We start from the raw sequence: 57326 nt of genomic DNA, 5'->3' as shown, positions 1-57326 counted from the left end.
CCGCCATATCTGCGCTTGCGCAACGCGCGAACGCGCCGGCGCAGACGGCGGCGTCCATGCCGGAAGCCGATTTCGCGTCTCTCGCAGGCACGGGAGAATCGCCGGTCATCTCCTTCGCAGGTCCGTTGCTTTCGCTGATCGCGCGGCTGCGCAATACGCTGACCGTTCCTGATCCCGGCACCCTGCGGGAACGCACGGTCGGTGAAATCCGGAGCTACGAGGCCGCGTTGCGCGAGGAGCGGATCGATCCTGATATGATCCGGATCGCTCATTACGTGCTTTGCGCCAGCCTGGACGATGTCGTGCAATGCACGCCCTGGGGCAGCCGTGGGCCGTGGGCCGACCTGTCGCTTACCTCGGCATTCCACCGTGATGTTAAAGGCGGTGAGCGGTTCTTTCAGATTCTTCGAAAGCTTCTTGGTAGCCCCAACGCGTTTCTGCCGTTGCTGGAGTTGATGTATCTTTGCATGTCGCTGGGCATGCAGGGCCAATACCGCCTTTCGCCACGTGGTCCTGCCGAGCTGGATCAGGCGCGGGAGGAGACCTACGCGACGATCATGCGCCTGAAGGGCTCGGCGCCCCGGGACTTGTCTCCGCACTGGATGGGGCTCGCTCGTCCGTTCCGCGCGCCGCGGTTCGAGACGCCGCTATGGCTGGCCGGGATTGTGGGCGTCGGGTTGCTCAGCGTTGTCTACGCCTTCGCGTCCTTTGGAATAGGCAGTTCCTCCGACGACCTGCTTTCGGCCGCCGCGCATCTGCCGCCAGCGACGATGGCGACGATCACCCGCGCCGGGCCGGAGACTCCGCCTCCGCCGACGCCTCAGCGTCCGGGTCTGCGCTCCCGCCTGATCGCGGCGCTGCAGGGTGACATCCAACAGGGGCATCTGTCAGTCGAAGGAACAGAGTCAGTTCCGATTGTTCGCCTGCAAAGTCAGGGAATGTTCGCATCCGGGCAGGCGACGGTTCTGCCGCAATATGTCGCTGTGCTGCGGCGTATCGGCGATGCAATTGGGCGCAACGAAGGTAAGACGCGGGTCGAAGGCTACACCGACACCCAACCGATCCATTCGCTTGTCTTCCCGTCCAACTATGATCTCGCTCTGGCGCGCGCGCGGGCTGCGGCGGAAATTCTCTCGCCGTATATCGGCGGAGATCGCGTTACGGCGATTGGCATGGGCGATCAGTCGCCAATAGGCGACAACAGCAACGAACAAGGACGACGGGCGAACCGTCGCGTCGAGATCACGGTGGACGGAACTTCCGGTCAATGAGTCAGGTTTTGTCGTTGCTGCGGATGCTGTTTCGCAACCGCTGGTCCACCGCCTTCGGCATAGCCGTGATGATCGGCACGATGCTGTGGTTCTATCTGCCGTTCGTGCCATTTTTCGCGCCGACATTGCGTCGTGCGATAGCCGTCGCGGCCGCTTGTCTGATCGTTGCAGCGGTGACGTATGTGCTTCATCGCCGCCGCCGTACAGAGGAGAGCAAGGTCCGGGACGCCCTGATCGACAAGAAGGAAGGGCAGCAGGACGAGCAGGCGGCGAACGACGAAGTCCGGGCCCTGCGGAAGAAACTTCAGGAGGCGATCGTCGCTCTGCGTCGGCGCGGCGTGCGTCGCCTCTACGAACTGCCATGGTATATCCTGATCGGACCGCCGGGATCCGGCAAAACCACATCGCTGCGTCACTCGGGCCTGCATTTCCCGCTTGAGAAGGATGGGGACGAGGCGCTTCGCGGCGTTGGCGGCACGCGTCTGTGCGACTGGTGGTTCGCCGAGGAGGCGGTGCTGATCGACACCGCCGGTCGCTATACCACGCAGGATTCTGATCGCGCCGTCGATCGCGCGGGTTGGCTCGGCTTTCTCGACGCTCTGCGCAAGGCGCGTCCGCGTCAGCCGGTCAACGGGTTGCTGGTGATGATTTCGCTCGTCGAGATCATCGAGGCGACGCCTGAGACGCTTGAGGCCCATGCGCGCCAGATTCGGCTTCGAATCAACGAGGTGACCGAACGGCTAGGCATGAGGATTCCGGTCTATCTCATGTTCAACAAGGCGGATCGCCTCGCGGGTTTCGACGCGTTTTTCGATGATCTCGACAGCAAATCCCGCGAGCAGGTCTGGGGCATGACCTTCCGGCTGGAGCAGGGGCAGGACGCGTTTCTCGAGGAGTTTCGATTGTTGCTCGGAAGGCTGGAGGCGCGTCTGATCGAGCGTCTGCAGGCCGAGCGCGGCGCCGACAGGCGCGCGTTGATCAGCGGCTTTCCGCTACAAGTCGCAAGCCTTCTCGAGCCGCTGTCGTCGTTTCTTCAGATCGGCTTCAGCGGCAGTCGCGTCGATCAGGCCCCTTTGGTGCGCGGCGTCTATTTCACGTCAGCGACGCAGGTCGGCGCTCCGCTCGACCGGCTTGCAGGCGCGCTCGTCAAGTCGTTTGGGATCGACCAGAAACGTGTGGGTGCGCCCGAAGGTAACCGGGGCAGAGCCTACTTCCTCACCCGGCTTATTCGCGAAGTGGTGCTCGGTGAGGCGCTGCTCGTCTCGCAGGCGCCGGATCGCTACAGGCTCAGGCGAATGGTGCGGTCGTCGGCTCTCGCGGCGCTCGTTTTTTGCACGGTCGTCGGTCTTGTGCTGATCTGGCGCGCAGAGATGGAGGCGCGCGCCATGGTGCAGCAGCGTCTTGAGATATTTGCGGCTTATCGCGACGCGGTGACGCCGCTCGCGGGTAAGGCGGTGGATAGCGACGCGGATCTGGTGCAGGTCTGCGACGTACTCGATAAAATCTCAGCGGCGCAGCAGCCGCAACCGGATCGTCTGGCCCGATTTTTTCATCTGGCGCCGCGCGGCGCGATCGACGACGCGGGCAGGTCGGCGTACGAGAACGCCTTGCGGCGTCAGTTCTATCCGCGACTGGTCTGGCGGGTAGAGCACGAGATGCGCCAGCACATGCACGACCCTGGCGTGCTTTACGAAGCGACGCGTGTCTATCTGCTGCTCGGTGGCCTTGGTCCGCGCGAGCCAGGTATCGTCGAGGATTGGTTCCGCCAGGCATGGGGCGGACTTTTCCCGGGTTCCCTCAATGTCGCGTTACGTGAGCGGCTCGACCATCATCTGGACGCGCTTTTGGCGCTGCCGCCGCCAGCGGAGGCGCATCTCGACGGGGATCTTATCCGTCAGGCGCGCATCGCCTTCGGTCACGTGACGCCTGCGGAAAGAATCTACGGACGTCTCCGCGCGGGCGCGCTGCCTGCCGATATTCACGCGTGGTCGCCCGCAGGCGTGCTGGGCGCAGTGGCTGATACTGTTTTCTCCCGGCGTAGCGGCGCGCCGATGACGGACGGCGTGCCCGCTTTCTATACCGGTCAGGGTTTCGCGGTCGCGGTCAGAAAGGACCTGCCGTCTGCGGCCCGTGCGGTAGCGGATGAGTCCTGGGTGGTCGGTCGCGATCCGGACGTGACCGTCAACGGATCGGCTGTCGGAGGATTGGAGTCCGAAGTCGCGCAGCTTTGGGTCGACGACGCGCGCAAGCATTGGGATCGCGTCCTCAACGATCTTTCGCTGCGGCTGACGGGGGACCGTTCACAGGTGGAAAGCAGCTTGTATATGCTGTCTTCGCCGCAATCGCCCTTGCGCGATATGGTGGCGTCCATTGCCGATGCACAGACCGTACCGATGCCGAAGCCGCCCCAGAGTAAGGAGCAGGGCGCTGGTGCGGCGGTGGCCCAGCAGGGTCCGCTTGATCCGATGGATGTTGTCGCCGCGTCATGGAATGACAGCAACAAGCCACTTTTTTCACTGATTCATCCTGAGGGATCGGGAGCCCCGGCGATCGAAACGCTTCTCAGGCTTATCGGGCAGCTCAGCGATGAATTGTCGCGGGGCGTCGCTTCGCCCGGCGCCCTGCCGATGACGGCGGGCGCGTCTTTGGATCCTGCGCAGCGGCTGCGTACAGAGGCGTCGCGCCAGCCCGAACCTGTCGCGACATGGTTGCAGCAGATCGCCGAATCCGGCGGCTCGGCGCTTGGTCAGGCGGCGCGGCAATCGGCGTCCGGGGCATTTAACGGCGCCGAGGGTCCGGGAAAGGCATGCACCGCGTTGGTTAAGAACCACTTTCCGTTCGACGTGGAAGCTACGACGGACGCGCCGCTGGATGGTTTCGTGCGGGTATTCGCGCCGGGAGGTCTGCTCGACCAGTATTTTCAGACGTCTGTCGCTCCTTACACGGACCAGAGCGGCACCACTTGGCGGCTCCATCCGACAGGCGGCGTCACGCCGCCGTTCACGGCGCAGCAACTCGCCGCTTTCCAGCGTACCGCCGCGATCCGCAAGGCGTTTTTCCCGGCGGGAGGCGCGCCGTTCGTATCGTTCCCGATAAGTCTGAAAAGTTCGCCCGAATTTTCTCTCTCGCTCGGCGCGGCGACGGTACATCCTGACGCTACGGCGCATCTGACGTGGCCTGGGTCCGACGGTCTCTCGCCGGCGACCATCACGCGCACGCGAAAGGACGGCGCGCAGACTTTGGCGCAGGCGCAGGGCCCGTGGGCGCCGTTTCGTCTTCTGCAGCAGGGCTTTCAGCAACCCGCCGAAGGCGGTCAGCGAGTGTTCCTGTTCCCGGACGGCGAGGAAGTGCACGTTACCGTTCCGTCGGATGGGGCCTTCGTTTTCGATCTTCTGCGTGGATTCTCCTGCCCGGCGGTTCCGTAATGATTGCGCCTTATGTCGGATATTACGGAAAGCTGCCTTCCAGAGGCGATTTTTTGCGGGGCGGCCTGCCGGACGACATGAACGACCGGCTGCATGACTGGATTACCCACCAGATTGCCGGATCTCGTGAGCGGCTGGGGGACGCGTTCGAAGAAGTCTGGCACGCCGCGCCGTTCTGGCATTTTACGATCATGTCGGGGCAACTGAGTCCGAATTGCGCCGTGACTGGCGTATGGGCCCCTAGCGTCGACAAGGTCGGTCGTTGCTTCCCGTTCGTTCTGGCGATCGTTCATGATCCGCGAGACGTGCTGTATCGCGCGCTGGCGCCGTTCAGCGACGTCGTAAGGGATGCGATTGCTTCAGGGAAAGACCCCGATGTCGTCGATCAGGAGATAACTCGGCTGTGCGGTTACCCTTGGCCGTCGGCTCCGCCTGAGAGAGATATCTGGTGGCTGGAGACGCATTCCGGACCACCGGTCACGCTGCGTTGCGCGCTTCCGGTCGATCAGGCGTTCGACTGGTTGCTCACGACCCCCGACAGAGGGCGGTGATCGTGAGCGTCGAGCGTTGGTGGTCGTATTACTGCGCGCCGGAAGCAGGGGCGTTTCCAGACGCGGTCTCGCCCGGAGCCGCAGCAGCAGTCGCGTCGGCAGGGGCGTCCTGAAGGTGTTCGACAGTCCGTTGCGCGAAAAGATCGAAAACCGAGGGTTCGGTCGTCTGACTGGCGTCCGAGGCGTTCTTGGGCTTCGTTTTCGGCGGCGTGGCGGAGACGGAAACGTCGAAGGATTTTTCGATCGAGAGATCCGTCGCGTGCCCGTTCCTTACTGTTTCATGCGCAATGACGGCAGTCGCCGGTCCCGGCGTCCAATGGCGCTTGCCGTTACGAAGACGGGTCGAAATCTGCGAGTGATGCACGCTTTGCACTTCGGCCTCGAGCACGTGATCGACAGGCGAGGCGTCCGTCACAACGGAGGCGGCGACGCCGCTGGACACCAGCGCCGCGCTCAGCGGACCGGCAATGGCCGCGGCGTCTGCGTCGCTGGCGCCGGTAACGGCGACGCGCCAAGTCTGCGGTGTTTTCTCTTGGTGAGCAGACTTGCTCGCGTCATCCGCGCATCCGGCGAGAGACAGGGCCAGAAGCAGCGCTCCGGACCAGCAGCCGTTATGGACCAGATGATTGGAACGACTGGACGTTGTCATGATTGTATTGGCCTCAAGGACGATGAATACTCGGGAGAGATGACACAAGGAAATATTGCGGTCAATTGGCCGGTAATGAGTGCTCAGTTTCAAGAATTTTTCGTTATATCTGAATATTGGACGTGTAAGCGGATGGGCGGGCTGTGAAGCCCGTGCCATGAATTGAGAATGTCGACCCGAATTCCTTCAGGACTGATTGCGGCCAAGGGTGGTCGTGGCGCTTATCAGAGTGTGGCGGCCAGTCTGGCGGCTGCGCATTCAGCCGAACTCGCCGACGCTATTGACGACGCGCTTTGTGTGCTCGGGGCGTGCTGCTCCGCACGAAGCGTCGCTTTGACCTCTCCGGGACGCCCGATACGAAAAGCATGGCTGGCGCCGGAAACACCGGCGCCAGCCGAGCTTGGAGAGGCTCTGCGTGCGTTCGCGGCGGAGCGCGCGAAGGACGCGGTCGCGGAGCGTGCGCTGGTTCTGGACCCGGAAGCGAAGGGGGAAGGAGAGCGGAGGCTTGCGCGGCTGGGGCTTCTTTACGTGCATCTGGTTCCCGTTCGCGGTCGACACGATGTAGCGGGTCTTTTGTTGCTGTGCCGGTCGTCGCGGCCATGGCGAGATCGTTTCGGGCCTGGCGGTCCGCATGCGCCGACCGAAGCGCGGCAGATCGCCGAGCTGATCGGACTTGCGCTGGAGCGCAACCGACTTTCGGAAGAGCGGGGTGAGGTAAAGCGCCGCCTGCGGCAGTCGCAGCGTCTCGAAATTGCCGGCGCCACGGCGGCTGGTATGGCGCATAATCTGAACAATGTGCTTGCGGCGATGTTGGGACATACGGAAACGGCGCTGGAGGCGTCGCGGGGGAACGCACCGGTCTACAACGCTGTGCTGTCGATCAAGAACGCCGGCGAGCGGGCTGGCGAGTTAATTGAGAATCTTCTCGGTGTTGGTCGACGGGATTTCGTCGAGAAGGTGGTTCAGCTTGGGTCACTGTGCGAGGAGACGATTCTCCTCGTGCGGCCGTCGATTCCAACCCGCATCCGTCTCGAACTTCGCGAACGTAGTGACGGAGCGGAAACGATAGGTCGGGTCGAGGAGATCCAGCAGGTCCTGTTCAATCTCATCCGAAATGCGGCGCAGGCGATTGCGAACGAGGGCGAAGTCGTATTGACGCTGGAGACGCGCAGCGGCAACCCTTCGCTCGCCATGCAGATAGGGGCCTTGGCTTCGCGCGAATATGTCGTGCTGGAAGTTCGGGATTCAGGGATCGGGATAGACGCGGTCGCTCGCCTCGAAATTTTCCGACCATTCTATACGACGCGCCCCGCCGGCACGGGGCTCGGCCTCTCCACTGTGGCGGACATTGTCTCGGAGCATGGAGGAGCCCTGCGCGTGCTGGATGCGCCAGGCGGCGGTAGCGTGTTCGAAGTGTGGTTTCTGACGCATGACGAGGCTGCCCGGACTGTCTTCCTGCCAAGGGGGGAGGGGGAGCCGGTCCTCGTCGTCGCCGAACGTGCAGTCCGTGAAAGAATCGAGGATGTCGTTGCTGCGCTGGGTTACGAGCCTCTGGGCCTGTCGCATCCGCGAGAGGCGCTGAGGGTCATCGAGGGGGATCCCGATAACTATCACGCCGTGTTCCTTTGCACCGACCTTATAGAGCTGGATGATTATTTTTTTCTTGCGGAACGCTTTCACTCCGTATGCCCGACACTGCCGCTGACTATACTGACGCCTGGCCGGACGCCGCCAACGTTGCTGGGCGGCGTGTCCGGGCGGCAGGTTTGGCTCGCCGGATTGGACAGCAGCACCTCAATTGCCGCGGCGCTGCGATTGATGTTCGGCTCGGGCGATGGATCGAGAGGGGCAGGGCGTGAGTGAGGTGTTTCATACGCGAGTGAACGGTTGTTTGCGTGATACTGAAAACCTATACTCAGGAGCTGGACGATTTTTGTCTCCGGCGGGCGTGAGCTTCGATTTATTTATTGCGTGGTTCGCACAGGTTTGACGGAGGCTTTTCGACTCATGATGTTTCGTCCCCTTTCGCGCCTCCCTCGCCGGGCGTCTTTTGCAGCGCTTCTGCTGGGTGCGGCTTTGGGAGGTTCCGCTTACGCCGAGCCCGTCTCCGCCACGTTGATCAACCTGCCTACTGTTGAAACTCTGCCGAAACTCAGCGGTTGCGCTGCAAAAATGCCACTGCTGCAAGCGAGCTTAAAAGCCGCCGGGGTGCCGACTCGCCTTCTTGAATCGCCCGATGCGAACGGGGTCCGCGCCGCGATGATGGCCGCGTCCCTTGATGCGAGCCGCACGCCGCAACTGCTGGTGGTTTGTGGATACGGGGCCGTCCGCGGCGGCCGCCTGTTTCTGCTTCCGAGCGGCACGCCGATCGCTACCGAAGACCTGTCTCGCGGCGCGATGAGCGCTACAGCGTTTTCCAGAATCGTTCAGCCGAACGGCGGCGTCATTCTGGATCTACACCCGCTTTCGGCTGACCCGCCGCTAGGAAACGCCGTCGCCCAGTGGCGCTCCGATCCTGCGATCGGGGGGCGGAAGCTCGGGGGCGTTGACGAAGACGCCAACGGCGCTAGCGTCATAGATACCCTCATCACCACGGCACTGCGCGGCGCCGACGCATTCTTCCCGGGCGTGTTCCTCCCGGCTGTGGCCTCCCCCCAGCCGTACGCTGCGGATAGTTCCGCAGCAGGTGGCGCTCTTGCCGGTGCGCCTGCCGCTGCGGCGGTTACTTCGCAGGGCGCGACAACGCCTTCGCAAGTTGCGCCATCGGGTGCTCCAGCCCCGGCTAAACCGACGACGCCTGTCGTCGCGCCGCCTCCCGTAACGTCATCACCTGAGGCGGTCGCGGGCGCTACGAAGCCGGCGGTCATTACTCCGCCGCCAGCTCCAGCGCCTTCGCCAGTCCCTGTTGCAGCGGCTGAAGAAAAACCAGCGGCTGCAGCAGAAGGTTCTGCAGCAAGCGCGCCCTCGGTTGCAGCTGCTGCGCCGGTAGCCTCGCCGCCGAAACGCGTCGTGCCGCCGAAGACGGATCCGGCTGTGCGTAATGCGCAATTAGCGCTGCTCGCCAAGGGTTTCTATTCCGGTCAGGTGACCGGTTACGACAGCGCTGCGACGCACGCTGCGATCAAGCGGCTGCAAGCCGTGCTCGGGCACCCCGTGACAGGAAAGCTCTCGCCCGAAGAGTCCCAGCAACTGATGGGCGAGTGACATAATGACCCTGCGTCTCAAGGTTAACATCGCATTCGCCGCCGTTGCGGCGGCAGGACTGGTCCTTTTGTGGTTTGTGCTCGGGTATAGCCTGAGCGGAGACCGCATCACGGAGGCCACGCGTGAAGCGCGTATATTGACGGCGCAGGCTGACGCGATCGCCCAATATACGGACAAGGAAGTCGCACCGCTTCTGAGTGGCGCAGATCGGGGCGGCGCGCTTTTTCTCCCGCCAGCGGCGTCGTTCTACGCTGTTGAGGCGAACGCGAAGCTCCTTGAGAAGCTGGCGCCGGGCGTGCGTCTTCGCCGGGTCGTGCTTGACCCGACCAATGCGGACGACACTCCTGACGAGTGGGAGCGTGATGCGATCTCCGAATTGCGCGGCCCGCGTGACGGCCAGCAATTCACCGAGGTCACTCCGGACGGAAGCATTGCTCTCGTCACGCCTCTAAAGATGCGGCCCGGCGCATGTGCGACGTGTTATTCTTCGCTGGACGCCGCTCCGGCTGGCGTGCGCGACGCTTTTGGCGGAGCCAAGGGGTTCAATCGGCAGCCTGGCGAAATCGTCGGCGCCACGATCGCCACCGTGTCGCTCCCGCCAACGTCATCTGCTTTCTATTGGACTTTCGGCGCTGTCGCCTGCATCATTCTCGCTCTGTGGGTCGCCGCGAACGTCGTTCTGGAGTTGCTTGTGCTTCGCCCGATCGCGCGGGTTTCGGCCATTGCTGAAAGCGTCTCTCTTGGCCGTGCGGGCGTCGTTGAGTTCGATGTTCCGAAGACGGGCGAGTTGAGCATTCTGACTGCGTCGTTCAATCGCTTGCGGCGCAGCATGGAGAGCGCCATGGCTCTGCTCGAATCATGACTGCGACCGCGACGACGACGCATATGCCGGAACGCATCGGGCGTTTCCGGCTACAGTCCATGCTGGGCCGCGGCGCCATGGGCGTCGTCTACAAGGGGCATGACGAGGAAATCGACCGTCCGGTCGCGATCAAGCTGATACGCGCCGATCTTCTCGATAGCGCGGAACGTGAAAGCTATTTCAAGCGCTTTCGTAATGAAGCGAAGATCGCCGGACGATGCGTTCACGCGAACATCGTCGGTTTGTACGATTTCTCGCTTCACGAGAACAACCCTTACCTCGTCATGGAGTACGTCAACGGGGTTGGTCTGCAACAGGCCATTCCACGCGGCTCGCAGCGCCCTGTCGAAGAGGTGATGCCGATAGCGCTGCAGGTGCTCGACGCGCTGCAATACGCACACGAGCGCGGCATTGTTCACCGCGATATCAAGCCTGCGAACATTCTGCTGACGCCGCAGTCGAAGTTGAAAATCACCGATTTCGGAATTTCGCGCCTGACCAGCGCGGAGATGACGCTGACGCCGTTGTTGATCGGCACGCCGAGCTACATGTCGCCCGAGCAGTGCATGGGCTCCGCACTCGACGGCCGTTCGGATCTGTTTTCTCTAGGGTGTGTCGTCTACGAACTGCTCGCCGGGCAGAGGCCATTCACGGGCTCGAATTACACCGACACGATCCTGAGCATCATCAACAAGCCGCATGTGCCTCTGTCCTCCCTGCGAGACGATTTGCCGCAAGGCTTGAGCGAGGCGATAGACCGCGCGCTGGCCAAGCGCCCGGAAGACCGCTTCGCGGACGCCGACGCCTTCTCACAGGCGCTGCATGATGCGAGCAACATCCGCTCTCCAAGCCCGCCGCCTCTAGCGCAGACGCTGAAAAGCGTCGTTGCCGGGCATACGTCCGGCTTGGGGCATGATTCGGACGAAACTATCGTCGCGCCGCCTCTTGATCCGACATTGGGAACTTCTGGAGGGACTTCTGGCGCGTATAGCTCTGGCGACTACAGGCCGGCCGTCAGTGCGCCTGAGGAATACCAGCACTACACGCACCACGAGACAGTCGAGCCTGCCGAAACGCCAGCCTATGAAGCGGCTCCCGAATCCGAGCCGTCTGAGGCGGTGTTCGAGAGCGAACAAGGTGTATCCGACTGGTCTGCGTGGGAGGGCGATGCAGAGGCTTCGGCGCATGTGTCGGAGACGCACACTTCCGTTGTGCAGGATCAGGTAATCCATACGACTGACGATATCGTGGATTACGCCTCTGAGTCGGTTGCAGAGACGCCGATCGTTGTCGAGCCTGCCGTCGAGCAGGTCTCCGAACCTCCGACGCCAGCGGAGAGTTTTGATGAGGCTGGATGGCAACGGTGCTGCGAGTGGACTGCCCGCTGCTTGACCTACGTGCTCGGCCCCATCGGACCCACTGTCGTCGCGCGCATGGCTGCGCGAAGCAACTCGCCGCTGACGCTGGTCAGTGAGTGCGCCGGGTTTATCCGCCATCAAAATGAGCGGGACGAGTTTCTGCGTCTGATCGGGAAAGGACCGGCCGATGTGCGTCGGACGATCGGACAAGCGCCGACCGGTGGTCGGAGGGAGGCGTCATGACGATGCTTGTCCTGTCCATGACGAGCGCTCCAAAAGGGGTACAGCTTGAAACTCGTTGCGTTTCCAGCGGATATTTCTCCATTGGCCGCGACGCTACGAACGACTGGGTATTGGCCGACCCTCACCGCCAGCTTTCTCGGCGACATTGCCTCTTCCAGCAGGACGAGGACGGCTGGTCGTTGTCGGATATGAGCCGTAACGGCATTTCGTTTGATCAGGGCGGCGGCTCCTCCCGTGTCGGCGCTACGCCGCGCAGGTTGGGTCGTGGGGATCGCATAAAAGCTGGCGGCTATGAACTGGTCGTCGATCTGCAGGAGGACGAAAGCTCCTTCAGAATCATGCCATTGCCCGGTTTCGTCGCTGACGCCATCAAGGGGTTGCGGGCGAGCGCTACGGCCACTGCGGCCGCCATGCCGCCGCCGCGCGCGCCCAGACGCGCCGGTGGCAAGGACGTACAGGACGACACGGTGGAATTGCCGCGCATCACGGCTTCCCCGAGGCGGGCTCCTGCGCCTGAAGCTCCTGCCAGTCCGGACGCGTTGCTGGAGATACTTGGCCTTGACGGAACGAACGTCACCGACGTGCGGCGTTCGGTAATTCTGTACAGGCTGAGTGCGTCGATGGAGGCGTTCGTCAGGGGGTTGCGGCGTCTGACCCGGTCCAGTCTGGATGGAATTGAGACGGACCGCCGTCGTCGCGCGTTGTCGACATGGCGGAAATCGCCGCTGGCTGAAGATGCTGACGACGGGCAGGTTCTTCGCTGGATTGCGGGTTTGCGGAATGGCCGGGCCGAAGCGCCGGAACTGGCGATAGCGGATGCGTTTGACGAAATGCAGCGCCATCTGGTGTGCGTTGACCGGGCCTATCGTCGCTGCGCGCGCGGTGTGATCGAGGTGCTCGATCCTGATTACCTGCCTGGTCAGGATACGGCTCAGGCCGCAGATATGCTGACGCCGTGGAGACGTCTGAGAGCTACGGCCTTGTTGCGCAAGCGTCACCGGCGGTTGCGTTCGAATTTCGACGCGCTGTTCGACGCCGAGTTCACACGCGCTTATCAGGAAGAGTGGGAGAGGATGACACCGCGGTGAGAAGGCGCGACCAGAGCTGCTTTTGCGGCGCACGGGGGCTGCGCCCATGAATCCGATTGCTGAGTACAGCTACCACGCGACCGATCCGGGCGCGTTCAGGAGCGAGAATCAGGACGCGTTGATCAGTCGGCCCTCGCTTGGGGTTTACGCAGTCGCGGACGGCGCTGGCGGGCATCGGGACGGACGGTGGGCGGCCAACACCGTTATCGACGCGATTGCAGCCATTCCGGAAGGTTTGCCGCCGTCGCAGCGTCTTTCTGCAATTCGTCAGAGCATCGCGCACGCGCATGACACGTTGCGTCAGGCGGCCGGGGAATGCGAGGACCCTCGAGGCGCGGCGGCGACTACCGTCGCTGTGCTGCTGCTGGAAGGCGATTATTTCGTGGTGCTGTGGGTGGGTGACTCACGCGTCTATCTCCTGCGTGACGGTGAACTGATCCAGCTCACGCACGATCATACGCTGGTCCAGCAGATGGTGGATTCGGGCGCCATTATGTCGCGCGAAGGACGTAATCACCCGCACGCTAACGTCATAACTCGGGCGGTCGGCAGTTCTGATCCGGAACTGGCCATCGACAAGCGTACCGGCACAGTTCTTCCCGGTGACCGCTTCCTGTTATGCAGCGACGGTCTTCTGAAAACCATGGACGACGACGAGATTTGTCACGCTCTGGGGCAGGACGGGGATGTCGCCGGGGCGATGGTGGCGACCGCGTTGCGCAGGCGAGCGCGGGACAATGTATCGGCCGTTGTGGTGGTGCGTCCGTGACCGTGGCGCCGCAGGTCTCCGAGGGGGCGGACGTCACCCCCGACAACGGGATAACTGCGGCGACCGTGATCCTGATCGACGACGACCATGAATTTCGCAAGGCCATAGGCGACTATCTGGAATCGAACGGCGTTAATATCGTCGCGATGGCGGGTGTCGCCGATATAACCGCTCGGGAACTGGATCTTTCCCAGTGTGTCATCGTCCTGGATATGCAGCTTGGCGATGCCGATGGCCTCGACGTGATGCGTAGATTCCGCGACGTCACCGATGCGCCGATCATTCTTATGACAGGGCATCGCAAGGCTGAGATCGACAGGGTAGTCGGGTTGGAACTGGGGGCCGACGATTATCTGATCAAGCCCTTCAGCCCGCGTGAGTTGCTGGCTCGCATTCGGGTCGTTGGACGTCGGCATGACACATTGCGAATGGCGCGTGACGAGCATGCCGGGCGCGGCGCAGAGAAGCGCGTGGAGCCCGAGCCGCCGCGCGTCTATCGTTTCGGCGGATGGAGGCTGGATCGGCGTGGCCGCCAGATGACGGATCCGTCTGGCAACGTGGTCAGTCTGACCAAGGGAGATTTCAATCTTCTTGTCGCGTTCCTCGATGCGGCTGGAAAGACGTTGTCTCGTGAATATCTCCTGAACGCGACGCGGGTGCACGAAGACGTGTTCGACAGGAGCATAGACGTTCAGATTCTCCGGTTACGCCGTCGGTTCGACAATGGCGGCGGCGCCGCCGGGCAGGACGGGCGCAGCATCATCCGAACAGAGCGGGGCGCCGGTTATGTTTTTACGATTCCGGTCGAGGCCGATTAAACTGTTTCCGCAAGCCGTATGATGATCGCCAATGCTCTGTGACGTTCTCTCGCGGATGCAGTGATTCGTTCGGGCGATTCATTTCATGTAAAAAATCTCTGTCGGTGTGCTGCGGCAGAATCGCTGGTCATGGCGCGGCTTATTCAGTCGCTTTCATTGCCCTCGCTGCAGTGCAACCTTGGCGTCGGCGGATTCCGGTCGGCGTCGCACGACCTTTTCCCAAAGCGCGGCAAGCCGTTCGAATAAGGGCGATCTTTTATCGTGGGTTTGCGCGCAAAAGGTTTTCAGACGGCGGTAATTCGCGTGCGCCACGACGTTTTTGGGAGTATTGTTTCGAAACCGTTTTTATGTGACCAAGTGGTTCGACGCGTCTGGGCCAAATCGAACGGCGTTCGGCCGTGATTGTCTGGAAAGTTTGTATGCGGAACATTATTTTGAAAATCGTAACCGGAGTGACGGCGATGACGATGATGACCGCCGTAGCATGCGCCGAGGCTATGCCCGTTTTTCAAATACAGCCCCTGAAACCGCTCTCGACGCTGCTTCCCGAGGCGCTGCGAGCCACCCCGCCTGCGCCGCGTGGCGACGAGCGGGAGCCGGATCTCGTGGAATTGACGACGCTCGATCCAGACTTTCATCTCGATATTCGCTACGCGACGTCGCGCAATTTTCTGGGCGAGCCGCTCTATTCGCAGGCGCGGGCTTTTCTCGAACGCCCGGCGGCGGAAGCGCTCGCTCGCGTGCTGAAAGCCCTCAAGGCGCAAGGGTATGGGCTGTTGATCTTCGACGGTTACAGACCATGGTATGTAACGAAACTGTTCTGGGACGCCACTCCTTCCGACAAGCACATGTTCGTCGCAGATCCGGCGCTGGGATCGATGCACAATCGCGGCTGCGCCGTCGATCTTTCGCTGTATGATCTGAAAACTGGTCAGCCTGTTGAAATGCCCAGCGGATACGACGAGATGACGCGTCGCGCTTATGCGGATTACGCGGGCGGTACGGAGGCGCAAAATGCTGCGCGAGCGCTGTTGCGTGACGCCATGGCGCGAGAGGGCTTCACGCAGCTTCCCGAGGAATGGTGGCATTTCGACTACCGCGACTGGCGGCTCTACCCGGTGCAGAATATCCGTTTCGAGGATATCCCAGCTAAATAAATAATTTTTCCTCGGTTAAGGGGGCGTTCGCGTCTCGTATGTCATCGTCTCGGCGTCTGACCCGTCTTCGTAATAGTGGCGTCGTAGACCTGTCGCGACGAAGCCCGTATCGAGATAAAGGCGCTTGGCGGCGTCGTTGAGAATGGAGACTTCAAGGAAAATTCTGGCGACGCCATTGTTTTGCGCATGCTCTTGCAGCGCCTGAACAAGCCCACGCGCAACGCCGCGCCGACGGGAGGAACGAGCAACGGCGATCGTGAGAATTTCGGCTTCGTCGGCGATGCAGCGCGCCACGAGGAGGCCTGCAGGTTCTCCGCCAACTGACGCCAGCAGGCAAAATGCGCCGCGCAGGCTGAGAAGCGTGGTGAAATCCGACGTCGACCAGTGCTCCCGCCCGCTGAAGCCATCCGCATGCAGCGTCGACAGGATTTCGGCGAATGGAGGCCCGACCTCCTGGACGATTGGGGGTTGGTTGGCCGGAGTCGTCAAACCGGCATAGACCTCAAGCCGCCTGCAGGTTTGCTGGCTTCAGGTTGGTCGACGTAGAGCGGCAGCGGCGCGCGAAATGGCGACGAATTCTGGAACTGTGCGACCGCGGCGCGTGCGATCTGCACACAATCCGTGCCGGTTTGCACGGCGAGCGACAGGGCATTGGCGTCGAATGCGCCGATTACGTCTGCTGCGGCGTCTCCCGCCAGAAGCCACTGGCCTTGAGGGGGCACCCACCCGGCGCTCTCAACCGCTCGGGCTTCGCTGATCTGGTTATTGGCCTCGCACTGCTCAACGAACCAGCGGCCGCTCCGTGCGCCATAGAGAGCAATCCAGCCATCAAGGCGTTCGGCGGTTACAGCGGCGTTCAGCACCTCAGACAGCGCCTCGCCTCTCGTGACGCCGATTACGGGTACGCCGACGCCCAACCCCAGACCCGACGCCAATGCGCAGGATGTCCGCAAGCCAGTGAAGGAGCCGGGGCCGACGCACACGGCGATCAGATCGGGAGCGTGCGGCTCCACTGCGCGGAGACATGTCCGTAGCATGTCGGCCATGGCGGCAATTCCGTCGTGACCTGCGCGTACCTCGTCGTGAAGGGGCGTCGCCTCACGGTTATCGGCGATTCGCACTGCGGCCACGCGTGCGCCGACCTGCGCGCCTGCGGGAGAGGCGTCTAGAACAATGACGGTTAGAGCGGCAGGGGCGGTCACAGCAGGCGACAGGCCTCGTCGAACTGCAGGCGCGCCGCGCGGGACGTGTCCAGCGGTTCGCCGTGACCGAGGCAGATAAGGAAATTGGCGCGCCAGCCGTCGCTTGCAAGAAACGTGTCTTCGACCAACGCCCCGTCAAAGCCCGACATGGGCAGTGCGTCGAGGCCGAGCGCGCGCGCAGCGAGGATGAGATAGGCGCCCTGCAGCGATCCGTTGCGGAATGCGGTTTCTTCAGAAAGGCCGACATCGGCCGCGAACCAGCTCCGCAGATCCGGTTCCGGGTTCAGGTGGGACAACTGATCGAAGAACAGCGGGTCGTGCGCGACGATGACGACCACTGGCGCCGCGAGGGCTTTCTCGACATTGCCTTCGGAAAGTGCGGGACGCAGGCGCTCTTTCGCGTCCTGCGTCGTAAGGAAGACGAAGCGCCCCGGCGAGCAATTGCCCGAGGTCGGGGCCATCTTCAGCAGGTCGTAAAGCGCCCGCAGCGTCTCTTCGCTGACGGGTTCTCCGGTCCAGCGCGCAGGCGTTCTGGCGTCCCGGAAGAGGAGATCGAGAGCGCTGTCATCCACTGGCATAAGGCTGTCCCTGGCGATCGGGGCCGCGCCGGATGAGGCGGCCTGCGGAACGCTCAATACCCCCGCAGGAAAGCGCGTGCCAGAGGGCGCTTTCCAAAGCGAGGCGCGAGAGGTCAGCCCATGACCTGTTCGACGGAGACGATTTCCGGAACGTAATGGCGCAGCATGTTCTCCACGCCGTGCTTCAGGGTCGCGCCCGAGGACGGGCAGCCCGAACAGGCGCCCTGCATGCTGAGCCGAACGACGCCATCACGATAGCCGCGAAACACGATGTCGCCGCCGTCGCTGGCGACCGCCGGCCGGACGCGCGTGTCGAGCAGTTCCTTGATCTGCTGCACGATCTCCTCGTCGCCGGGCGCGATCGGGTCCTCGATCGTCGCGGCGTCGTTTTCGACGGCCGGGCGCCCGGATACGAAATGATCGACCAGCGCGGTCAGGACCAGCGGCTTCAGTGTGCTCCAGTCTTCATCGTCGCTCTTCGTGACCGATACGAAATCCGAACCCATGAACACGCGGGAGACGCCAGGAAGCGCGAACAGGGCTTCGGCGAGGGGCGAGCGGCCCGAAACGGCATCAGCGTCAATGAAATCGACGGTTCCCGCGTCGCCGGTGACGTCGCGTCCCGGGAGGAATTTCAGGGTGGCGGGATTGGGCGTGCCTTCGGTCTCGATGAACATTGATGGCTCCTGTGTCGACCCGTGCGCCTCGGTCAGAACGGCTGGAACGTCAGGGTCGGTAAAGTCCGGGTCGTTTAATTAAGGACGGAAACAGTCCTGTATGGCTTTCCAGATGTGGCGCCCGGTCGTCGAAGGCAAGGCCCGGCGTCGGAATATCAGCGTCGCGGCACCGTGATGCGGATCGTGGACGGGGGCTTAGCGGCCCCGAATGACGAGCCGGGGCGGCGGGATGACGACCGGCGTCGGCTCGACCAAAGTCACGGCGATTGGCGGCGGCGGCGGGAAGGTTTTGTGTGTCTTCACGACATCGACCGGAATGTCGACGATCGACATGACGGTCTTACGTGCCGGTCGGTGGCTGAGCGCCCAGATGCCGACGACGTAGACGACGGCGAGCACAGCCATTACGGCAAGCTTCATCCCCTTGGGCTTGCGCATTTTCGGCAGGTCGGGAGGTGGTTGAAAACGCCGGATGGGTGGCATGGTCTCGCAGACTGTGTTCGGCGGCGGCGTTGGCCGTCGGCGCCATGTTCGATTTCGGCAGAGCGCACGAGATGACTGGCTTGCGATTTCGCAACCGCCTTACCCGGCGCGGCGCGCCTGAATCACGCACGCGCGACCGCTTCCATGCGATTTCTAAGATGAATCGGATTGAGCCGCAAACCGGATGTGTGGGTTGCGGCGGGGGCTGCGCCGATTCGCTATCGCAAGGATTTGCCTTTGGCCGCCGACCGGGGCCAAGTATGCGCCGCGTAACCGGTTTCGCGCTCATTGCGCCGGACGGTGAAGTCTAAAATCACAACAACCAGACAGAGCGGATTCATTGAACGGACAAGAGGCGGCGCCAGCGCGCGCGGCGAAAATACGCCGGATTGACGGAGAGCCGTCGGCCGGTCACCCCAGAAAAGAGTGCGACTGCTTTTTGGTAGCGCTTGGGCGGCGCGCATGACGGGACTGCTCGATCCCGTGGTGATCCTCGCCTGGCTTGTCGCCCTGACCGCAGGCTCGCTGTGGATGTCGCGCGCTTCACGGACCGGGGCGGATCTCGTCGAGGCGCACCACGATCTTCCCGCCTGGGCGATCTGTCTGTCGATTGTCGCCACCGAAACCTCGACGCTGACGGTGATCAGCATCCCCGGCATCGCCTATGGGCACGGTTTCGTCTTCGTCGGGCTGGGGGCGGGATACTTGCTCGGTCGTTTCGCTGTCGCGCGCGTGATGCTGCCGCTTTATATGCGCGGAGATCTGGCGAGCGCGTATGATTACCTGGGGCTGCGTTTTGGTCCCGCTATGCAGCGTCTGGCCTCGGTCACGTTTCTTCTCACCCGGCTTCTCGCCGAAGGCGTCCGGCTTTTCGCCGCCACTCTGCCGGTTTGCGCGCTTCTTGCTGCACGAGGGCTCCCCCTTTCGCCGCTTACGGTGCTGGTCGGTATGACGGCGCTGACGGCCGTGTACACCGCCATCGGCGGGTTGCGCGCGGTGGTCTGGTCGGACACGGCGCAGTTCACGCTTTACGCGTTCGGCGCGGCGATATCCGCGTGGCTGTTGTGGCGCGGGCTGGATGCAACGCAGCAGGGGGCTATCTGGAACTCGGGGCGGCTCGCGGTTTTTGGATTTCATGACGCCGTGCTGACCAGCCCTTACGCGCCGGTCACGGCCATCGTTGGCGGAGCGCTGCTGGCTATGGCCTCGCACGGAGCCGATCAACTTATGGTGCAACGCGCGATGGCGGCGCGGTCGCTGCGCGACGCGCAGCGGGCGATGGTCGCCAGTGCGGTCGTCGTGACCGCGCTGTTCGCGCTGCTGTCGCTCTGTGGTGTGTTGTTGTGGGCGCGTGAGGGTGGGCGCGCCTTGGCCGATATGGGCTTCCGGTCGCCGGACGAACTGTTTCCGCGCTTCATCGTGCAGGATCTGCCGCCGGGGCTGTCGGGTCTGCTGGTCGCGGGCGTCATCAGCGCGACGATGGGGTCCCTGTCGTCGGCGCTCAACGCCATGACAGGCTCTACTCTGTCGGACCTGTTGGGACGTCGCGACGAAAGCAGGTTTCTTGCGCGCGCTGTGACGGCGTTCTGGGCGGTGGCGCTGATCGCGGCGGCGCTGGCGTTCGCCGGATCGTCGCATTCGGCGCTGGTGTTCGGATTGCAGATCGCCGGGTATTCTTACGGGGCGTTGCTGGGCGCATTTCTTCTGGGGCTGGTCGTGCGCGGCGCGCAGGAGCGAGCGGCGATGGCGGCGTTTCTTGCGACGATCGTCGTGATGGCGATGATCATCGGGTTCGTACGTCCCGGTGGCGCGACCATAGCGTTCCCGTGGTTGGTTCCGCTCGGCGTTTGTGTCACCTTTCTCGTGGGTGCTCCATTGACGATGTTGAGTCGGCGTGGGCGCGCCTAGGGCGTCCTCCTGTCGGTAGATATCGACTGATTGGATGGGCCCTTTACTTAAGCGCCGACGCGAGCGGATCAGGTTCGTGTCGCAAGGTGCGGCTGGGAAGGTGAGCGTCGATGACGATCGTCGATAATGTAAGCCAGAATCGTTTTGAAACGACCATGGAAGGCCATCTGGCCACGCTGATTTATGAGCGTAGCGGCGACGCGCTGGTCATCCAGCATACGTTGGTGCCCGACGCGCTTGGCGGCCGAGGCGTGGGCTCAGCTTTGGTGAGCGCCGCCGTGGACGCTGCGCGTGCAGAAAAACGTTCGATCGTTTCACATTGTTCTTTTGCGACGGTGTGGCTGAAGCGTCACGGAATCGAAACCCGCTCGGGGTGAGGCAGTACGATAGTTTCTGGTTGGAAATTTTTCCTAAAATATAGGGCTTTTTTTGCGAGCGTCGTTGGGCCTGTAATGGCGTTGCCCCTATTGGGCATAGAGAAATCACTCAGATCATGTCAGGCGACGCCATTTGTCTTGAAATTTACGTGTTGTGTTTTTTAGAGGCGTCCAAGTTTAAAGCCTTTGGATTGTCTCCCGACTTTTCATAGGATATTCACAAATCTGTCACCAATGGCAATAATCCCGTTGATATGTTGCGCGCGTTTTTAACGAGAAGTGAAAATACGCCCCAATGAACCAGACGGATCGTCGAAACTTCCTGAAACTTCTCGGTTCCGGCGCCATGGCCGGGTCCATGCAGGCGAGCATTGGCAAGGCGATGGCTCTGCCAGCCAACAACCGCACGCGTTCCATTGATGATGTCGAGCATGTCATTTTCCTGATGCAGGAAAACAGATCTTTCGATCACTATTTTGGAATGCTTCAGGGCGTCCGTGGCTATAATGATCCACGCGCCGTGCGTTTGCCCTCAGGAGACAGCGTCTGGAAGCAGCCCCACGGCAGTTCCGTGGTGATGCCTTTCCATCCGGACGCGCCCGATATGGGCATGCAGTTCCTCGCCGACCTGCCGCATGACTGGAAAACGACGCACGAGGCGTGGAACGACGGAAAATGGGACGGCTGGATCGCGGCGAAGTCCACGACATGCATGGCCCATATGACGCGTAACGACGTTCCGTTTCACTATGCTCTGGCCGACGCATTTACGATTTGCGATGCGTATCATTGCTCCATCATGGGAGCCACCGATCCTAACCGCTATTACATGTGGTCGGGCTGGGTAGGAAATGACGGCAGCGGCGGTGGCCCAGTCGTCGATAACGCTGAAGCGGGGTACGGCTGGTCCACATATCCGGAGCGACTCGAAAAAGCAGGAGTGTCCTGGAAAGTGTATCAGGACATTGGCACGGGGCTGACGGCCGCCGGATCCTGGGGGTGGACCAGCAATCCCTATATCGGAAACTACGGTGATTCTTCTTTGCTGTATTTCAACCAGTACCGAAACGCGCCGTCATCGTCTTCGTTGGCGCTTAAGGCGCGGACCGGCACGAACGTTGCTGAGTCGGGCGGATTTTTTGACATCCTGCGCGCCGACGTGAAGTCAGGAAATCTTCCTCAAGTTTCATGGGTCGTAGCTCCGGAGGCTTATTCCGAGCACCCGAATTGGCCTGCGAATTACGGAGCATGGTATGTTTCGCAGGTTCTCGACATTTTGACGGAAGATCCGGAGGTCTGGAGCAAAACTGCCCTGCTCGTCATGTTCGACGAAAATGACGGTTTCTTTGACCATATTGTGCCTCCTTCTCCGCCAGCCGACGACCGTCATGGAAAGTCCACGGTTTCCATTGAGAACGAATTGTTTCCCGGGAGCGGCAGCTACGCAGCTGGCCCGTATGGATTTGGCCCACGCGTCCCGATGATCGTGGTTTCGCCATGGAGCCGGGGAGGGTGGGTCAATTCCGAGGTTTTTGACCACACCTCCTTGATACGTTTCCTCGAAACGCGTTTTGCGCCGCATTACCCGGGTTTGATCGAAAGCAACATCACTCCGTGGCGCCGCGCGGTTTCCGGCGATCTGACATCCGCCTTTGATTTCAGCAATCCGAACGGAAGGCTGGAAGCGCTTCCAGCGACCAGCAGCTACGCGCCAAAGGATTCCAAACGACACAGCAGCTATGTGCCGGCGGTTCCTTCTGAGCAGGCGACGCCTGTTCAGGAAACGGGAATCCGTCGTGCCCGTGCGCTGCCGTATAATCTGCACGTCCATATGACGCCGCATCATGAGTCAGGAAAACTCGTCCTCGGTTTCCGCAACTCGGGAGACGCGGGCGCAGTGCTCCATGTGCGTGACGCGACCGCGACGTCGGAGATGCGTTATTACACGGTTGAGGCGCGCAAGCGGTTGAGCGACGTGTGGGATGCCTCCACGGCGGGTGCGTATGACCTGAGCGTTTATGGACCGAACGGATTTTTCCGTTCCTGCAAGGGGAATTTTGAATCGGCGAACGTCACGCGATTGGGGATGGACACGCGGGCCGACCATGGAGAGCAGACCCTGCATGTTGATCTGATCAATCACGGTTTCAATAGCGTGAGACTGTTGCTCACGGACGCCTATACCGGACAGAAGCTGTCGGGGCACTGGTTACGCCCGATGGAATCTCACATGTTGCGTCTGGAGGCTGGCGCCTGTGGCGGCTGGTATGATCTGACCGTGGAAATTGAGGGCGACAGCAGCTTCCGCATGCAGTTGGCCGGACACATTGAAAACGGACGCGACAGCATTACCGACCCGCTGATGGGCGGCGTGGCTGACCATCTGCCCGAGCCGGGTCATCCTCATAATTCAGATTATCCAGCCTGAACTTTTGCGTAAGCGAGCCTGCGGCAAACGCCGCAGGCTCGTGGTCGTTGCTTTATCGCCGCGTGCGTCCTTCAGCAGGGACACGCCGCGATGCGGTCTGCTATCGTTGTATCTCAGGATGCGGCGCAGCGTGGTCGGTGCGCGCCCAAAGTACCGGCGTCGCATCAAGATCCAGTTCATGCCACCGTGCCAGAGTCGTGAGCGCGGCTCCTCCGATAAAGCTCTGAGGGCGGGCGTCGCGGGCGGCGGTCGTGTCTTCTCCCTTTTTTTCGGTCATGGCACGACGCGTTTCAAGGCGTATGACGCGTGCGGATATGGTGGGCTCCGTATCTGCCTGCTGCGCGACGACGGCTCCGGAAGGAAGCCCGGTGCGCGCCGAGCGGGGCAGCCAATGTCCGGCTCCGGCCATGCAGGCCCCAAGAAGCGTAATGGCCGTGACGATTGGTCCCAATACCGCATGATGAGGGAACAGGGGGCGCAGAATGTCCCGCGCGCGCGTCCGTTCGCCATTCTGCGCGGCGGAGGTCGCCGCGAGGAAGCGCGCTTCGGTTTGCGTCACGCCTTCCGCCGCCGGCAATCCGATATCGCCGAGGCGCATGTTACGTCGGGCAAGACGGGAGGCGGCGCGGCGGAAAGCTGCGGATACGGCTTCGAAGTCCTGACGGAAGCAGGGCATCGCCAGTGTTGTGCGGTGTCGGAGAGATGGCTGGAGCGGCCTGTTAAGTCGGCGCACAGTCCATATCGTCAGGCGCTCGCTGGTGGAGAGGTCGTTCAGGGCGAGGGAGCAGGTCATGGTCGCATTCATGGGCAAATCCGACGCCGCCGCGCCGGCCTCCAATGTGATGCCCTCACTCTAATTGCGATCCAGTCGCATTTGCAACATCTATCTACGAATGAAATGCAAATGGAATTGCCGCCGCTGACGGGCGCCATCCGGAGCGGGCACGCGCTGCCCATAGCCGCCCATCACTCGCGCAGGCCAGAACAAACAAAAAACGCGGACCTGAGCCCGCGTTTTTCTGAAAGATCGAAGGACCGGTGCTAACCGCGTCCTGTTTTCCCGAGAACGAACTCGGTCAACTCGCGCGCGTGCGCTTCGGCGGACCCTGCATCGGCGGCGATGCGCAGTTCCGGCTTCTCCGGCGCTTCGTATGGCGCGCTGACGCCAGTGAAGTTGGCGATCTTGCCTTCGCGCGCCGCCGCGTAGAGCCCTTTGGAGTCTCGGCCCTCACAGACGCTCAGGCTGGTGTCGACGAACACCTCATCAAAGCTGTCGCCAATAATGCGACGCGCAAGGGCGCGGTCGGCGGCCAGAGGGGAGATAAGCGCGACGACGACGACCTGTCCGGTCTCGGCGAGGATACGCGCCACTTCAGCTGCGCGGCGGACGTTCTCATGGCGGTCGGCCTCGCTGAAGCCGAGGTCGCTGCACAAGCCCATGCGCAATGTGTCGCCGTCCAGAACTGACACGTCGACGCCCTGCGAGAACAGAAGCTGCTCCGCCTGACGCGCGATGGTGCTTTTGCCCGCGCCAGACAGGCCGGTGAGCCAAACTACGCGAGCGCTGTGACCCTTGACGCGCCGACGCTCCGCCGCGTCGACGACGCCGCCGGACGGATGGATCGCATTATGCTCGCCAGCAACATCAGCGGGGCCCAGAAGGGGAGCGCCGCCGACGATGCGCTGGTTACGATCGACCAGCACGCCGCGTCCGTCGGCTGTGCCCGGGGCGAACACGTCGAACTGGATCGCTTCGGCGGCGGCCAGGGTGATCTCGGCGAATCCTTCCGGCGGGACCTCACTTGCGGCTTGCTCGGTCAGGTCGTCGAGACGTACGACCGAGTCAATCGACGCCACCGTCACCTGATGTTCGGCGGTGGCGAGGCGCAAGCGGAAGGTCTCGCCCACGCGCAGCGGCTCCTGGCGCAGCCAGAACAGACGCGCGCGGATGCGCGCCGCCTTCACGGGCTTGGCGGAGGGGGGGAACAGCATGTCGCCGCGATCGGGAATGACGTCCGGCTCAAGCGTGATGGCGACGGACTCGCCCGCCAGCGCGAAATCGCGCTGCGGAGCCTGCCAACGTTCGATAGAGGCGACGCGCGCGACGCTACCTTGGGCGCCGATCGTCAGGGAGTCGCCGACGCGGATTTCGCCGCGTTCGATACGACCCGCCACATAGCGCTTGTCGTCAAAGCGGTAGACGTCCTGCACCGGCAGGCGCAGCGGCAGTCCGGCGCGGGAGTCGGCGCCGGGGACGGCGGCCAGCGCCTCGGTCAGGATCGGCCCCGTGTACCAAGGGGACCGGTCGGAACGGCTGGCGATGTTGTCGCCGTCGCGCGCCGAGGCAGGGACAAAGAGAGCAGGCTCAAGCCCGAGCTGACCGAGCAGGTCGGTGACCGAGCGGCGGACGGCAGCCACGCGCTGCTCGTCGAAGTCCAGCAGGTCGACCTTGTTCAGCAGCACGATGATGTGGCGGATGCCGATCAGGCGCAGCAGCATCGCGTGGCGGCGGGTCTGCTCCTGCGCACCCTCGTTGGCGTCCACGACCAGCACGGCGGCGTCCGCGTCGGCGGCGCCGGTGATCATGTTGCGCAGGAACTGCCTGTGGCCGGGCGCGTCGACGATGACGAACTGTCGATCGCCCAGACGGAAGGGCAGGCGGGTGGAATCGACCGTCACGCCCTGATCGCGTTCAATCTGCAGGCTGTCGAGCAGGAAACTCCACTCAATGGCCAGACCGCGCTTCTTCGAGGACTCGATGATCTGCGCGACCTTGCCGTCTTCAAGGTTATCGGTGTCGTAGAGCAGGCGCCCGATGAGGGTGGACTTGCCGTGATCGACATGGCCGACGATGACGATCGGCGTTGCGGCTTCGAGGGCGACGTCGCGATCGATCGGGTCGATGACGGTCGTGGCGGTCAGTGTCTCGCTCATGCTCTTTTCTCCGCCGCTCACAGATAGCCCGCGACGCGCAGTCGCTCGAACGCGTCTTCCGACTCATGATCCATGGCGCGCCCTGCGCGCTCGGAAGTCCGGGTCGTCTCAAGCTCGGCGATGACCTCGGCGAGCGTCGAGGCGTTGCTCTCGATGGGGTTGGTGATGTCCTTGTCGCCCAGCGAGCGATAACGCTTGCCGTTCTTGGCGAAATAGAGGTCCACGAGCGGAATGCCTTCACGCTCGATGTAGCGCCAGATGTCGATTTCCCGCCACGCGAGCAGCGGGTGCACGCGGATATGCATGCCCTCTTCATGTGGCGTCGCGTACTGGTCCCAGAACTCCGGCGGCTGGTTGCGGATGTCCCACTTGTGCGAGGCGCCGCGCGGGCTGAACACGCGCTCCTTGGCGCGGGTGCCCTGTTCGTCGCGGCGAATGCCCGCGATGACGCCCTGCAGCTTATGCGTCTCGATCATGTTGGCGAGACCAGCCGTCTTGCGCGCGGCCGAACGGGCTGCGGGCGGCAGGGTGGGGTCCATTTCCTCGACCGGCGGGCAGTAGCCCAGCAGGAGGTCCAGATTCCACTTCTTCGTGTATTCGTCTCGGAACTGGTACATCTCCGGAAATTTCTTTTCCGTATCGACATGCATCACCGGGAACGGCACGCGGCCAAGGAAGGCCTTGCGCGCCAGCCAGACCATGACGTTCGAGTCCTTGCCCAGCGACCAGAGCATCGCCAGCGGCTTCAGCTTCCGGTACGCCTCGCGCAAAATGAAGACGCTCTGGGCTTCCAGTTGGTCGAGGTGATCCATGATCGGGGTAACCTTCTCTTATAAAGTCGGGCGATGAATGCCGCATTCGGTCTTGTTGAGGCCAGACCAGCGTCCGGCGCGCGGGTCTTCGTCTTCGCCCACTGCCCGTGTGCAGGGCGCGCAACCGATGGAGGGGTAGCCGTGAAGGCTCAACGGATGTCGAGGCAGGGAACGCCGCTCGATCTCTTCGTCGAGGTCTGCGGCGGACCACGTCGCCAGCGGGTTGATCTTGATACGACCCTCGCCGTTGGGTTCGACGATTTCCATGCGTTGCCGCGTGCTCGCCTGTGATCGTTTGCGTCCGGTGATCAGCGCGTGAAATGGCAATGTCGCCAGATCGAGGGGCTCGACCTTGCGTAGCTGGCAGCAGGCGTCCGGATCGAACGCCCAGAGATGTCCTTCCGGGTCGCGGTTTCTCAGTGCGTCCGGGTTCGGTCGGATGTCGCGTACGTCGGTCAGACCCAACTGCGTCGCCAATGCCCGGCGATAGGCCAGGGTCTCCGGGAAGTGCTGTCCCGTCTCCAGAAACAGGACCGGCGTCGCGGGCGCGATGTCTGCGACCAGAGACAGCAACGCCGCCGATTCCGCACCAAAGGACGAAAGCACGGCGACGTCGCCGTGCAGCGTTTCCAGCGCGCTGCGCAAGACCGCTCTGGCGTCGTCGCCGGCCCGTTCGATGGTCGATATCTTGTCGGAAGTCAGGGACATTATCGCGGTAAGCCCGTGTTGCACGAATTGTGGTCGTAATTTGTGGCTTCCATTTAGTGGGGGGGGCGCTTGATATCAAGTGATAAACCCCGGTCGCTCTTGATGGAGGAAATCACTATTTTTAATGGTGTAAATTGAACGTCGGCGACAACACACCGCTATCCACGAGATCAACGGTCCGGCGCAACTGTGGCCTGTTACTTTTCGCTACACGTTCGCCGTATTCGCTACAGGCAATGCAGCTATTGGTTGGGCGTGACGCTGCGCCGAAGGGCGTGGTGCGGTGGTGGTGAGCGCTTGAGGAGACGGCATGAAAACCATTGTTCTGACGCTTCTTGCGCTTTCGGCCCTCGCCGTCGCAGGGCTTGATGCGCGCGCGCAACTGACGAACTGGCGTCCGTGGGACGAGGCCCGATCACCTGTAATGGAGCGGGCGCTTCCGGTGGCCGGCCCGACGCTCTCGCCTCGTGCTGCGGCGCAGCGGCCAACCGGCAAAGCGATTGGCGTGGCGTTTTCGCCGAAGGCTTCTGCGGTTGTCTCGCCTTCAAGGTTGTTACAGGTTCACCGCTGACGCATCGCAGGCGCGCTCTCATGTAATATGGGCGTCACGCGTTTCCTGCAGGGTCGCCGCGCAAATCGCGGCTCCGACAGCAAGGACGAGTCCGAGTCCAGCGATCACCCACTGCATGCCATAGGCTGTAACCAACTGCGGGAAGATAAAGGTCGCGATTGTCGCCAGCGCCCGGCTGGCTGCGACCGTCAGGCCGATGCCCAGAGCGCGTAATGCGGTGGGAAAACATTCTGGTGGATAGGCGTAGGTGAGACTGTCCGCGGACGCCAGCACCGCGCCGAACAGGGCGAGCAGGATCAGCGTAATCTGGGGCGACGTGGAGCAGGCGATCACACCGAAAAGCAGTGCGGCCTGAATGCAGAGGCTGCCAATCGCGAGCGTTCTGCGCCCCACAACGTCAATCAGTTTCAGGCCGACCAATGCGCCCGCCAGGATCAGGGCGTCGTAGAGAATGCCCGCAGTGAACGGGTTCCGCACGCCGACTCCCGCGAGAACGCCGGGCAGGAAGGTGTTCAGTACGAGATAAGGAACGTTGTGCAACGAATAGAACGCAACAACGCCAAAGGTGACGCGATGTTGCGGAGGTCTGACAAGGGCTTTCCAGCCGGACGAATGTGGAACCGGGGAAGCTGCGGCGGCAGTCGGCGTCCAGTGCGCCCCGAAGCAGCGTCTGCCGACAGCCAGCGCCGCTTTTATTCGTCCGTGATGGGCGAGCCATGGCGCGGTTTCGGGGAGATTTCTACGAAAGGTGATGGCGACGAGTACAGGGACGCTGGCGCTGGCGAAAATCAGTCGCCAGTCGTCAGCGCCAAAAATTTGTCGGAGCCCGGAGCCTGCGACGAACGCAGTGGTGTACCCGGCGATCCACGAAACGCTGAGCCAGCTCATCATCGCGCCACGACGCTCGTTCGCGACGCATTCCGAAACATAAACCTTGCCTGCGACGTAATCTACGCCGAGCAGCAGTCCGGTCAGAAAGCGAAGGGCGACGAGGTCCGCCAGTCCATGGACGAAAATATGTCCGATGGCGAAGAGAAGGAACAGCCACATGTCCCACACGAACGGAAGGCGTCGACCGTAGCGGTCGATCACGGGGCCTCCGAACAGGCTGCCCAGCAGGAGCCCGAGAAACGGCGCAGCGGCGACGGCTCCTGCGCCAGTCGATCCCAGCCCGAGCGTGGCGATGGCGCCCGGCAACGCCGGGCTGATTGAGCCGAGCATATAGCCGTCCGTAAAAAGACCGCTTGCGCCGGCGAAGAGAACACGACGTTGAAACTTCTTTGCAGCGATGGACGAAATCGTCATGGAGCGGTCGTCATGAGAAATTCCATTTCGTGACATCGTGGTTTAGGGTGCGTAAATCGCCTCGGGCGATTTCTTTTCTGTAACGTATTGAAGGAAGCGGCCATGAACAACCTGCATACGCGTCGCGTCGCCATGATTTCTGGAGCAAACAGAGGAATCGGCCGCACGATTTCGGAGCATCTGCAGTCTTCGGGGTGGTCCATTAGTGCGGGTGTGCGCGATCCCGCCACTTTGGAGGCGTCCCCCACACTGCATACGCACGCGTTCGACGCCAGTGCAGGAGGGGAAGAGGACTGGGTGTCGTCGACGGTCACTGCGTTCGGGCGTATCGATGCGGTTATCGCCAATGCCGGGATCATGATTCCGAAATCGATCCTCACGATTGAAAACGACGAGATGGACGCAATGCTGAACGTCAATCTCAAATCACCGATTCGTCTTGTTCGCGCGGCGTGGCCGCATCTCAGGGAATGTGGAAAGGGGCGCGTGATCATCGTCGCTTCGCTTTCAGGAAAGCGCGTCAAATCTGCCGATTCCGGTCCCTATGCAATCACGAAGCATGCAGCTGTTGCTCTTACGCACAGCATCAAGCGTACGGGCTGGAACGACGGAATTCGCGCCACCGCCATATGTCCCGGGTTCGTTGCGACCGACATGGCGCGCAGCATCACTTCGCGTGAAGATGCGGAGATGACGCAACCTGCTGACCTGGCGCGTATGGTTGGCATGGTGCTCGACCTGCCGAACACGGCGAACGTCGCCGAACTGGCGGTGAGTTGCTCGGAAGAAGACCTTTACTGAGCCGAAGAAGTCCAGCGCCAGCGTGCGAGATTCCATAGGTTGGAGCGCACGTTGACGTTGCTTTCAAATCCGGTGAGGCCCGTGCGTACGCCTTCGACATTGCTTTGTTGATATAACGGCAGAAACGGTAAATCGGCGCGCACAAGGCTCTGGATCGTCCGATAATAAGACAGACGCGTTTCGTGATCGAAGCTGGCGTTCGCTTTCAAAAACAGGGAGTCTATCCGGCTGTCGGCAAGCTGAAACACGTTCTGCCCTGCGCCGCCCCGTGCAGGCGATGCGTCGGATGTGAAATAGCTTGAGGCGTCCGGGTCCGACCCTGTCATGAAGTCGACGGACACCAGCGCGGTGTCGAAGCGCGACTGCGACCAGTACCCCCCCCACATCACGGCGGCGGGTCGATTTTCGATACGCATAATGATGCCGATATCAGCGAGATTTTGCTGAATGACTTCCTGAACCTGCTGGCGTAACGCGTTGCCGGAGGTCGTGGCGTTTACGAATTCCAGCTTGACGCCGTCGCGGGCGCGCACGCCGCCAAGTCTGCGTCGCCACCCGGCGCGGTCGAGGCTTTCTGCGGCGGCTTGTGGGTCAAATGTCTGCTTTGGCAGATCGGGGTTATAGTAAGAAGACTGTGATGGAAGAAAAGACTCCGTATCAGATTCTATATTTTCAAAAAGAGTCTCCAGTATGCCTAGCTTGTCAATCGCTGTGTAGATTGCCTGCCTTACCACAATGTCGTGGAATTGAGGTCGAGCCAGATTGATGGCTATGCTTTCGACAAATGGCTGCGGAGCTCGAAAGACCTGCCGTCCTGGCAACGTCAGCGCCTGACGATATCTGTTGGGCGGAATGCCCGGCATGCCGAGGTAGTCGATTTCTCCCGTTTCGAACTGTGTGAACATGACTGTCACGTCGGGAATGTAGCGAATGATCGCGTAATCGACGCCGGCTCGCCCCAAATGCCAGTGTGGGTTGGCGCGCAGGCGTATGTGGTCAGAGGGAACGCGCTCGTCCCATATAAAGGGACCGCTTCCCACTGGTTTGGATGTAAAAGCCGTTGTGTCAGAAACGCCTTTGAGAAGATGCGCCGGGACGATCATGGCGCTGGCCAGAATGGCGTGAAACGGCGCGTAAGGTTTGCGCATGCGCCAGGTTAGTTCAAGCGGACCGGTCTGCTCAACATGCTCGATAAATTCAAAACCTTTCCTGCTGTATGCCGGAAAGGATGGATCGAGAAGCGTTTGAAATGTGAAGACAACGTCGGCGGCCGTGACCGGGCGTCCGTCATGCCAGAACGCATTGCCCCGTAATTTCACGCGCCATGTCAGCCCGCCTGCGCTCAGACCGCCGTTGTTCTGATCGGGCACATTTTCGGCCAGATCTGGTACGAACGCACCCTTGGCGTCGATGGACCAGAGGGGGCTGAACAGGTTCATATGAACGCCGTCATCGACCTCGATATGCGGCAACAGCGGATGAAAAACGGTAGGCTCCTGCGCCAGGCCGACGATGATCTGGCTTGGCGCGTCAGCGAAGGCGGGCCATCGGGGTGCGGCGACTGCGACACAGCCAGCCGCCCCAAGGAAACGTCGCCGTGGCAGGTGGAGCTTCAAAGCGTCAAAATCCGCCGATCAAACGCATTGGCGTGCCGTCAGTGAAACGCGACAGACGGAAGGGCGAGGGATCGACGCAGGGCGTCTTGCCGGTCGCAAGGTCGGCGGTTAGGACGCCTGCGCCTGGGCCAATGCCGAAACCATGACCGGAGTAACCTGTGGAAATGGTGAGGCCGGGTATCTTCGCCACCGTGTCGATGACTGGCACTGCATCCGGCATGACGTCGATAAGCCCGCCCCAGTGCTGCAGAATATGGATCGGACCTGCCGTAGGAAATAGTTTTTGCAAATCAGCGACTTTACTGCGCGTCAGCGCGATGTTGGGTTTTGGATCAAGCACGCGCGTCTTTTCGAAGACAGTCGGCATATCGAGATCCCAGCTGCGGGGGGTCAGCAGTTCTGTCAGGAAACGGCTGTCGAGGCGTGGCTTTACAGATTTTCGCTCCGCCATGAACGCGGGCAGATACATGCGCGCAAGTCTGAGCATGTCGGGGACGATGGGTACGTTCAGGCCAACGCTTGGCGCTATGTTGTAGCCGCCGTCGTCGCGTTTGCGGTAAGCAACGCCGCCGAAATACGCTGATGTTTCGGGAAGGCCGCTCAGCGGCGCGGTGCGGCAGACGGACGACAACACTTTCATCTGCGGCAGATCGACGCCGAGATTGCCGCAGAAAAGACGCGACCAGGCGCCGCCCGCAACCACGACCTGACTCGTACGAATATAGCCCAGTTCGGTTACGACACCGCAGATTCGACCGGCCTGTAGTTCTACGCCGCGCACGGCGCAATTCTGCACGATCTCCGCCCCGAGATCCCGGGCGGCGAGCGCCACGGCAGGGGCGGCGCGCTGAGGTTCCGCGCGGGCGTCGGTCGGGTTATAGAGCGCGGAGCGACCGTCTCCTGCGTATCCAGGCAGTATTTCCCTGATCTCGTTCGACGTGATGACGCGGCTGCCGATCTGGAAAGCACGCGCATCCTCAACAAACTGTTTGTGTCGGGCGCGGTCGGCGTCGGTCTTCGCGATCGAGACAACGCCGCAGACCGTAAATCCGGTGTCGAGTTTCTTCGAAGCAAACTCGTTCCACGCCCTGAAGCTCTCCATCATGAGCGGGAGTTCGCGCGGATCGCGGCCGTTGCGTCGAACCCAGCCCCAGTTTCGGCTCGATTGTTCGCCTGCGATATGGCCCTTCTCACACAGGATGACCGATACGCCCCGCTGCGCCAGCGTGTACGCCGTGCTTACCCCGACGATGCCGCCGCCGATGACAACGACGTCGGCGCTTGCGGACGGCTTGGCGTCGGTTTGTATCGCTTTGACCTCAGGACCCATGATGTCTTCCTCTGCTTCTTTTCAACAGTGCGCCGGGCGAAGGTCGAGATCGGCGCGCCGACAGGCCGTCCAGTGATCCGGCGCAATTTCGCGCATGACGGGTCTGGTCGTTCTGCATTCGGTGATTGCGTGTGGACAAAGCGCCGCGAAGGCGCAACCCTCAACCGAGGTGGGAGAAAAGCGTCCCGTATCGACTTCGGCGTGGGGCGTAAGCTTGCCGCCCTGACGCGGGGCGGCGGCGAGCAGGCGCGCGGTGTAGGGGTGGCGGGGGCGCTCGAACAGTTCGCGGGAGGGGGCGATTTCGACCAGGCTTCCGCGAAACATGACGCCGACACGGTCGGATATCAGCCCGACGACGCCGAGATCATGGCCAATGAACAGGATCGACAGGCCGAACTGATCGCGCAGATCCAGAAGAAGATTGACCACCTGCGCCTGAACGCAGACGTCGAGAGCCGACACGGCTTCGTCTGCGACGATGATGTCCGGGTTCATCAGCAGCGCCCGCGCGATGCTCAGGCGCTGTCGTTGCCCACCGGAAAACATGGCGGGCGTACGGTCCAGCGCTTCCGCGCCCATGCCGATAATCGCCAGCATACGCACAATTTCCGCATCGTCCGTAATTCCGCGCAGTCGAAGCGGCGTTCTGAGGATTTGCCGAATGGTCTGGCGCGGGTTGAGCGACGCCGAGGGGTCCTGAAAGATCAGTTGTATCCGGCGTCGCATCGGTCTTAACGCCGCGCCGGACAGGCCGGTGACATCCTGGCCGGCCAGATGAATTTTGCCATCGCTCGGCTCGACAAGACGCATGGCGATACGCCCTGCTGTGGTCTTGCCGGAGCCAGATTCTCCTACCAGCCCCAGGATTTCGCCTGTGCGCAGGTCGAACGATACCTCCCGTAGGGCGTAGGTTTGGGACGGCCGACCGAATAAACCTGCGCGTTGCGTGTAGGTCTTGGATACGCCCTGAACGCTCAGAACCGGCGCAGTCATCGGGCGAGTTCCTCCCATCGACCGCAACGTACGGCGTGAACTTCGTTTTCGCCATCGGCGATATTCTGAAGATCAGGCATCTGTGTCTGGCAAGGCGTCGGACGCATGGCGTCGCAGCGTGGCGCGAAGCGGCACCCGACGCCGCGTTCGCCGGGGGCGGGAACCTGTCCGCGAAGGGTGGGCAGGCGCCGCGCGCCAAACACGCTGTCTATCCCCGGCGCGGCTCCGAGGAGGGCCTTGCTGTATGGCATGGCGGGTGCGGCGAAGAACGCGTCGGCCGGGGCATCTTCCACAACCTGTCCGGCGTAGAGGACGATCACGCGATCTGTGATAGAGGAGGCGACGGCGAGGTTATGCGTGATGAAGATCATCCCCATGCCGGACCGAGCGCGGAGTGAGAGCAGCAGGCGCAGCACTTGCGCCTGCACGGTCACGTCCAGCGCCGTCGTAGGCTCGTCGGCCAACAGCAGTTCGGGCTCTCCTGCGATCGCCATGGCGATGAGCACGCGCTGCCGCATTCCACCGGACAGGCGTTGCGGGATCAGTTTCAGGCACGCCTGCGGATCGACGATCCCTACTTCATGCAGCAACTCGACAGCGCGGGCTTCGGCTTTTCGGCCTAGCAGGCCGCAATGCAGCGCCAGCACCTCGCGCATCTGTGCGCCGATAGTCTGAATCGGATCAAGGCTGCTCAACGGGTCCTGAAAAATCATCGACACGTGCCGCCCCAGCACGCCGCGCCGCTCGCGCGAGCTGATCCGCGCGAGGTCGGTCTCACGTCCGTCATTCAGGCGCAGCATGGCGGAGCCAGTGACGTTGCCTCGTCCCAAAAGCCCCATCAGGGCGAGCGAGGCGACGCTCTTGCCCGAACCGCTTTCTCCGACAAGCGCTACGATTTCTCCTCTTTTCATCGAGAAAGAAACGCCGTCAACAATCGGCGGCCCGCCAAAATCGACGCCCAGATCGCGAACGGACAGCAGCGTCATGACCTGCGCCCTCTGGCCCGGAGGGAGGGATCGATGGCGTCTCGCAGGCTTTCCCCCAGCAGGTTGAACATCGTCACGGTCAGCGCAATGGCGACGCCGGGAATGATGGCGAGCCAAGGATCGGATTCAAGATATTCCTGCGCATTGTTGAGAAGATTTCCCCAACTGGCGTCCGGCGGCTGCACGCCGTAACCAAGATAGCTCACATATGATTCGAGAAGGATCGCCCGCGCGATGGTCAGCGTCGCGCTGACGATCACCGCGGGAGCGACATTCGGCAGAACCTCGCGCAGGAGCACATAACGGTCACTCGCCCCCATGGCGACAACTGCGGTCACGTAATCCATTTTTCGGATCACGCGCGTTTGCGCCTGCACGACGCGGGCGGCCTCCATCCAGCTGACCAGCGTCACGATGCCGATGATCGTCCCTACGCCGGGGCTGAGCACGGCGGCGAGCGTCAGCATCAGGAACACGACCGGAAAACACAACGTGGCGTCGATGATTGTCGTAATCAGAAACCGCGCCGTCCCGCTGTTGTACCCCGCGACAAGGCCGAGCGCCGTGCCGATCACGGTGCTCAGAATGGTGGACGCCAGCCCCACCAGCAGGGAGACGCGCCCGCCCATCAGCACGCGCGTCAGCAGATCGCGTCCAATTTCGTCAGTGCCGAGTGGATGCCCGGCGCTGATCGGAGAGAGAAAGCGGTGATGCAGATCGATATGTGCGTGGCCGTATGGCAAAATCCACGGGCCTGCGACACATGCGATGACGACGAAAACGATGTAGTAAGCGGCGATCCGGCCACGCGGGCGCAGACCGTGCAGATGCGTCCTGACCGACAGGATGGCGTCGGCGCCGCTCATGCGCGCAGTCTTGGGTCGGCAGCGTGGTGCAGCAATTCCGCGGCAAGGCTGCATATCAGCACGAGAACGGCGCTGAACATAAGAACGCCCAGCGCCACCGGATAGTCGCGGTACTGCAGGCTGTCGAGAAACAGACGCCCCACGCCGGGCCAGGTGAAGACAGTCTCCGTGACGAGCGCCCCGCTCAGCAGGGTCGGGAGATAGACGCCCGCTATCGGAATCAGCGGGAGGAGGGACGCAGGAAGAACTCGCCGCAGCACGATCCTCCAGCCGGGAACACCGAGCGCACGGGCGGTGCGAATGTGGTCCTGATTCAGCGTGTCGCCTGCAAAAGAGCGCACGTATGCCCCCCAGACTGGTATGGAAACCAGACCAAGCGTCAGCGCAGGAAGCGCCAGATGGCGCAGGCGATCAACGGGCGAGGCGTTGCCCGGCGACATCAGGCCGCCTGCCGGAAACCACCCTGTACGGACCGACAGAAAGTAGATGAAGACAAGACCAAGCCAGAAAGTCGGAAGAGACAGCAGGATGACGCCGACGAGAGAGCAAAGCGAGTCGATGGCCTGTCCGGCGCGCAGCGCGCCGACCAACCCCATCGCCAGACCTCCGAGGAAGGAAATCACCAGCGAAGCGAGGCCAAGTTCGACCGTGGCGCCAAGATGCGCGACGATGATCGAAAGCACCGGAGCGTGGTCGCGATAGGAATGGCCCCAGTCGCCCTTCAGCAAACCCCCGAGCCACTCCACATATTGCAGCCACAGGGGTTGATCGAGCCCCATAGAATGGGCGATCTGATTCAGTCGCTCGCTGGTCATGCCCGGCGACAGTGAAAATTGGGCGAGCGGGCCGCCGGGTGTCGCATGCAGAAGCATAAAGCCTGTCAGCGACACCAGCAGCAGCAGCAGCACGTTCACGCCGGCCCGGCGCGCCGCGAAGGCCAACATGCCTTCAGCCATGCAGTGTGGCCGGTTCGAACGCGCTCGCGTTTATTTTTTCGAAACGAGATAAGGAAAAAGCGGAAATATCGACTGGTGGTTGTTCTTCCTTGACGAGCGCCGCCATGATTTTTCCGGTGATGGGACCGAGACAGAACCCGTGTCCCGAAAAGCCGCGAGCGACGAAAACTCCTGTGGCGGCTTCGACACGATCGAGCACCGGAAGCGAGTCCGGCGTCTGGTCGATCAGACCACACCAATAGGCGTCGATCTCGGCGTCCAGCGCAGCGGGCACAACGGTCCCGAAACTCTCGATTGTTTCCGCCAGTGCGCGAATTGGCGGCGCGATTACCGGACGTCCGTTTTGCTCCTGCATGGCGCCGTTCCACGGCTCGATGCCGCTGGTGAAGCGAAAAGCTCCGTCCAGTTGCTGTCGTCCCGCGCAGGCGGCTTCCGCGTTGCGGACGTCGGCGACGGAAATGACCTGTTTGAGGGCAGGGGCGACCGGTTTCGTGCGAACGACGGTGACGTATTTGACGTCGAGCGGCACGTCGGCGCCAAAAGGTGCGAGCAGGTCGTTGCCCATGACGCCACTGGCCAGCACGACAGCGCCCGTCGCGATGCGGTGCGATGCAGTTCGCACAGCCGTGACTTTACCGGAAGAGGTTTCGATAGCGATGACAGATTCACCGAATAGGGTTGTCGCCCCGGCCCGGCGCGCGGCGGCGATGTAGGCGCTGACGGTGGCGTCGGGGTCGGCATGTCCGTCTGTCGAACAGAAGGTCGCCCCCGCGACGAGGGGCGCAATGGCGGGCGCGATGTCTCTAACGGCGGCCGCGCTATCCAGAAAGAAAATGGGCAGCCCGAAGGCAGCGCCCGTTTCAGCGATGTCCTTCAGGGCCAGAAGATCACCCGCGCCCATGCCAATTCGGAGATTCCCGTCCTGTGTGTAGCCGGTTGGCGCGTCCAGCGTTTCGGCCAGATCCTCCCAGAGCTTTACCGCGGCGATCGCCAGAGGAATTTCGGCAGGATCGCGGCCCGACTGGCGGACTCCCGCGAGTGTCCAGCCACTGGCCATCGCCGCCGGCCCATAGCGGTCGACGATAGTGACGGAAAGGCCCGAGCGAGCCAGTTCCCACGCGGTTGCGGCTCCGCTCACGCCACATCCGATGACGACGACATCCGTCATGGTTTTTCTCCCTTCCGGCTCAGGCGTTATCTGCGGTAATTGATCTGGAAGTAGTAGTATCCCCCGTTGAAGCCGATTTGCTGCACGTCGAAATTATAGCGCTGCACGCCAAGGTAGTTCGTGCTGTATGGAACCCTGCGCTGTTTGGAATTGAACAGGTTGTTTGCTCCCAGCCCGACCCGCCATGACGGCGTTATCTGATACGACACCAGAATGTTTGTAGCCTCTTTCGGACGGTTGTTGAAGGGCAGATAGACCGTATTCGAGTAGGCGTATGGTCCGGTGACATATTGCTGTTGCGACGTCACTTTCCCGTAGCGGATTTCATGCACGCCAACAGACCAGGCGCCCTTGCTCCAGGTGAAGCCGACAATCTCCTTATTCTTCGGCGTGTAAGTCGTCAGGAAGCCGCGATACAGAGCGTTGAGCAGCGGTTGCCCGTTTTGGTCGTCGTCGACATGAGTGATGGTGGTTTTGTTTAAATTGATCGCCAGATCCCACGCGACGTCGCCGAACTTTCCGAAATGGGTCAGATAGTTCGCGGTGATGTCCATGCCGCGTGTGCGGGTGTTGGATGTGTTGGCGAAATATTGCGCGGTCACATCTTCGGCGATCAGGCCGCTCGGCAGCCCAAACCCGCCTGCCTGCAGCGCGTCGATCGCCTGGTCGCCATTATAAATGCCGCCCAGAGTGATGCGGTGTTTCAGGGAAATTTGGTAGACATCTATGGAAATATGCAACGGGTCGATAGGGTTTAGGACGATGCCTGCAGAGTAGTTCATCGAACGTTCAGGGCGCAGGGGCTTTGAGCCGAGCAGAATGGCCGACTTCGAATCTACGGGAAGAATTCCGGAAGCCCCGGTCGGAGACACGCTGAGGTTGGAATAATGTTCTTCCGCAAGGGTGGGCGCGCGAAAACCATTGCTGATGGTGCCGCGAACGCCAACACGTTTGTTGAAGTCGTAGCGTGTCGAGGCTTTGCCGGTCTCGGTGTTGCCTGCGTCGGTGTAATGTTCGAAGCGGCCAGCCAGATCGATCTGCCAGTTTTTGAGAAGATGCGTCGAGACGTCGACGTATCCCGCTGTGACGTCACGGTAGTTTTTCGACGCAGACATCGGTGAAAGTCCGTCGTCCGCCGATGGCCCTCCTCCATAGTAAGACGCGGGTTCGCCTGCTCCGACCTGATACGTGTCGTAGCGATACTGCGCGCCCAGAGCGAAATTGAGCGGTCCCGCAAGAACGGGCACATCGAAACTGCGTCTGACGCCCGCATCGGTCGTCCATTGCGTATCGTTGAATGTCATCATTGGAGAAAAGCGCGTGGGCGTGTGTCCTGTCGCCGCGTAAAGATCGGGATTCACGGTATCGAACATGCCCACGTCTGCGACGTTGCCGCCATAGGTGGTGCTGAGGTCCCAGTCCCAACCGAATTTTTTTCCTCTGAACCCGGCCGTAAAACTGTAGTCATTTTGAGAAACGGAAATTTGTGGTGAAAATCCTTGAGGATAAACTTGGGGCAGGATCGAAGGCAGGCGGTAGTTCTGGTAACTCTCGCCATTCACGTGGCCGTATGATGCGAACGAGTAGAACTCGATCGCGTCCGTAATCCGGTAACCCATATTGTAGGAAATTGTCTCCCGCTGGATGCGTGGATTTCCCAAAACATGATTGTCAAATTGTCCCGTGCGGTTGTCTATGCCGCCCCGGTCTGTGTGGTCCATGTATTTGTATTCGGCGCTCAGATCGAAGAAGCCGCGACCGCCAAGATCGGTGCCCCAGTTTACGGACTCGCCCGATGTGAAGCCGTCTCCGGCGTAGTAACCGCCGTTGACCGCCTGCATCGTCAATTCGTTGGCTGAGTGCTTGAGAATGATGTTGATGACGCCTGCGATCGCGTCGGAGCCGTACTGAGCAGCCGCGCCGTCCTGCAGAATTTCCACGTGATCCACGGCGGATACCGGGATCATGTCGATGTCGACGGGAATGGAGCCTTGTTGCGGGCCGGTGTAGTCGGTCATGACGGACGTAGTGTGACGACGTTTTCCGTTCACCAGAACCAGAGTCTGGTTTGGCGTCAGACCGCGCAGCTGCAGCGCGTCGGTCATGTTGGAGTTGCCGATGTTCATCGTCGATCGCGTCAGTGACGGCGCAAGCTGAGTCAACGCGTCGCGCAGGTCGGCCTGTCCGGTTTGCTGCAACTGGCGTGACGAGACGACGAGAACGGGGCTGGTGCTCTTGCGTGCGGTCTGGTGAGGGTCGCGCGTGCCGGTGACGATCACCTGCTCGTCGTCCTGCTGCAGCGCCTGGGCGGTCTCTCGCTTGCGGGGTGTTGCTGCAGTCGTGGGGGCTGCTGTTGTTGTTCGCGTCGCCAAATGAGATGAGCGAGCGCCCGTTAGGGCAACCTGTTTGGTGTTTTGTTGCAAGGTGGAACTGCTTCCGGTCGCTGGCGCGGCGAGTGCGACCGTTGACTGCAGCAGGGGAAGCAACAGGGCGGCATGACCGACCTTGACGCCACGATGGCGTCTGGATGCATGTCTGCGCGCATAAAGCTCCATACGTCGCTCCTAGAAATGGCTCTGGACGGCGGCGTGGCCGCTGTTGCGCCGGGAATTTGTGGCGGTATCGATACGAACCGTGTTAGAGCTGGAGCGTCAGGTCAATACGGGATCGAACTGGTATCCGGAGAATTCCATATGGTGGAACGCGGGACGGAGGGGGGCGGGACGGCGAACGCGGTGCGCAAGGCTGCGCGGCTTCTCGCGGCGCTTTCAGACGCCGGACCGCAGGGTATGGAGTTGAAAGATATCGGGCAGGCTTGCGGGTTGCCGAAATCCACCACTCACCGACTGTTGGGCGCGCTATGTGACGAAGGGCTGGCGGCGCGCGTGCCGAGAACGCGACGGTACAGCCATGTCTGGCGCGCGCCGCGTCACGAGACGATCGGCGCCTTTCATCCGGCGGAACGTCTGGCTCAAAGCCGATGGTGGCGTTCGGCGGTCGCGTCGCTTCCGGTTCGCGAGCACGACGCGTTTTTCCTGCTTGTTCATGCGGACGATCGTGCGGTTTGCGTGGACGCATGCTTCGGTCGCAGGGTGATTCCGTCACTGACCCGCGGCATCGGCGGCCATGTGCCTTTAGGCGTCGGGTCCGGCGCCACGATATTGCTGTCGTTGTGCGAGGATCAGGCGGTGGAGGCCATCGTGTCGCGCAATTTCAATGCGCCGGCTCGGGGAGCCGTCAGGCGCGAGGTCGAGACGGCGCGTCGCGACGGTTACGTGATGGACATGGGGACCTGGATCGCGGGGGTCGGCGGCGTCGCCGTCTCGGTGCCGACCGGAACGCCGGGTTTTGGTCTTGCTCTGGGGGCGGCGTTTTACACCAACGAACACAGCGTCGGTTCGGTCGAGACGCTCGGCCTCAGGATGCGGGAGGTTGCGTCCTCAGTCGTTTTCTGACGGCGGGGGTTTCGGCTTTTCTCGCCCGTTCGATACGATTTTCAGCGCTCGCGTATCCTGACAAAGAATGCGCAGTGTGGCGACCCAGAGTTCCGCTGCAGGGACGTTGCTGACATGCAGTTCATGACGCGCCTGCCGTTCTGCGATATCGGGGGCGGAAAGGCCGTGTTCGCGTAACAGTGTTTCGGCCAGAGTATTGGCGTCAGGGCTGTCTTTCAAGGCCGCTCCCGTCAACAGAGACGTTCTTGTGGATTGAGGAAGACCCGGGCCGGAGCGTGCGCTTTCGGCGCTGTGGAGGCGCTCGGCGGGGCAAGATCGATACGCTTCATTATATGAAAATTCCGTTGCCGATGTTTCTCCGCGAATGCGGAGTGCTACAGCATGAAAAGCCATGCCCCCACAGCAGTGATCGAGTTTCTGACTGCCGATCCAGTGGGCGTGCCCATTCTCGCCAAAGCGCGATCCTGCCGACTCCTCTGGTCGAATACGCTTGAACGGCGCAGTAACAAGGTCGCCGACAGGTTATGGAGCCCTTGCCGCTGGGCGCAAGGGCTGCGGTATAGTGGCTCCCTGACTTGGAGGAGGCGCACTGCGGGGAAGGTGATGCGTGTTCGGGATTGGTCTCACATCACGGGTCGTGTCGGTCGGGATTTTTGTCGGGGCGTCGCTTTGGGGAGACGGCGGGGCGTGACGATCTCCAGCCAGTCGTCGCTCGCCGCCATCGACCAATCCATCGCGGCGTCGTCTTCCGCAATCTATGCGATCTCCGACGTGCGACTTGAGGGATTGGGACCCGAGCATGCGGAGATCATGTTCGAAGGACTCTCCGACCCTGCGGCCTATAGCTACATCAGGGAAGACCCTCCCGTTTCGGTCGAGGCGTTGCGGGCGCATTACATTCGCCAAATCGAGGAAGCGCCCGTCGGCGAGGGCGAGGCGTGGATCAACTGGATCGTCCGGCGCGCTTCGGACGGCGCCCCGCTCGGTTATGCGCAAGCGACGGTGGGCGGGGGCGAGGCGTTGCTGGGCTACCACGTCTTTCCTCGATACTGGCGGAGGGGCGTGGGAAAAGCGGCGCTCACTCTTGCGCTCGCCCGCTCTTTCGAAGACCCCGCCATTCACTGCGCGCGTGTGGCTATCTGCACGCGCAATATTGCGTCTCTGGAACTGGCCAGAAGCGTAGGTTTCGTTTTCGACCGGCTCGTCGAACATGCCGACTTCTTCAAGGGGGAGTGGAGCGACGAATACGAACTGGTTTTTCCACGTCCCGCTTCTGCGGCATCCCGTTTCGAGGGAACTGATTCTACCGGCTGACCGGGGCTGCCCGGCCAGAGCGGGCATGCGCCGCTCTGGCGGCAGGCTGAGCTGAGTGGTGCACGCTCTGGTCTCCGTGGCCCGCGCCAGCTAAGAACGAAACATGATCACGCGCACCCGACTCATTGGCATAGACCCCGGCCTGCGCTTCACCGGCTGGGGCGTTATCGACGTGGAGGGCAATCGTCTGATGCACGTGGCCGACGGCGTTATCGCCACTGATGGGGACGAGGCCGTGCCGGATCGCCTGCGCGCTCTGTACGACGCGCTGACCGCGTTGATTCAGACGCACAAGCCGCAGGAGGCGGCGGTCGAGGAGACTTACGTGAACCGCAACGGCTCATCGACCCTGAAGCTCGGCTATGCGCGCGGCGTCGCCCTGCTTGCTCCGGCGCTGGAGGGACTCAGCGTGTCGGAATACGGCGCGATGACAGTCAAGCGAGCCGTCGTGGGGACGGGGGCCGCCAGCAAGGATCAGGTCGAGATGATGGTGCGTCGCCTGTTGCCCACCGCGAAAATCAGTCGCGCCGACGCGTCTGACGCTCTGGCTGTCGCCATTTGCCACGCGCATCTGCGCGCCAGCGCCCAGCGGGTGGCGGTGGGGCGGGCGTCGGCCGAGAAGCGCGCGGCGTCGAGCGTCGGGCGATGATCGCTTCACTCGCGGGCCTGCTCGCGCAGGTCGATGCGGATCGCTGCGTGATCGACGTCAACGGCGTCGGCTATCTGGTCTTCGCCTCGACGCGCACGCTCTCCGCCCTGCCGCAGCCGCCGGAGCGGGCGCGCGTGCTGGTGGAGACCGTGGTGCGCGAGGACGCGATCCTGCTTTACGGATTCGCTGACGCCGCCGAGCGCGACTGGTTTCGCGTGCTGACCGCCATCCAGGGCGTCGGCGCCAAAGTCGCGCTCGGGCTGCTGTCCACCATGTCGCCGTCCGAACTGATCGCAGCGATCAGCAGCGCGGATAAGGCGAGCCTGACACGCGCGCCGGGCGTCGGCGGCAAGCTCGCGGAGCGACTGTTGACGGAATTGCGCGACAAGGCGTCGAAAATGCCCGGCGGCGGCTCGGGCACGGCGACAGCCTCGATCGTGGCGCAACGCGGGGCTGAAAACACGATCGAGAGCGATGCGCTGCTTGCGCTGGCGGGGCTTGGGTTCCGTCGGGCGGAGGCATGGCCTGTCGTCGGCAAGCTGATCGCGGAAGCGGGCGATAATGCGGCTCTGGACGCCATCATTCGTGACGCCCTGAAGGAGCTGGCGCGATGAAGGGACGCCCTGAAGCCGAGCGTGCGGTCGATCCCGCGCGCGGCGAGGAGGATCTGGGCGAAGGATCGCTGCGCCCGCAGACGCTGGCGGATTTCACGGGGCAGAAGGCCAGTCGCGAGAACCTAGCCATCTTCATCGAGGCCGCCCGCGCCCGAGACGAGGCTCTGGACCATGTGCTGCTCCACGGCCCCCCGGGCCTTGGCAAGACCACGCTGGCGCAGATCGTGTCGCGGGAGCTTGGCGTCGGTTTTCGCGCGACGTCAGGGCCGGTCATCCAGCGGGCGGGCGATCTGGCGGCGATCCTGACAAACCTGCAGCCGCGCGACGTGCTGTTCATCGACGAAATTCATCGTCTGCAGCCGGCGATCGAGGAAATTCTCTACCCCGCGATGGAGGATTTTCAGCTCGATCTGATCATTGGCGAAGGCCCGGCGGCGCGCTCCGTGCGAATCGATTTGGCGCCGTTTACGCTGGTCGCAGCGACGACCCGCGCCGGGTTGCTGGCGACCCCGCTGCGTGACCGGTTCGGAATTCCGCTGCGTCTGGTGTTCTACACCCCTGAAGAATTGCAACTTATTGTAAGCCGAGGCGCCAGAAAGCTGGGTTTCGCGCTGACGCGTGATGGCGCTGCGGAAATCGCCCGTCGGTCGCGCGGCACGCCGCGCATCGCCGGGCGTCTGTTGCGCCGTGTACGTGATTTTGCGTCTGTCGGAGCGGCGTCCGGCGTCGAGGCGGGGGAGCCGGTCGGCGCGGAGGTCGCGGATGCGGCGCTGACCCGGCTCGAGGTGGACAGTCTCGGCCTGGACGGCATGGACCGACGGTATCTGCGGCGCATCGCCGAGCACCATCACGGCGGCCCGGTCGGCGTCGAGACGCTGGCTGCGGCTCTGGCCGAAGCGCGCGATACGTTGGAAGATGTGGTGGAGCCCTACCTGATTCAGGAAGGGCTCGTGCTGCGCACCAGCCGAGGCCGGGTTCTCGGAGAGCGCGGCTGGCGGCATCTCGGGCTGACGCCGCCGGCGTCGGCAGGGCAGTTCGATCTGCTGGCGGATGACGGGATCGGATAGGAGGCGTCATGACGACCCACAGCATCGATTTCCGGATTTATTACGAGGACACGGACGCGGGCGGAGTGGTCTATCACGCCCGCTACCTTGCGTTCGCCGAGCGTGCGAGGACAGAGGCGATTCGGGCCCAGGGTATGGCCGCGATCGATTTGCTGCGGGATTACGGTCTGGCTTTCGTGATTCGTTCGGCCTCCCTCGACTACCTCATGCCGCTTCGGCTGGATGACGTCGCCACGGTCAGGACGCGCCTGCTGGAGCAAGGCGCCGCGAGTTGTCGGCTGGAGCAGATTTTTTTTCGTGGCGCGGACGTTTGCGCGCAGCTCGACGTGCGGCTGGCCTGCATTCGCGTCGCCGATGCCCGGGCTGCCCGATTTCCGCCGTCTTGGCGTGCTTTGTTGCTGGGACTGGCCGATACTGGTCAGTGAGGCGCCTTCTGCTTTGCGCGGGAAGTCAGTAAGGATCGCGGCGAGGTTCGGCGTTCCGCCGAGTCGCTGCGGGTTCGGCGTGCGTCATCACGGCGCGGCCGCCCGGGTCACCTAGAGCCGAAAGGGCAGGAGGCGTTTTTGGATCATGCGGTAGACGCGGCAAATCTCGGCGTGGCTGCGGCCGGGGATCTGTCGCTTTGGGGGCTGTTCATGCAGGCCTCGCTCGTCGTCAAACTGGTGATGATCGGGTTGATCGTCTGCAGTGTCTGGGTCTGGGCCATCGTGTTCGACAAGATCGTCACGCTGCGTCGGATCAACCAGCAGGCGACGACGTTCGAAGATAAATTCTGGTCGGGCGGCAGTCTCGACGATCTTTACGAGGCGGAGGGCGCGAAGCCCGCGCATCCCTTGGCCGCCGTTTTCGGTGCCGCGATGGGAGAGTGGCGGCGTTCGGCGCGCATTCCCGGGGTCGATCTGCTTCGTGGCGGCGTGCAGGAGCGCGTCGACAGGGCGATGTCGATCACCATCACGCGCGAGATGGAACGCCTTGAGCGCTGGATGATCTTCCTCGCCACTATTGGTCCGGTGGCTCCGTTTATCGGCCTGTTCGGCACGGTGTGGGGCATCATGCACTCGTTCAGCTCGATCGCGGCGATGCACAACACCAATCTGAGCGTGGTCGCCCCCGGCATTTCCGAAGCGCTGTTCGCCACGGCGATCGGCCTTGTCACGGCCATCCCGGCGGTGATCGCCTATAACGTGATCAGCAATTCACTGTCCCATTTCCAGGACCGCATGGAAGGATTCGGCACGGAGTTCGCCGCAATTCTCTCACGCCAGTCCGAAGAGAGGGCCTGACCTCATGGGCATGTCGGTCGGAGGTAGCGGGCGCGGTCCACGCAGGAAGCGACGCCCGATGTCGGACATCAACGTCACGCCGCTGGTCGACGTGATGCTGGTGCTGCTCATCATCTTCATGGTGACGTCGCCGATGATGACCAGCGGCGTGAACGTCGATCTGCCCAAGACCGACGCCAAGCCGGTGAACAGCGACACGAAGCCGATCACCGTCTCTATCAAGTCCGATGGAACGATCTATCTGGGCGACAACCCGGTCTCCAGCGATCAGTTGATCGATCAACTGAAAGCGGCGTCTGAAAATGACCCCACGCATCGCATTTTCGTGCGTGGCGACGCCCATATCGATTACGGCAAGGTCATGCAGGTGATGGGACAGATCACCGCAGGCGGCTTTACGCATGTGGCGCTGCTCGCGCAGCAGCCCGCAGGCGGACACTGAGGGGCTCGCGCCGTGCATGACCGCTCCACCGCCCCGGTTCTGTCGTTTGGCTTCGCGTGCGTGGGCGGGGGCGTTTCGCGCGCTTTCGCGTCCCGTCCTGCGTTCGCCTGAAGAGGGGAGCTGACACCCTCATGGTTCGGCCTCGCCGTTCCGAAACCGTCCTGATGCGACGTTCAGCCGTCATGTCGGGCTTGTTGCATCTGGCCATCCTGCTTGCGGCTGTGCTGTCTCTGCCGACGCCCAAGCCGCCGGAGCCTGAAGAGCCCCCGCCAGTCGAGATGCAGTTTGAAGGCGCTTCCGGCGGCGGCGCCCCCGCGCGCGCCGCGAAACCGGCGCCGCAGCCTGCACCGGCTCCCGCTCCCGCGCCGACGCCGTCGCCGGAGCCTCCGACGCCGACGCCGCCAAAGCCGCAGCCGACGGAGGAAACGCCTCCGCCTCCTCCGCCCCCCCCGCCGGTTCCTCCGCCGCCACAGCAGGAGACGCCGCCGCTGCCGGATACACCTCTGCCGCCGAAGGCCGAGGAGCCGACGCCGGACGCCGTGAAAACGCCGCCGTCGCCGCCCGCGCCGCCGCAGCCGACGCACGCGGTCGCCCCGCCGTCTCCGCAAACGCAGCCGACGGATGCTCTGCCGGACACTGCGATTCCGTCGCATATCACGCAGCCGAACAAGGCGAAGAAGGCGGAAGCCGACACGCATTCCCTGCTTGAGACGCTGGATTCATTCAGATCCGACACGAAGCAGACGCATGCGCCGAAGGCGAAACCGAATCCCGCGCAGGGCGGCGCGCCAAATGGCGGCGGTACGCCCGATGGCGACATCACTGGCGCGATGAGCGCGGGCGATCAGCGTGCGATCGGTGGGGAGGTGCGGCGCTGCTACGCCGAGGATACGGCTGCGAAGGATTACGCGAGCTTCGTCGCGCATCTGATCGTCACGGTCGACGCTACCGGTGAAGCGCGGCTTGTCGCATTTGCGCCAGAAACGCAGGCGAAAATGAACGCCGACCCGTCGTACCGCGCTTTAGCGGAGCGTGCTCGGGCGGCGGTGCTCAGTCCGACCTGTTCGAAGCTGCCGATACCGAAAAACCTGCTGGGTCAGACCCGGCAACTGAAGTTCGTCTTCCGGCCCTGATCCGGAAGAGCAAGGAGACACTGACCATGGGTTCGACTGAACGCGGCTATCTGTCCGACCGGGAGGCGGAAGCCTTCGCCGAACTGTTTTCGGCGCAGCGCGCCGGGTTCGGCGGCGAGGGACTGGGGCGTCGCGCCCTGCTGGGCGGCGGCGCCCTTCTCGGCGCGGGCCTGATGGCGACGCCGCTCGCCGCGCGGGCGGCTGATCAGCCTGCGGCGGAGATCACCGTCGATCAGGCGCGGACGGCGCCGATCCCCATCGTTATCCCTTCTTTTGGCGCCGGCGTCGGCGACCAGATCACCGGCGTTCTGACTGACGATCTGTCGAACACGGGGCTTTTCAAGGTCATCTTAGGCTCCACCGGAACGGGCACGCCGGATTTCGGCCCTTACAAGGCCATGGGCGCGCGCGCGGCTGTGACTGGCGCCGTAACGGGCGCGGGCTCGCTGCGCGTTGAGTTCCGCCTGTGGGACGTTCTGACCAGTCAGCAGATCCAGGGTACGGCCTACACGACCAGCGCCGCCAACTGGCGCCGCATCGCGCACATTATCGGCGACGTGATCTACCAGCGGATGCTGGGCGAGAAGGGTTATTTCGATACGCGCATCGGTTTTGTGTCCCGCTCAGGCGGCAGTCGCAACCCGCGCATGCGCCTGGCGATCATGGATCAGGACGGCGCCAACTACCGCGTGTTGAGCAGCGGTCAGACGAAACTGCCAGCTTTTAACCCTGTTCGCGATCAGATCGCGTTCCTGTCGTATGCGACGGCGACGCCCCGCGTTTACGTGTTCGACCTGTCGACAGGGCGCCAGCGCATCCTGACCGAATTCAATGGTGTGCCGCTTGGGCCGCATTTCTCCCCCGACGGCGGAACCGTGATCGTGCCGGTCGCACGCGGCAGCGGCTCGGAACTTGTGGCGGTCGAACTGGGGTCGGGCGCCAAGCGCCAGCTCACCAACTCCGGCGGGGCGATCAACGTCAGCCCAAGCTTCAGCCCGGACGGGTCGCAGATCGTGTTCAACTCCGACCGCGGCGGATCTCCTGCGCTTTATGTGATGAGCGCATCGGGCGGCGCGGCGCGGCGTATCTCCTATGGCAACGGCAGCTACGGAGACTCGGTGTGGTCGCCGCGCGGAGATCTGATCGCCTTCACCCGTATTTCCGGTGGGCAGTTTTCTCTCGGCGTCATGAACCCTGACGGCACGGGCGAGCGGATCATGACGCAGGGTTATACGGTGGAAAGCCCGACTTTCTGTCCGAACGGCCGCGTTCTCGCTTTCTGCCGCCGCACGGGCGGCGCCAGCAGTCGTGACACCATTGGCACGATCGACATCACTGGGTTCCACGAGCGCGTGATACCGACCCCGGAGGGCGGGTCCTCCCCGACCTGGTCGCCGCTGAACGTTTGACGGTGCCGCCGGTCGTTTCATTTATGCAACTCTGCCCCGAGGAAACGGCGGCGCCACGCTATTATCAGGCTTGACCGGGGCGAAAACCTGTGGCTATGGCCTGTGTAGTTCGAAAGCCAACTGCTTTCTGCGGCGAACGCTGTTCGCGCGGTTTCGGTTGGCTTCGGCTTACGGAGAAATCCGGCGTCATTTCCTTTACTTAATCTCTACATGTTCCCGCTGTGGAACTGATCTCAGGATCGAGACAATGAGACTGAAGTTTATCGGTGCGCTCGGCGTGGCCGCCCTTTTGGCCGCCTGCTCGAACGATCAAGCCAACACGGGCGCCGCCACGGGCGCGGGGGCGGCGGTGCAGCCGAGCGGCCCCGTTCCGGGAAGCGAAGCCGATCTGGTGGCCAATGTTGGCGACCGCGTGTTCTTCGACCTGAACCAGAACAGCCTGAGCGCTGACGCGAAGGCTACCCTGGACAAGCAGGCTGACTGGCTTGCGAAGTATCCGCAGGTTTCCGTGCAGATCGCCGGTAACTGCGACGACCGTGGCACCGAGGAATACAACCTCGCCCTGGGTCAGCGCCGCGCCAACGCCGCGCGCGACTATCTGACGGCGAAGGGCACGGCTGGCGCACGTCTGTCCACCATCTCCTACGGCAAGGATCGCCCGACGGCGACCGGCGACGGCGAAGATGCATGGGCGCAGAACCGCAACGCCATCACGGCTGTGCAGTAATAAGCAACTCGATACGTTTCTAAACGCGTCGAATTGTTGAATAGAGCCGGTCGGACCATTGGTGTCCGACCGGCTTTTTCATATCCAGAACCGGATTGCTCCAGAGGCGAGCGATTGCAGAGATGTCCGGACCCGGACGCCTCTGCGCGCTACAGCGAGGATACTTCGCGTCCTTCCGGCCTCTCGCGTTCTGGACCATCATGGTATTGACGTCGTCGCCACGCTTTGTTCCTGAAGCAGGGAGTCGAGCGACGCATGAACGCTAACGGCAGGGAGCCGCGAGAATGACGCGCATCGTGAAGCGCATCGCTGGGCAGTCATTGAAGTCTGGCGCAATCGGGATGGCGAGAACGCTCTTTCTAGCGTTGTGCGCTGGCGCTCCCGTCGTGATCGGCGCAGCGCCCGCGTTGGCGCAGGTCAACAGCCGCGAAGGCATCGAACTACAGAACCAGATCATGGAACTGCGCCAGCAATTGAGCCAGATGCAGTCTGCGGGCGGAGCTTCAGGCGCTTCCTCTGGTTCGCTACCGCCGCCGACGCCTTTGGGCGCAGCCCCGGCGGGGAATAGTGGAGACCTTGTCGCGCAACTGGTTGACCGCGTGAATACGCTAGAGGACCAGCAGCGGGATATGCGCGGTCAGATCGAGCAATTGACCAACCAGTTAAAAGAACAGAACGACGCGCTGACCAAGCAGATCGGTGACCTGGGCTTCGCGATGCAGAACGGGAAGGGGGGCGGCGTTCCGGCGCCTGCTAGCGCCCCTGCCGTCGAGGCGAGTTCGGGTGGTGGAGATTCCGACGCGCCGCACGCGCAGACGCCGGATGCCTACCTCAAGACAGGGAACGCGGCGTTGCTCAAGCGTGATTACTCGAGCGCGCAACAAAGCGCCGAATCGGCGCTGAAGACTGCAAAGGGCGGGGCGAAGGTCGACGCGCAGTTCCTTCTTGGGCAGTCGCTCGCGGGACAGAAGCAGTATCGTGACTCCGCCGTGTCATATTACGACGCCTACAAGCTGTCGCCGAAAGGCGCGCGTGCGCCGGACGCTCTTCTGGGGGTGAGTGCGTCGTTGATCGCGCTCGGCGACAAAAAGGCTGCGTGTCAGGCCCTGGGTAAGCTGAAGGCGGAATTCCCGTCTCCGGCGGCTCGCGTGTCGCATGCGTCCCAGATCTTCACGCAGCGCGCCGGGTGTTCCTGAGCGCAGCCTGGTGATGACGTCGGGAGGCGGATTGTGACGCCTCCTGACGACGCGCCTTCGGAGCATCCGTTCGACGAGGCTGGCGCGAGGCCGGTGACGCCCTCGTATTTCGCTGCAGTTATGGCGCGCCTCGGCCCGTGGTTGCCGGATGTTTCCGGCGCTCCTCCTGCCGCGCTGGCGGTTTCAGGCGGCGGAGACTCGCTCGCTCTTGCGTGGCTGGCGTCACGATGGCGTCGTGGCCTTCAGGCGTTCATTGTCGACCACGGCCTGCGTCCGGACTCTGCCCAAGAGGCGGCCGAAGCCGCAGAGCGGCTTGAAGCCATGGGGATCAGCGCACGAATCCTGACCTTGAATACGCTTCGGGCAGGACCCGGAGTGGCCGACCGAGCACGGGATGCACGCTACGCCGCACTGTTTGCCGCGTGTCGCGAAAGCGGATGCGTCGATCTTCTGCTTGGCCATCAGGCGGACGACCAGATCGAGACGATTGCGATGCGCCGTACGCGAGGCGAGGGTTTCGGCCTCTCAGGCATGGCGTGGATAACAGAAACGCCGGACGTGCGTCTGGTGCGTCCGCTTCTGGGCGTCTCCCGTGCGGCGCTTCGCGAGACGCTGCGCCATGCGGGCGTGCCGTGGGTGGATGATCCCTCGAACGACGATCTCCGGGCGGAGCGCGTGCGTGTTCGCCGTACCCTTCTGGAGGGAGGCGAAACGTTGAAGGCGGAACTGTTCGCGCTTGGACGCATTAGCTCGGTCACTCGTGCGGCGCATGAGAATGCGTGCGCCACGGAACTGGCGTTGACGGCGTCGCTGAGCGTGGGCGGTTGGGCGACGCTTGGTCATGACCTTCCAGGCGACGCCGCGCTTGCGGCGTTGATCCGTTGTGTGGGCGCAGGCGCTTACCCGCCGCCGGCCGATGCAGTGGCGGCGTTACGGCGGCGCGGTCGCGCCGGGACGCTCGCCGGGGCGCGGCTGCTGCGGGCGCGAACCGCTGCTGACGCAGGGCAGAGCTGGATTCTGGCGCGCGAGCCGGTGGCGATGGATGGACGGATCGAAGCGCGCGATGGCGTCGTGTGGGACCGACGCTTCGTGCTGCATTGCGATGCGGACATGGTTGGTCTGCGTGTGGGCGCGGCCGGAAAGGGGATCGACCGGCGCGCCAGAGGAGGCCTGGCGGCCGCGTTGTGCGAGACATTGCCGGCGCTATGGCGCGGAGAGCGTCGCGTGTGCATCCCTTATTTGGGGATATGCGAGGAGGAGGCCCTCGTTCGGGCTGAGTTTTCGTTCGCGCCGAATGTCGCCGCTGCGCCGGGCGGCGTGTGGGGCTGGTCCTGAGGTCAGACGCGCAATGAGGGGGCGTGTGCAACTTCGGCGTTTGAAAGGTCCCGGTTTGTTCGCATCGGGCGCGTTCGCGCGGGTCTATGGTTCTGTTTTTACACGTGTTCTATCCAAGTGATCTCGCCTGAATGGGTAAAGCTGCGGGCAGGGCTCCATCCTTCTGCTGAACGGGAGCCAAATTCCAGAACCAGCAAGGCCCCGACCGACGGTGATGAGATTGCTGGTCCGGCGGCGGGGTATAGCCGCGAAAATCCACGTCAACGGCCGAAGGCGCATGCGCGCGATACATACCGCCCTAAATTTAGCGGCCGCGCACTTTGAAAGCGCTGTCTGACCACCATGTAACCCAAGCAGGATTGCAATCGGCGGCCGAAACCTTTCTGATTAGGGTTCGGGCGGACGGGCGAGCCGCCTGCGGGAACAGCATGGAACGGATGCCGTGATCAATAACTTTGGACGCAACTTGGCGCTGTGGGTCGGCATCATCGTCCTGCTATTGCTTCTTTTTAATATATTCCAGCCCGGCTCGGTCCAGCACTCGGCTCAGCAGCTTGCCTACTCGGACTTCGTGGCCGACGTCGACAACGGTCGCGTGCGTTCGGTGGTGATTCAGGAGCACAACATCTCCGGCACCCTGACCGACGGCACCTCTTTCGACACCTACTCTCCGCAGGACCCGGGTCTGGTTTCGCGCCTGACCGGGAAGGGCGTCGAGGTGGTTGCGAAGCCGCTTGAGACCGAGGGCAACCCGCTCCTGCGTTATCTGCTGAACTGGGCGCCGGTGCTGCTGATCATCGGTGCGTGGATTTTCATGATGCGCCAGATGCAGTCCGGTGGCGGCCGCGCCATGGGCTTCGGCAAATCCCGTGCAAGGATGCTGACCGAAAAGCACGGCCGCGTGACCTTTGAGGACGTGGCGGGCATCGACGAAGCCAAGGGTGAACTGCAGGAAATCGTTGAGTTCCTGAAGGATCCGCAAAAATTCACTCGTCTGGGTGGCAAGATTCCCAAGGGCGTGCTGCTGGTAGGGCCTCCGGGCACCGGCAAGACGCTGCTCGCACGCGCCATCGCAGGCGAAGCAAACGTGCCGTTCTTCACCATCTCGGGTTCCGATTTCGTTGAGATGTTCGTCGGCGTCGGCGCCTCGCGTGTCCGCGACATGTTCGAGCAGGGCAAAAAATCGGCGCCCTGCATTATCTTCATCGACGAAATCGACGCGGTCGGCCGTCATCGTGGCGCCGGTCTTGGCGGCGGCAATGACGAGCGCGAGCAGACGTTGAACCAGATGCTCGTCGAGATGGACGGGTTTGAGAGCAACGAGGGCGTGATCCTGATCGCGGCGACCAATCGCCCGGACGTGCTCGACCCCGCGCTGCTGCGTCCCGGCCGCTTCGACCGTCAGGTCGTGGTGCCCAATCCGGACGTGAACGGCCGCGAGAAAATCCTGCGCGTTCACATGCGCAAGGTGCCTCTGGCGTCAGACGTCGATCCGAAGGTGATCGCGCGCGGCACGCCGGGCTTCTCCGGTGCCGATCTGGCGAATCTGGTGAACGAGGCCGCTCTGCTCGCGGCGCGTCAGGGCAAGCGCACCGTCGCGATGCGTGAGTTCGAGGATGCGAAAGACAAGGTGCTGATGGGCACCGAGCGCCGCTCGCTCGTCATGAGCGAGGAAGAGAAGCGTATGACCGCCTACCACGAAGGCGGTCATGCTCTCGTATCCGTTCTGACGCCGGGCACTGACCCGGTTCACAAGGCGACGATCATCCCGCGCGGTCGCGCGCTGGGCATGGTGATGAGCCTGCCGGAGGGTGATCGTTACTCCAAGAGCAAGGCCAAATGCCTGGCGGAGCTGGACCTTGCGATGGGCGGCCGTGCGGCTGAGGAAATCGTCTTCGGGCCGGATAACGTGTGCAGCGGCGCTTCGGGCGACATCAAGATGGCGACCGATCAGGCGCGCCGGATGATCACCGAATGGGGCATGAGCGAGAAGCTCGGCATGATCGCTTATGGCGACAACGGGCAGGAGGTGTTCCTCGGCCACTCGGTGACGCAGAGCAAGAACGTGTCGGAAGACACTGCGCGGGAGATCGACGCCGAGATCAAGCAACTGATCGACACGGCTTACAACCGTGCTCGCACGCTGCTGATCGAGCATATCGACGAACTGCATCGTCTCGCGGAAGCCCTGCTCGAATACGAGACGCTGAGCGGTGAGGAAATCCGACAAGTTCTGCGTGGCGAGAAGATCGAGCGCGTGGTGATTGACGACGCGATGCCGGAAAACAGGCGCTCATCTGTACCGCCGGTGCTCGGTCGGAAGGATGATGGCGGCGTTTCCGTGCCGCCGACGCTGGGAGGCGCGACGCCTCTGCCGGGTTGAGCCGTCCAGAATAGTATGCGTTCGGGAAACGCGCCGTCCTTGTGGGCGGCGCGTTTTTTCGTGCGGAGCTTCCGGGTGTGTGGCGAAGGCCTCTCGGCAGACGCTGTTGATGAGGGATATCCGCAACGTTCGATACGGTGCGGTGGGGGAGCAACGAGGAACGGCCCAGTAGGGGGTGTTCAGGAAGGGACTGATGGACGCGGTGAAACTGGTTGAGCCCGCGGGGCTTTTGTATGGGAATGAGGCTGTCGCAACGGTAAAGGCTGGCGTCGCGTTGCCTCTTGCTGGCGGGCCCGCCGCTTTCGCATTGGCGTTTCTTTGGGATGGCGCTCAACGTACAGGGCCGGTCCCGGTGGAGCGTATCCCGGCCGGGTGGCGAGAGGCGATGAGGATGGTTACTACCGCGCCGCCGTCCTGCGGCCTGCCCGCCGGGACGACTGTCATGGGGATTTTGAACGTCACCCCTGACAGTTTCAGCGATGGCGGAGACTATGAAAGTACAGAAGCCGCAACACGTCAGATCGGTGTTTTGCAGGACGGGGGCGCGAGAATCATCGACGTGGGGGCGGAAAGCACGCGTCCGGGCGCAGCAGCCGTTTCTCTTGAAGACGAATGGCGAAGGCTAAAACCCGCCGTGGAACGTCTGCGACAGGCGGGCGCCGTGATCTCGGTCGACACACGTAACGCACGCACGATGGGGGCGGCTGTGGATGCGGGTGCGGCTCTCGTCAACGATGTTTCTGCGCTTCGTCATGATCGCGATGCGGCGCCGATGTTGGCGACCAAAGAGTGCGCGGTGGCGCTGATGCATATGCGTGGGGAGCCCGCGACAATGAATATGCTGACGGATTACCACGATATCGGCGTGGATGTCGTAAGGGAACTTGCGGCGGCTGTTCGTGATGCGGAGAATGCAGGAATCGACCGGTCTCGTCTTCTGGTCGACCCTGGCTTTGGTTTCGCGAAAACGAGCGTTCAGAATTACGAATTGCTCCGTCGGCTGCCGATTTTGGCGAATCTGGGTTGCAGGGTCCTCGTTGGCGTGTCGCGTAAAAGGATGATCGGTGACGTAACTGGCGTTGCCGAGGCGCGTCTGCGTGACCCCGGGACTGTGGCTGCGAATATTCCGGGCCTTGTGTTCAGCGATGCGATACTGCGTGTTCACGATGCGCAGGCCATGACGCAGGCGGTGAAGGTTTGGGAAGCTCTTTGCGCGACGGCCTGACAGCGAAACAGGGCGCGACCTCAACGCTTTATGGGGAAGGAAAGTCTTCTTTCTTTGACGTTTATTTTCTCGATGCCTGAAATGGGGACGATATGGACGCCCTGAAGCTTTCCCAGTTGCAATTTTTCTGTGCGATCATGGAGGAAGGGTCGATCGTCGCGGCATCGCGCCGGATGCACTGCGTCGCCTCCAACATCACGGCGCGTCTCAAGGAACTCGAACAAATTCTCGGGCAGGAATTGTTTCTGCGAGAAAAGGGACGCCTGATCGTCACCCCGGCTGCGCGACTTTTATACCGCGAGGTCACGCCGCTGGTTGCGGGGCTTGGACGTCTTCCTCATTTGTTCGATGCGGACAAACCGAGGGGGATTCTGAAAGTAGGGGCTCTGGATGTGGCGTTGCGTCATTTTCTTCCCGAGCGTTTGCCTGCGTTCGCCGCCGCATATCCAGGCGTCGAACTGACGCTTTTAACGCGGCCATCGTACACCCTTGAGCGCATGCTGTCTGATGGCGAGCTGGATCTTGTTCTCACCGACGGACCTATCCAGCATCCGTTGCTGGACAGCCGTTTTGCCTTCAGCGAAAGCCTGTCGCTCGTCACGCCGCGGTCCATAAAGGCTGTGGATGATATAGATTGGCTCACGACCACCGTTTTTCTGTTCAATACGGATTGCTTTTATCGCAACCGTTTTGAGGGATGGCTCAATGCGCGCGGGTTGGAGACGCCAGCGATTCAAACCATAGAGTCGTACGACGTGTTGCGGGCGTGTGTGGCGGCGGGCCTTGGCGTTTCGTGTTTTCCGGATAGCATGTTGCACGAGAGATCTGAGAACGATGGCGGGAATGTCCGTGTGTTCAGACCAGAAGATCTCGACCCGGGTCCGGTGTATTTTGTTTGGCGTCGTGAGGCCCTGAGCATTCCGGGGGCCCGTTTTGTGGAGCATTGTCTCGGTTCCTAGGTTCAGGACCTATTAATGTATTGAATTGAGCGAGAGGTTGT

The 57326-nt window shown here is 62.5% G+C and carries 53 protein-coding genes (1 of these 53 running past the window's edge); 33 read left to right on the top strand and 20 right to left on the bottom strand.

Annotation, left to right across the window (positions count from 1 at the left end; translation table 11 throughout):
• The 3 genes in view from icmH to tagF are tightly spaced (each overlapping or abutting the next) and all read left to right on the top strand, a layout consistent with a single transcriptional unit that may run on beyond the window.
• A protein-coding gene (gene icmH, locus HK28_RS02750; protein WP_086643089.1) for a type IVB secretion system protein IcmH/DotU crosses the window boundary here: on the top strand, positions 1-1271 show its 3' portion. 67 nt of this gene lie to the left of the window's left edge; the window shows 1271 of its 1338 coding nt (coding positions 68-1338); the start codon falls outside the window, past its left edge; it ends in the stop codon at positions 1269-1271.
• Positions 1268-4696 (top strand): type VI secretion system membrane subunit TssM, encoded by a 3429-nt coding sequence (tssM, locus tag HK28_RS02745; RefSeq protein WP_086643088.1) that lies wholly within the window; start codon positions 1268-1270, stop codon positions 4694-4696. Before icmH ends, tssM begins: the two co-directional genes overlap by 4 nt.
• Complete coding sequence (gene tagF / locus HK28_RS02740; protein ID WP_086643087.1) at positions 4696-5247, top strand: type VI secretion system-associated protein TagF; 552 nt, start codon at positions 4696-4698, stop codon at positions 5245-5247. The genes tssM and tagF overlap by 1 nt, the downstream gene beginning before the upstream one ends.
• 28 nt (positions 5248-5275) lie before the next feature.
• Here the strand turns inward: tagF and HK28_RS02735 are convergent, their stop codons facing one another.
• Positions 5276-5896: a hypothetical protein gene (locus tag HK28_RS02735; protein WP_143217296.1), complete on the bottom strand. Its 621-nt coding sequence runs from the start codon at positions 5894-5896 to the stop codon at positions 5276-5278.
• Between the two features lie 168 nt (positions 5897-6064).
• Between HK28_RS02735 and HK28_RS02730 the strand changes: the two genes are divergently transcribed.
• The 8 genes from HK28_RS02730 to HK28_RS02695 all read left to right on the top strand — a co-directional run bounded on the left by HK28_RS02730 (position 6065) and on the right by HK28_RS02695 (position 15395).
• Entirely contained in the window at positions 6065-7759 is a 1695-nt protein-coding gene (locus tag HK28_RS02730) for an ATP-binding protein (RefSeq protein WP_086643085.1), read from the top strand.
• A 144-nt stretch (positions 7760-7903) separates the two neighbouring features.
• Complete coding sequence (locus tag HK28_RS02725; RefSeq protein WP_086643084.1) at positions 7904-9100, top strand: peptidoglycan-binding domain-containing protein; 1197 nt, start codon at positions 7904-7906, stop codon at positions 9098-9100.
• Between the two features lie 4 nt (positions 9101-9104).
• Complete coding sequence (locus HK28_RS02720; RefSeq protein WP_086643083.1) at positions 9105-9962, top strand: DUF3365 domain-containing protein; 858 nt, start codon at positions 9105-9107, stop codon at positions 9960-9962.
• On the top strand, positions 9959-11563 hold the full coding sequence (locus tag HK28_RS02715; protein ID WP_086643082.1) for a serine/threonine-protein kinase: 1605 nt from the start codon (positions 9959-9961) through the stop codon (positions 11561-11563). Before HK28_RS02720 ends, HK28_RS02715 begins: the two co-directional genes overlap by 4 nt.
• Entirely contained in the window at positions 11560-12651 is a 1092-nt protein-coding gene (locus tag HK28_RS02710) for an FHA domain-containing protein (protein WP_086643081.1), read from the top strand. Before HK28_RS02715 ends, HK28_RS02710 begins: the two co-directional genes overlap by 4 nt.
• Before the next feature lie 46 nt (positions 12652-12697).
• The gene (locus HK28_RS02705) at positions 12698-13420 is read left to right on the top strand and encodes a PP2C family serine/threonine-protein phosphatase (RefSeq protein ID WP_086643080.1); all 723 of its coding nucleotides are present in this window, start codon (positions 12698-12700) and stop codon (positions 13418-13420) included.
• A complete protein-coding gene (locus HK28_RS02700) occupies positions 13417-14238 on the top strand; it encodes a response regulator (protein WP_198945772.1) in 822 nt (273 codons plus the stop codon). The genes HK28_RS02705 and HK28_RS02700 overlap by 4 nt, the downstream gene beginning before the upstream one ends.
• Before the next feature lie 419 nt (positions 14239-14657).
• The gene (locus tag HK28_RS02695; protein WP_086643078.1) at positions 14658-15395 is read left to right on the top strand and encodes a M15 family metallopeptidase; all 738 of its coding nucleotides are present in this window, start codon (positions 14658-14660) and stop codon (positions 15393-15395) included.
• A 15-nt stretch (positions 15396-15410) separates the two neighbouring features.
• Here HK28_RS02695 and HK28_RS02690 read toward each other — a convergent pair whose 3' ends face one another.
• From HK28_RS02690 to HK28_RS02670, 5 genes are all read right to left on the bottom strand, one after another.
• Positions 15411-15884, bottom strand: coding sequence for a GNAT family N-acetyltransferase (locus tag HK28_RS02690; RefSeq protein WP_086643077.1), 474 nt, complete (start codon positions 15882-15884; stop codon positions 15411-15413).
• The gene (gene tsaB / locus HK28_RS02685; protein ID WP_086643076.1) at positions 15881-16597 is read right to left on the bottom strand and encodes a tRNA (adenosine(37)-N6)-threonylcarbamoyltransferase complex dimerization subunit type 1 TsaB; all 717 of its coding nucleotides are present in this window, start codon (positions 16595-16597) and stop codon (positions 15881-15883) included. The genes HK28_RS02690 and tsaB overlap by 4 nt, the downstream gene beginning before the upstream one ends.
• Positions 16594-17175: a malonic semialdehyde reductase gene (locus HK28_RS02680; protein ID WP_086643107.1), complete on the bottom strand. Its 582-nt coding sequence runs from the start codon at positions 17173-17175 to the stop codon at positions 16594-16596. Before HK28_RS02680 ends, tsaB begins: the two co-directional genes overlap by 4 nt.
• A gap of 113 nt (positions 17176-17288) precedes the next feature.
• Positions 17289-17852, bottom strand: coding sequence for a NifU family protein (locus HK28_RS02675; protein ID WP_026397425.1), 564 nt, complete (start codon positions 17850-17852; stop codon positions 17289-17291).
• Between the two features lie 195 nt (positions 17853-18047).
• A complete protein-coding gene (locus tag HK28_RS02670; RefSeq protein WP_158093369.1) occupies positions 18048-18290 on the bottom strand; it encodes a hypothetical protein in 243 nt (80 codons plus the stop codon).
• A 43-nt stretch (positions 18291-18333) separates the two neighbouring features.
• Between HK28_RS02670 and HK28_RS14395 the strand changes: the two genes are divergently transcribed.
• The 4 genes from HK28_RS14395 to HK28_RS02650 all read left to right on the top strand — a co-directional run bounded on the left by HK28_RS14395 (position 18334) and on the right by HK28_RS02650 (position 23048).
• Positions 18334-18456: a hypothetical protein gene (locus HK28_RS14395; RefSeq protein WP_255376445.1), complete on the top strand. Its 123-nt coding sequence runs from the start codon at positions 18334-18336 to the stop codon at positions 18454-18456.
• Positions 18457-18797: 341 nt separating this feature from the next.
• Entirely contained in the window at positions 18798-20243 is a 1446-nt protein-coding gene (locus tag HK28_RS02660; RefSeq protein WP_086643073.1) for a sodium:solute symporter, read from the top strand.
• A 110-nt stretch (positions 20244-20353) separates the two neighbouring features.
• Positions 20354-20620, top strand: a complete 267-nt coding sequence (locus HK28_RS02655) for a GNAT family N-acetyltransferase (RefSeq protein WP_086643072.1) — start codon at positions 20354-20356, stop codon at positions 20618-20620.
• Positions 20621-20915: 295 nt separating this feature from the next.
• Entirely contained in the window at positions 20916-23048 is a 2133-nt protein-coding gene (locus HK28_RS02650; RefSeq protein ID WP_086643071.1) for a phosphocholine-specific phospholipase C, read from the top strand.
• Between the two features lie 100 nt (positions 23049-23148).
• Here HK28_RS02650 and HK28_RS02645 read toward each other — a convergent pair whose 3' ends face one another.
• The 4 genes from HK28_RS02645 to HK28_RS02630 form a co-directional block, all read right to left on the bottom strand.
• A complete protein-coding gene (locus tag HK28_RS02645) occupies positions 23149-23853 on the bottom strand; it encodes a hypothetical protein (RefSeq protein WP_086643070.1) in 705 nt (234 codons plus the stop codon).
• A gap of 236 nt (positions 23854-24089) precedes the next feature.
• Positions 24090-25982, bottom strand: coding sequence for an adenylyl-sulfate kinase (cysC, locus tag HK28_RS02640; protein WP_086643069.1), 1893 nt, complete (start codon positions 25980-25982; stop codon positions 24090-24092).
• A 17-nt stretch (positions 25983-25999) separates the two neighbouring features.
• Positions 26000-26794 (bottom strand): sulfate adenylyltransferase subunit CysD, encoded by a 795-nt coding sequence (gene cysD / locus HK28_RS02635; protein WP_026397419.1) that lies wholly within the window; start codon positions 26792-26794, stop codon positions 26000-26002.
• Positions 26795-26812: 18 nt separating this feature from the next.
• A complete protein-coding gene (locus HK28_RS02630) occupies positions 26813-27502 on the bottom strand; it encodes a phosphoadenylyl-sulfate reductase (protein WP_086643068.1) in 690 nt (229 codons plus the stop codon).
• A gap of 310 nt (positions 27503-27812) precedes the next feature.
• Between HK28_RS02630 and HK28_RS02625 the strand changes: the two genes are divergently transcribed.
• Positions 27813-28073 (top strand): hypothetical protein, encoded by a 261-nt coding sequence (locus HK28_RS02625; protein WP_086643067.1) that lies wholly within the window; start codon positions 27813-27815, stop codon positions 28071-28073.
• Between the two features lie 18 nt (positions 28074-28091).
• Here HK28_RS02625 and HK28_RS02620 read toward each other — a convergent pair whose 3' ends face one another.
• Positions 28092-29378, bottom strand: a complete 1287-nt coding sequence (locus HK28_RS02620) for an MFS transporter (protein ID WP_158093367.1) — start codon at positions 29376-29378, stop codon at positions 28092-28094.
• A 102-nt stretch (positions 29379-29480) separates the two neighbouring features.
• Here HK28_RS02620 and HK28_RS02615 point away from each other — a divergent pair, with 102 nt between their 5' ends.
• Complete coding sequence (locus HK28_RS02615; protein ID WP_086643065.1) at positions 29481-30179, top strand: SDR family NAD(P)-dependent oxidoreductase; 699 nt, start codon at positions 29481-29483, stop codon at positions 30177-30179.
• Here HK28_RS02615 and HK28_RS02610 read toward each other — a convergent pair.
• The 8 genes from HK28_RS02610 to HK28_RS02575 are packed head-to-tail and all read right to left on the bottom strand — an operon-like array spanning position 30173 to position 40649.
• Positions 30173-31795, bottom strand: a complete 1623-nt coding sequence (locus tag HK28_RS02610) for a peptide ABC transporter substrate-binding protein (RefSeq protein ID WP_086643064.1) — start codon at positions 31793-31795, stop codon at positions 30173-30175. The genes HK28_RS02615 and HK28_RS02610 overlap by 7 nt on opposite strands.
• A gap of 4 nt (positions 31796-31799) precedes the next feature.
• Positions 31800-33125 carry an FAD-binding oxidoreductase gene (locus HK28_RS02605; RefSeq protein ID WP_086643063.1) on the bottom strand — a complete coding sequence of 442 codons (1326 nt, stop codon included), beginning with the start codon at positions 33123-33125 and terminating at the stop codon, positions 31800-31802.
• Between the two features lie 21 nt (positions 33126-33146).
• The gene (locus HK28_RS02600) at positions 33147-34118 is read right to left on the bottom strand and encodes an oligopeptide/dipeptide ABC transporter ATP-binding protein (protein WP_086643062.1); all 972 of its coding nucleotides are present in this window, start codon (positions 34116-34118) and stop codon (positions 33147-33149) included.
• On the bottom strand, positions 34115-35104 hold the full coding sequence (locus tag HK28_RS02595) for an ABC transporter ATP-binding protein (protein ID WP_086643061.1): 990 nt from the start codon (positions 35102-35104) through the stop codon (positions 34115-34117). Before HK28_RS02595 ends, HK28_RS02600 begins: the two co-directional genes overlap by 4 nt.
• A complete protein-coding gene (locus HK28_RS02590; RefSeq protein WP_086643060.1) occupies positions 35101-35970 on the bottom strand; it encodes an ABC transporter permease in 870 nt (289 codons plus the stop codon). The genes HK28_RS02595 and HK28_RS02590 overlap by 4 nt, the downstream gene beginning before the upstream one ends.
• Positions 35967-36926 (bottom strand): ABC transporter permease, encoded by a 960-nt coding sequence (locus HK28_RS02585; RefSeq protein ID WP_233140305.1) that lies wholly within the window; start codon positions 36924-36926, stop codon positions 35967-35969. The genes HK28_RS02590 and HK28_RS02585 overlap by 4 nt, the downstream gene beginning before the upstream one ends.
• On the bottom strand, positions 36919-38094 hold the full coding sequence (locus HK28_RS02580) for an FAD-binding oxidoreductase (protein ID WP_086643059.1): 1176 nt from the start codon (positions 38092-38094) through the stop codon (positions 36919-36921). The genes HK28_RS02585 and HK28_RS02580 overlap by 8 nt, the downstream gene beginning before the upstream one ends.
• Before the next feature lie 26 nt (positions 38095-38120).
• On the bottom strand, positions 38121-40649 hold the full coding sequence (locus tag HK28_RS02575; protein WP_086643058.1) for a TonB-dependent siderophore receptor: 2529 nt from the start codon (positions 40647-40649) through the stop codon (positions 38121-38123).
• Here HK28_RS02575 and HK28_RS02570 point away from each other — a divergent pair.
• Positions 40626-41549, top strand: coding sequence for an IclR family transcriptional regulator (locus HK28_RS02570; RefSeq protein WP_158093366.1), 924 nt, complete (start codon positions 40626-40628; stop codon positions 41547-41549). The genes HK28_RS02575 and HK28_RS02570 overlap by 24 nt on opposite strands.
• Here HK28_RS02570 and HK28_RS02565 read toward each other — a convergent pair.
• Entirely contained in the window at positions 41535-41768 is a 234-nt protein-coding gene (locus HK28_RS02565) for a hypothetical protein (protein ID WP_086643057.1), read from the bottom strand. The two genes, HK28_RS02570 and HK28_RS02565, sit on opposite strands and share 15 nt — an antisense overlap.
• A 468-nt stretch (positions 41769-42236) precedes the next feature.
• On the opposite strand from HK28_RS02565, the gene HK28_RS02560 reads away from it, so the two are divergent.
• From HK28_RS02560 to HK28_RS02490, 15 genes are all read left to right on the top strand, one after another.
• Entirely contained in the window at positions 42237-42863 is a 627-nt protein-coding gene (locus HK28_RS02560) for a GNAT family N-acetyltransferase (RefSeq protein WP_158093365.1), read from the top strand.
• A gap of 103 nt (positions 42864-42966) precedes the next feature.
• Positions 42967-43512, top strand: coding sequence for a crossover junction endodeoxyribonuclease RuvC (gene ruvC, locus HK28_RS02555; protein ID WP_086643055.1), 546 nt, complete (start codon positions 42967-42969; stop codon positions 43510-43512).
• Positions 43509-44126 (top strand): Holliday junction branch migration protein RuvA, encoded by a 618-nt coding sequence (ruvA, locus tag HK28_RS02550; RefSeq protein WP_086643054.1) that lies wholly within the window; start codon positions 43509-43511, stop codon positions 44124-44126. Before ruvC ends, ruvA begins: the two co-directional genes overlap by 4 nt.
• Complete coding sequence (gene ruvB / locus HK28_RS02545; RefSeq protein WP_086643053.1) at positions 44123-45193, top strand: Holliday junction branch migration DNA helicase RuvB; 1071 nt, start codon at positions 44123-44125, stop codon at positions 45191-45193. The genes ruvA and ruvB overlap by 4 nt, the downstream gene beginning before the upstream one ends.
• A gap of 8 nt (positions 45194-45201) precedes the next feature.
• Positions 45202-45618: a YbgC/FadM family acyl-CoA thioesterase gene (locus HK28_RS02540; RefSeq protein WP_086643052.1), complete on the top strand. Its 417-nt coding sequence runs from the start codon at positions 45202-45204 to the stop codon at positions 45616-45618.
• A gap of 138 nt (positions 45619-45756) precedes the next feature.
• Positions 45757-46476, top strand: coding sequence for a protein TolQ (gene tolQ / locus HK28_RS02535; RefSeq protein ID WP_026397403.1), 720 nt, complete (start codon positions 45757-45759; stop codon positions 46474-46476).
• Positions 46477-46480: 4 nt separating this feature from the next.
• Entirely contained in the window at positions 46481-46918 is a 438-nt protein-coding gene (gene tolR / locus HK28_RS02530) for a protein TolR (RefSeq protein ID WP_026397402.1), read from the top strand.
• Positions 46919-47049: 131 nt separating this feature from the next.
• Positions 47050-48051 (top strand): energy transducer TonB, encoded by a 1002-nt coding sequence (locus HK28_RS02525; protein WP_086643051.1) that lies wholly within the window; start codon positions 47050-47052, stop codon positions 48049-48051.
• A gap of 26 nt (positions 48052-48077) precedes the next feature.
• The gene (tolB, locus tag HK28_RS02520) at positions 48078-49460 is read left to right on the top strand and encodes a Tol-Pal system protein TolB (RefSeq protein WP_086643050.1); all 1383 of its coding nucleotides are present in this window, start codon (positions 48078-48080) and stop codon (positions 49458-49460) included.
• Positions 49461-49707: 247 nt separating this feature from the next.
• Entirely contained in the window at positions 49708-50187 is a 480-nt protein-coding gene (pal, locus tag HK28_RS02515; protein WP_026397399.1) for a peptidoglycan-associated lipoprotein Pal, read from the top strand.
• Between the two features lie 284 nt (positions 50188-50471).
• Entirely contained in the window at positions 50472-51383 is a 912-nt protein-coding gene (locus tag HK28_RS02510) for a hypothetical protein (RefSeq protein WP_233140304.1), read from the top strand.
• A gap of 33 nt (positions 51384-51416) precedes the next feature.
• Positions 51417-52718 (top strand): tRNA lysidine(34) synthetase TilS, encoded by a 1302-nt coding sequence (gene tilS / locus HK28_RS02505; RefSeq protein WP_233140303.1) that lies wholly within the window; start codon positions 51417-51419, stop codon positions 52716-52718.
• Between the two features lie 445 nt (positions 52719-53163).
• A complete protein-coding gene (gene ftsH, locus HK28_RS02500; RefSeq protein ID WP_086643102.1) occupies positions 53164-55101 on the top strand; it encodes an ATP-dependent zinc metalloprotease FtsH in 1938 nt (645 codons plus the stop codon).
• Positions 55102-55294: 193 nt separating this feature from the next.
• On the top strand, positions 55295-56326 hold the full coding sequence (gene folP, locus HK28_RS02495) for a dihydropteroate synthase (RefSeq protein ID WP_086643049.1): 1032 nt from the start codon (positions 55295-55297) through the stop codon (positions 56324-56326).
• 92 nt (positions 56327-56418) lie between these two features.
• Positions 56419-57285, top strand: a complete 867-nt coding sequence (locus HK28_RS02490; RefSeq protein WP_086643048.1) for a LysR family transcriptional regulator — start codon at positions 56419-56421, stop codon at positions 57283-57285.
• Positions 57286-57326 lie beyond the last annotated feature (41 nt).

Source organism: Acetobacter sp. DsW_063, from assembly GCF_002153745.1.
Taxonomy (GTDB): Bacteria; Pseudomonadota; Alphaproteobacteria; order Acetobacterales; family Acetobacteraceae; genus Acetobacter.
This window is presented reverse-complemented; position numbering and strand designations above follow the sequence as displayed.

Coding starts and splice junctions, on each gene's coding strand:
- tssM (WP_086643088.1), top strand. CDS start 1,268: ATGAGTCAGGTTTTGTCGTTGCTGCGGATGCTGTTTCGCAACCGCTGG.
- tagF (WP_086643087.1), top strand. CDS start 4,696: ATGATTGCGCCTTATGTCGGATATTACGGAAAGCTGCCTTCCAGAGGC.
- HK28_RS02735 (WP_143217296.1), bottom strand. CDS start 5,896: ATGACAACGTCCAGTCGTTCCAATCATCTGGTCCATAACGGCTGCTGG.
- HK28_RS02730 (WP_086643085.1), top strand. CDS start 6,065: ATGTCGACCCGAATTCCTTCAGGACTGATTGCGGCCAAGGGTGGTCGT.
- HK28_RS02725 (WP_086643084.1), top strand. CDS start 7,904: ATGATGTTTCGTCCCCTTTCGCGCCTCCCTCGCCGGGCGTCTTTTGCA.
- HK28_RS02720 (WP_086643083.1), top strand. CDS start 9,105: ATGACCCTGCGTCTCAAGGTTAACATCGCATTCGCCGCCGTTGCGGCG.
- HK28_RS02715 (WP_086643082.1), top strand. CDS start 9,959: ATGACTGCGACCGCGACGACGACGCATATGCCGGAACGCATCGGGCGT.
- HK28_RS02710 (WP_086643081.1), top strand. CDS start 11,560: ATGACGATGCTTGTCCTGTCCATGACGAGCGCTCCAAAAGGGGTACAG.
- HK28_RS02705 (WP_086643080.1), top strand. CDS start 12,698: ATGAATCCGATTGCTGAGTACAGCTACCACGCGACCGATCCGGGCGCG.
- HK28_RS02695 (WP_086643078.1), top strand. CDS start 14,658: ATGCGGAACATTATTTTGAAAATCGTAACCGGAGTGACGGCGATGACG.
- HK28_RS02680 (WP_086643107.1), bottom strand. CDS start 17,175: ATGCCAGTGGATGACAGCGCTCTCGATCTCCTCTTCCGGGACGCCAGA.
- HK28_RS02675 (WP_026397425.1), bottom strand. CDS start 17,852: ATGTTCATCGAGACCGAAGGCACGCCCAATCCCGCCACCCTGAAATTC.
- HK28_RS02670 (WP_158093369.1), bottom strand. CDS start 18,290: ATGCGCAAGCCCAAGGGGATGAAGCTTGCCGTAATGGCTGTGCTCGCC.
- HK28_RS14395 (WP_255376445.1), top strand. CDS start 18,334: ATGGTCTCGCAGACTGTGTTCGGCGGCGGCGTTGGCCGTCGGCGCCAT.
- HK28_RS02660 (WP_086643073.1), top strand. CDS start 18,798: ATGACGGGACTGCTCGATCCCGTGGTGATCCTCGCCTGGCTTGTCGCC.
- HK28_RS02655 (WP_086643072.1), top strand. CDS start 20,354: ATGACGATCGTCGATAATGTAAGCCAGAATCGTTTTGAAACGACCATG.
- HK28_RS02650 (WP_086643071.1), top strand. CDS start 20,916: ATGAACCAGACGGATCGTCGAAACTTCCTGAAACTTCTCGGTTCCGGC.
- HK28_RS02645 (WP_086643070.1), bottom strand. CDS start 23,853: ATGAATGCGACCATGACCTGCTCCCTCGCCCTGAACGACCTCTCCACC.
- cysC (WP_086643069.1), bottom strand. CDS start 25,982: ATGAGCGAGACACTGACCGCCACGACCGTCATCGACCCGATCGATCGC.
- cysD (WP_026397419.1), bottom strand. CDS start 26,794: ATGGATCACCTCGACCAACTGGAAGCCCAGAGCGTCTTCATTTTGCGC.
- HK28_RS02630 (WP_086643068.1), bottom strand. CDS start 27,502: ATGTCCCTGACTTCCGACAAGATATCGACCATCGAACGGGCCGGCGAC.
- HK28_RS02625 (WP_086643067.1), top strand. CDS start 27,813: ATGAAAACCATTGTTCTGACGCTTCTTGCGCTTTCGGCCCTCGCCGTC.
- HK28_RS02620 (WP_158093367.1), bottom strand. CDS start 29,378: ATGACGATTTCGTCCATCGCTGCAAAGAAGTTTCAACGTCGTGTTCTC.
- HK28_RS02615 (WP_086643065.1), top strand. CDS start 29,481: ATGAACAACCTGCATACGCGTCGCGTCGCCATGATTTCTGGAGCAAAC.
- HK28_RS02605 (WP_086643063.1), bottom strand. CDS start 33,125: ATGGGTCCTGAGGTCAAAGCGATACAAACCGACGCCAAGCCGTCCGCA.
- HK28_RS02600 (WP_086643062.1), bottom strand. CDS start 34,118: ATGACTGCGCCGGTTCTGAGCGTTCAGGGCGTATCCAAGACCTACACG.
- HK28_RS02595 (WP_086643061.1), bottom strand. CDS start 35,104: ATGACGCTGCTGTCCGTTCGCGATCTGGGCGTCGATTTTGGCGGGCCG.
- HK28_RS02590 (WP_086643060.1), bottom strand. CDS start 35,970: ATGAGCGGCGCCGACGCCATCCTGTCGGTCAGGACGCATCTGCACGGT.
- HK28_RS02585 (WP_233140305.1), bottom strand. CDS start 36,926: ATGGCTGAAGGCATGTTGGCCTTCGCGGCGCGCCGGGCCGGCGTGAAC.
- HK28_RS02580 (WP_086643059.1), bottom strand. CDS start 38,094: ATGACGGATGTCGTCGTCATCGGATGTGGCGTGAGCGGAGCCGCAACC.
- HK28_RS02570 (WP_158093366.1), top strand. CDS start 40,626: ATGTCTGCGCGCATAAAGCTCCATACGTCGCTCCTAGAAATGGCTCTG.
- HK28_RS02575 (WP_086643058.1), bottom strand. CDS start 40,649: ATGGAGCTTTATGCGCGCAGACATGCATCCAGACGCCATCGTGGCGTC.
- ruvC (WP_086643055.1), top strand. CDS start 42,967: ATGATCACGCGCACCCGACTCATTGGCATAGACCCCGGCCTGCGCTTC.
- ruvA (WP_086643054.1), top strand. CDS start 43,509: ATGATCGCTTCACTCGCGGGCCTGCTCGCGCAGGTCGATGCGGATCGC.
- ruvB (WP_086643053.1), top strand. CDS start 44,123: ATGAAGGGACGCCCTGAAGCCGAGCGTGCGGTCGATCCCGCGCGCGGC.
- HK28_RS02540 (WP_086643052.1), top strand. CDS start 45,202: ATGACGACCCACAGCATCGATTTCCGGATTTATTACGAGGACACGGAC.
- tolR (WP_026397402.1), top strand. CDS start 46,481: ATGGGCATGTCGGTCGGAGGTAGCGGGCGCGGTCCACGCAGGAAGCGA.
- HK28_RS02525 (WP_086643051.1), top strand. CDS start 47,050: ATGGTTCGGCCTCGCCGTTCCGAAACCGTCCTGATGCGACGTTCAGCC.
- tolB (WP_086643050.1), top strand. CDS start 48,078: ATGGGTTCGACTGAACGCGGCTATCTGTCCGACCGGGAGGCGGAAGCC.
- pal (WP_026397399.1), top strand. CDS start 49,708: ATGAGACTGAAGTTTATCGGTGCGCTCGGCGTGGCCGCCCTTTTGGCC.
- HK28_RS02510 (WP_233140304.1), top strand. CDS start 50,472: ATGACGCGCATCGTGAAGCGCATCGCTGGGCAGTCATTGAAGTCTGGC.
- folP (WP_086643049.1), top strand. CDS start 55,295: ATGGACGCGGTGAAACTGGTTGAGCCCGCGGGGCTTTTGTATGGGAAT.
- HK28_RS02490 (WP_086643048.1), top strand. CDS start 56,419: ATGGACGCCCTGAAGCTTTCCCAGTTGCAATTTTTCTGTGCGATCATG.